Here is a 44,099-nt window from a genome sequence, read left to right as displayed (position 1 = left end):
GTTAATAAGTATTCAACTTCTTAAATGTCCACTAAGAGATTGAATAACCTATTAAAGGTGAAAATAAAGTATTTGAAAAAGAAATCATTTAGAAATTCGCAGTAGAAAAGGAGAAATATAAAAACTATGAAATTTATGCAAAAAAAATCAATAACAGTACTTGCAGTGCTAACCATGGGATCCTCTGTGCTTCCTGTTCAGGCCGCCGGCCAATCTTCTGATATCGAGGAGAGCTTTGCGAAAAATGAAGTTTCACCTTGGATTGATAATGGCTCAATGAAAGGATACCCTGACAGTTTTCGTGCAGAAGCAAATAAGGCTTTAAAAAAAGATAAGCTTTCAAAACCTTCAAAACCACAAGGAACTACTGAAGAAGTAAATATAGATGCTCCTGAAGCTGAGCAGCCTTTACCCGCAGTGGATAATGGCGGAAATGCAAATGATCCTGTCTTAAAGAATATAGCTGCAACCAATCCTTTTATTCATATTTTAGATGGTTTTGATCAAATCTGGTCAATGAATCAGCCGGATTGGAGAGATGGAACAGCGTTAACTAAACCAGGTGCAAATGGTGAGGTTGCAGCATATGGCGACGGACCTACCGTTTATTTTGATGGATATAAAAATGATGAAACAAAAGTAGTAGCGGATAAGAAAACATATGCAAACGAAGAAATCAGACATGCAGAGACTTGGAAAGCCAATATAAAATATGTAGAAGATGTTACGAAAAACAGAACAGATGAAGAGGCGTTAGCAGCCTATTACGATGATCAAAGAGATAAGATATACAGCATGATCGAAGCGTATGGACCTTTAGCTAATACTTACGTAGATATAGTGAACCCGGTAACAAATATTGTAAGGTCACCAGAAGACATGAATAAGGTTTTGGAAGAAGCAACTGCGGAAGACGAAAGCCAGGGAATGGGTCAATGGAAGGAATCTGAACTTTCAGATGCGATGGATTTAGTTCATTTAATTAGATTTAGAAATCCTTCTTCGTCAAATCCTTCTAAGTACTTTTTCTCTTCTCCAAGACCATACAGAATGAATTCAAATGGAGAAGTGAAAGAAGTTGTTGATCAGAACGGTTTACCTGTTTGGGAAACAATCGGCAGTGGTGAAAGTGCCGTAGAAAAATTGCCTTCAGGCGGCAAAAAAGAAACAGGAGAAAAACATTTCGAGCAATATGAAACAAATGTGGAGGTCATTCCTGCATTAGAGTATGTAAAAAGAAAAGCGGAAGACGGAAGAGGAAAAGATGGAGCGTTTCCAAGCGGGCATACAAGTGCATCGTATTTATCAACATTCGGATTTGCCTATGCAACACCGGAAAGATATACTGAATTTTTAACAAGAGCCGCTCAAATGGGAGAAAATAGAATAGTGGCCGGAATGCACTCTCCACTTGATGTGATAGGAGCAAGAATACAATCTACGGCAATGACTGCATTTGCATACAATCTTCCAGAAAACAAAGAGGTACTGGATAAGGCGTATGAAAATGCTGGAAAGGTATTCGGTGAATTAGCCCAATCAAAAGGAATGAGCTTGTACGAATATGCACATACGGTAACAGAGGATTATAAGTTTGAAAGTGCGTATGACGAGGAAAAGTGGGAAGATCATGAAGCAAATAAAGCTTTCTATCGGGAAAAACTTACTTACGGATTACCTCAAACAGGAACAAAAGGTTTAGCCCCTGTAGTGCCTAAAGGAGCCGAAGTTTTATTGGAAACCCGTCAGCCTTATTTAACAGATCAGCAACGCAGAGAAGTATTATATACCACAGAAATTGAATCAGGCTATCCTGTAATAGACGAGTCAAATGGCTGGGGAAGACTTGATTTGGTAACAGCAGCTGATGGATATGGTGCGTTTTTAAACAATGTAACCGTTGATATGGATGCTTCAAAAGGAAGATTTAACGCCCATGATTGGTGGAGAAATGATATTACTGGCAGTGGTATGCTTACCAAGAAAGGGACAGGCATGCTTACATTGACAGGAGATAACAGTTATACAGGAGGCACATTGCTAAAAGAAGGAACGCTGGAAGCCACTTCTACGGCTGCTTTTGGTAAAGGCGATCTTTATTTAGAAAATGGAACAGTTTCAGTGGATGCAGATGGACCTTTAAATCTAAATGGCAATTTTACAATAGAAGCTGGAAACTTGGATATTGCAATGGATGATGATAACAGTCAAGTAAATGTTGATGGACTGTTATACCTTGATGGTGGGGACCTGAATTTAGATCTTTCTGATTATGAAATAGGAAAAGCTAAAGACATTACTTTAGTGACTGCCGACAAGGTGAAAGGTAAATTTGATAATGTAACTGCTAGTGGTTACAAGGTAACTGTCAAATATAAAGATAATAGTGTTATTGCAAGTATCAAAGCAAAAAAATAGCAATGGCTCATTCGAAATATCTAAGCTGCCGACTATTGTCGGCAGTTTTTTTCGTATGCTGAAGCAGGTCTTCAAGACGGCAACCACAGATTGTGGAAAAGAATTCAGCTGTTATGCCATGCTGGAAAAAGACATAGGGACTCCTTTTATTTTGCGGACCCGTATTCTCCCTGGCAGCGTGGAAGCAATGAAAATACCAACGGCCTGTAAGGCAACGGGTGATGAGCTGGGCCAGGCTCTTGGCCGCGCAAGTGCCTGGGTCGGCGTACGCCACACGAAACGTTTATTGCCGAAGTGTTGCGCTTAATTTGACAAATCATCAATTAAAAAACTTCTAAAAAACATAGTTCGAAAATAATTTTCCTCTAAATCTTCCTAACAGAGACACCCTCTTATCACTAATTGTAAGGGCTTAATAGAAATGTAACCATAAAACATAATAACTTTAATAGTTCTAATTTATTGTATACTTTATTTACATATAATTTGCTGAAAGAAAGCAGGAGGCCAATTTATGAAAAAAGGATGGCTACTGGGGCTTACTGTTTTGTTAGGGGCCTGTTCTCAAAATGGACCTGAAATTCTTGAACAGGAAAAGGAGCCCGTTACGCTTGAATTTTTTACTGTTAAGGAAGAAACTAGGCCTATTTTTGATCAACTAATTGCGAACTTTGAAGAAAAATATCCGCATATCAACATCGAACAGGTAATTGCTCCAAATGGCATGTCTGTATTAAAAACCCGCATTGCTCAAGGCTATCCTCCTGACTTGTTTATTAGTTATCCACTTGAACAAGATTATAAGAACCGGGCAGTAAAAGGGTATATGCTAGATTTAACTAAAGAAATGTTTTTAGATCGTGTCCAGCCAACGATTCAGCAGCGATATGAAGTAAACGGCCGCATGTATGGAGTTGCGTTCACTCAGAATGCCGTTGGCGTTCTGTATAACAAGGATGATTTTAGTGATTTAGGCCTGACCATCCCATCTACATGGGATGAGTGGATTGCTGTAATGAATGAATTAAAGAAATCAGGGAAACAGCCGCTTATTATGCCTAATAAAGACGCTAACCAAACGAGTATCGTTACGCTGAGTTTTGTAGCGAATGCATTTTCACCATCCTATTGGCAAATGCCCTCTTCAGTGCGGGATGATCCAAGGTGGAAAGAAATAACCCAGAAAGTAGAAACGCTTATTTCCTATACGCCCCCTGAATCTTTTAATATGGGATACTCAGAAGCTAATGAGGCTTTTGCCGCTAAAGAAGGGACAATGTATATAATGGGAAGCTGGGCTCTTCCTGTTATTGAGAAATTAAACCCCACTTTACAGTATGGTATTTTTCCTGTTCCTGTATCGAATGATCCCAAGCAAAATAACGTATTGGGAGGAGTAGACATTGGAATCAGTATTTCGTCAGAAACAAAATACCCTGCAGAAGCAAAGCTATTTTTGTCTTTTTTAACAGAAGAAAGCAATGCTCAAGGTCTATCGCTGTATGAAGGGTCAATCAGTACGATTATGGGCGTGCAAAAAACAAAAGAAGTACTAGAGCCGCTTGAAGAAAAAGTGACAGACGGGGAAATGGTTAATTGGCCTAATCATTACTGGGCAGGAGGAACAGCGGCAGAAACAGAATATCGGCAGCATACTATGCAATTTTTTCTCGATCAAAATGAGAGAAAATATTTGCACAATCTTGAAGAGATGTTTGAGAAATACAACAAAAACATGACACCAGAAAAGGTAAACCCATAATGACTTTCAACAAAAAAATGATTGCCGCTTTTCTAATTTTTGTCTTGGTGCCAATAACGGTATTAGGTTACATCTCTAATCGAATCTCAACAGACATCCTGCAAAAAACCATTAGCAGTCAGACAGTTGAAACATTAAAAATGCTCGATCGAAATATGATGGCATCTATTACAGAAGTAAACCATTTTTCAGATTATATAATTGCTTCAGGAGATGTTCAATCTTTCTTAACGTCTTCTAAAAAAGAAAGTATCTATGATTTGTACAGCAAAGAGCAAGCAATTGCTGGTGTAATGTATGCTAATGCTGAAGTTCATCAGTTTGCTTTATACAATACATTAGAAGAAAAGGTGTATCAGTCAAACAATCGAGTATCTCAAGAGGAGAATCTTTTTTCACAGCAGCTGCTTCAAGAAATGAAAAAAATAAAAGGCGAACCTGTTTGGCAAAGCCCTTCAGCTGTTGTGTCTCATCCATTTCAGCAAAATACGGCTCTTTTTTTCACACATGGAAGAGTTGTCAATGATATTGATACTCTTGATCCTTTGGGTTATATGGTGCTCCTCATTCGGCTTGATCTATTTGACCAAGTATTTAAACAAGATTCTTCGGCTGTTTCTACAGAACTTTTAATCAATAAAGAGGGAGAAATTCTGTATGCGTTGGATGACCAGTGGATTGGAAAAAAGCTCGCGGTTGAGTCTCTTCAGCAAGTACAATCAGGCGAAACAGGCTATTTGTTAGAGCCTTGGAATGGAGAAACACAATTAATTACTTATATGCCTTCTCAACTGAATTTAGCAGGGGAGGAAGATATTTGGCTTGTTTCTTTAAAACCTTGGGCACTTCTTTCAAACGATATTACCTATATCCGAAACACTACATTAGGTTTGGCTTTATTAGCCTTGCTAGCAGCCATATTTTTTAATTTCTTTTATTTAAGAAAAACAGCTGGTTTTGTTCAAGCCCTTCAAGATAGCATGAAGCAAGTCGAAAAAGGTGACTTATCCGTTCGAATGAAGACCTACAATTTAAAAGAGTTAAACCGTTTATCACTCAGGTTTAATCAAATGGTCCAGCGTCTGGGACAACTCATTGTGCAAATTAAAAAAGAAGAAGAAAAAAGCCGTACAGCCGAATTTAAAATTTTACAGCAACAAATCAATCCACACTTTCTTTATAATACGCTGGAATCCATTAATGCCCTTGCAGCCATGAGCGGGCAAAAAGAAATTAGCAAAATGACCATTAATCTAGGACGGCTTTTGCGGATCAGCATCAATGGGGACTATGAAGTACCTGTGCAGCGGGAAGTCAGCCATGTAATCAGTTATCTAGAAATTCAAAAAATCCGTTTTAATGACTCCTTTTCCTATGAGCTGGATATAGATGAGTCGTTAAGTCAAAAGCGGGTACTCAAGTTAATCTTACAGCCGCTTGTAGAAAATATCTTGATCCATGCTTTTGAGGAACAGGAAGATGGGCTGATATCGATTTCTGGGAAGTGTGTTGGTGGTAAAGGCTATTTTCAGATAAGAGATAATGGAAAAGGTATTTCAAAGGCTAATTTAGTAAAAATTCTTCAAAAAAGAGAAGACTTTGAAGAAAAGGGACATGGCCTTCGAAATGTACATGAGCGGCTGCAACTATATTACGGAAAATCATACGGTATGATAATTTGTTCTTCTGAGCAAGGAACCATCATACAACTATCATTTCCAGTAAGCCGAGGTGAAAAAGCGAATGTTTAAAGTAGTAATTGCAGATGATGAAGCGATTATACTCAGGAATTTAAAACAGATTATTCCATGGAATGACCTAGCCTGTGAGGTTGTAGGAACGGCTAAAAACGGGGAGGAGGCATTGAGTCTTTGCCAAGAACAGCAGGCAGATTTACTATTGACTGATATATCTATGCCTGGAATGACCGGTCTGGAGCTGTTAAAGCAGTTGAATCAATTGCCTAAAGCGCCTTTGGCAATTTTAATTAGTGGTTATGATGAATTTGAATATGCAAGAGAAGGGTTAAAGTGGAGAGCACTTGATTATATATTAAAGCCGGTTGATTACGAAGAATTACAGCAGTGTATCCAGCGAGCTGTTAATCAATTACGGAATGAAGCAGAAAAAACGTATGAGACGGACAAGCATCATTTGCATAATTTACTTATAACAGGTTCGCGTGAAACTGAAACAACTATAACCTCTTTAAGTAAGCCGGTCGTGCCGATTTTGATTGAAAAGCAAGGGCAGGAGTCTGCGGAGCAGCTGGACGAAAAGTTATTTTCCAGCAGCAGAGCGAGGCATTTTTGTTATCCGCTTTCGGCCACAATGACCCTGTGTCTAGGGGAATGGTCAAAAGAGGATATCCACCTATTATATAACGATTTGTATCAGCGCAATTTAACAGGCTACCGAGTATTGATTGGTGAACCTCTCACACATGAAGAACAGGTAAAGCCTAATTTGGAAACTCTTAAGCAATGGATGAACCTTCACCGACTGGATGGGTCCGTCGTTTTCTTTACAGAGCTTATGGAAAAGTACCAGTCCAAAAAGACAGCGTCCGATGCTATTGAAAAAGTAATATCTTTCATTCAGGAACATTATCATGAGGATATTGGTGCCGAGCAAGCGGCGGCTTACGCAGAAATGAGTGTTAGTTATTTTAGTCTGTTATTTAAACAAGAAACCGGTGTGACCTTTCTTGAATATGTGACAAACTACCGTATTGAAAAAGCGTGTTTTTTCTTAACCCATACAAAACTTAAAACGTACGAAATTGCTGAGAAAGTCGGCTATACTGACCAGCGTTATTTCAGCCAGGTATTTAAGAAGCGTTTGCATCAAACACCAAGTGAATATAGAAAGCAGCATGCGGAGTTCTAAAACCTTTTAACCTTTTCAAATTGAAAAGGTTTTTTTTTGTGTAAGAGAAATTTCAACATAAAAAATAGAATCACCTCATTTTGAAAACGCTTACCATCAACTAAGATGAATATATGAAAACGCTTTAAGAAAGACGGGGGGAAATGCAGATGAAGAAATTGTTAGTATTGAGCACAGCAGCGATGTTGTCTATTGGTGCGTTAAGTGGCTGTGGTAAAGAGGATAATAAAAGCGCTGAAGGGAGCAATGGCGAAACAAAACTAACGCTTTGGTACCCTGAAGGCAATACGAGCGCTGCTTATCAAGAAGTTATTGATGCATTCAATAAAGAGCATGACGGTGAGATTGAAGCGGAGATTGAATTTATTCCCCGAGGAAATAAATATGCTTACGAAGATAAAATCTCAGCGGCAGCAACTAGCAATACACTGCCGGACTTGGTAGCAATGGACGGACCAAATGTAGCCAACTACGCGGACGCTGGCATTATTCAGCCAATTGATGGAATGATTGAAGAGCAGGATCAGTTTGTTGACTCTGTTATCAAGCAAGGGACATTTGAAGACAAGCTGTATGCCATTTCACCGATGGAATCGACCGTAGCTTTGTTCTACAATGTGAAAATGCTGGAAGAAGCGGGAATTACGCCGCCCAAAACGTTAGAAGAAGCATGGACATGGGATGAATTTTACGCAGCAGCCAAGAAGCTTACCAATAAAGAAAAGGGAATTTACGGTGTCAATTGGACACTTGATTACGGCGAATGGATCATTTACTTTACTGGACCTACTGTCTGGAGCAATGGCGGCAGCTTTATTGCAGAAGACGGATCAAAAGCAGATGGGCATGTAAACGGACCGAAAACAGTGGAAGCTTTGAAATATTTGCAAAAGTTCACAAAAGAAGGACTTGTTAACTTGCAGCCAACTCCAACAGAATTTGAAGATGGAAAAGCAGCCATGATGCTAATGGGTTCGTGGGAGTGGGCAAAGCTAAAAGATTATCCAGACACAGAGTGGGGCATTACGTATTATCCGAAAAGTCCAAATGGGGAACAAGTATCTCCATCAGGTGACTGGGCATGGGGCGTTTCAACAAGCGCGAAAGATAAAGAAGCCGCCGCTGAACTTTTAAACTTTATCCATACAAAAGAAAATGTTTTGAAATTGGCAGCTGTTGAAGATAAGCCGCCGGCACGGACTGATGCCTTTACAGAATTGGCTGAATGGGATAAAGAACCGTTAAACGTATTAAAAGACCAAGTGTTAGAAACAGCGCATCCGCGTCCATTAACTACGTCTTACCCTGTTCTTTCTACTAAATATGGACAAGCCGTACAAAATATTTTCCTTGGTGGCGATGTGCAAGAAGAGCTAGATAAAGTAGCCAAAGAAGTAGATACAGATATTGATCGAAAAAACTAATAAACGAAAAAGGCAATCATGGATAATGATTGCCTTTTCAATAAAAAGAGGTGAAGACAGTGGAAAAGACCGTTACGCCTATCCAAGTGGAAAGAAAAACACTGACATATGAAACACAAAAGCGCTGGCTGGGTATTGCTTTTTCTCTTCCGGCACTGGTACTGCTGTTTACGTTTTTGATTTTACCGGTTATGCTGGCTTTCGGTTACAGCTTTATGAGCTACAACATGTTGAATCCAGACGGCAAAGAATTTACGGGATTTGATAATTATATTCGTCTTTTTCAAGATGGGATCTTTCTTACTTCATTAAAAAACACATTATACTTTACGGCACTTGTTGTACCTATTCAAAGCGCTGTGGCATTAGGATTGGCTATTTTGGTCAACAAGAAAGTAAAGGTGGCAAGTCTTGGACGTGTTTTCTTTTTTAGCCCTGTGGTGACTTCCATGGTGGTTGTCGCTATTTTATGGACTTTTCTGTACAACGTGGACAGCGGCTTGATTAATCATGCGTTGAATTTTTTTGGTATTGAAAACCAGCCCTTTCTATTAAGTGCAGACCAATCAATGAATTCCATTATTTTTATGTCAGTGTGGCAGGCAGCGGGCTTTCAAATGATGATTTTTTTAGCTGGTTTAAAAGAAGTGCCAGAAGAGTTATATGAAGCAGCCGAAATGGACGGGGCAAGTGTGTGGCAGAAGTTTCGAAATGTCACACTCCCATCCATTAGCCACGTTACAGGATTTGTGCTGATTATTACGACAATCCAAGCATTTCGATTATTTATTCAGCCATACGTCATGACAAACGGTGGTCCAAGTGATTCAACGAAAACCTTGGTCTTTATGTTATATGAAAACGGATTTCAATTCCGGGATGTCGGCTATTCATCCGCGATTGCTGTCGTATTTTTCTTCATTGTTCTTATTTCATCACTTATCTTAAAGAAAATATTAAAGCAGTAAGGAGGGAAAGAATTATGCGCCATCAAACAAAAAAGAAAGCAGGAAAAGTCATCACTACAATGGCAATCCTTTTACTCGGCTTTCTATTTATTGCACCGCTTCTCTGGATGATTATTGCTTCACTAAAGCCAGAGACTATGATTTTTAAAGATATGGGGCTTGCAGCTTTTTTGCCAAAAGAGATTACCTTTAGTAACTATGCACAGATTTTATTTTCAGACCGGATCCATTTCTTTCATTATATGTGGAATAGCTTATTCTCCGTCAGTATGATTGTCATTTTCGGTCTCATTGTCAATTCACTTTGTGCCTATGCTTTAGTAAAACTTAAATTCCCAGGCAGTGATTTAATTTTAGTATTAATTATCGCTTTATATGTAGTGCCATTTGAGAGTATGTTGATTCCTTTGTATATTGTGGTGAATAATTTCGGCTGGATCAATGAATATCCGGCGCTTATTGTGCCGTTTATTGCCTCGGCATTTAACATCTTTTTATTCCGCCAGTTTTTTATGGGAATACCGAAAGAGCTGGAAGAAGCGGCGATGCTGGACGGGGCCACTCCTTGGCAAACCTTTTGGAGAGTGGTTGTCCCGAATTCTAAGCCTGTTTTTGCGACAGCCGCTATTTTAACATTTGTTACTCATTGGAGCGACTTTATGTGGCCGCTCATTGTGGCAACAGATGAATCGATTCGTACTGTTCAAGTTGGTGTTCAGTATTTGTTTACTGATAATAATATCGAATACGGTCAAATTATGGCTGCCCTGTCTTTAACCACGATTCCAGTGATTTTAATCTTCTTATTTTTCCAAAGATATTATGTTCAAGGGATTACATCAAGCGGCGTGAAAGGATGAACAAAATGAACGGTTGGAGCGGAAAAACAGCGGGATTGATGAAGCCGGTGGCTAATGTTCTCATCTTAAATGTATTATGGTTAATCGGCTGCCTGCCTCTTATCACAATTGGCCCCAGTACGGCTGCTGTACTGGCTGTTTTAAGAGAGTGGCAGGCAACTGGAGATGACAGTGTGGTCCGCGGTTTCTTTCGATTTTTCCAGCTTCATTTCAAGCAAGGATTTCTCATCGGGAACAGCTGGCTAGTAGTTGGTGTTATACTCGCTGCTGATTTATTCTTTGTATTTCACTTGCCATCGGGATGGAATATAGTTCTGGTTTCTTTTGTAGGAACGATTTGTTTAATCTGGCTGCTGGTTAGTACGGCTTTATTTCCATGTATGATCCATTATAAAAAAACGGGACTAGATTTACTGAAGACCTCATTTATTATAGCTTTTTTAGATTTTCAGACTGCTTGTGGAATCTTATTATTTTGGGTTGCAGCCGGCCTATTGTTCTGGCTTTCACCAGTATTAATGCTGTTTAGCTTTGTTTTAATTTCTTATGCCACAGTTCGTTTTTCTTTACGCTCTTTTGAACAGCTGGAGAGACGTGAAGCACTGCGGCTTAAGCATGATTAACTTCTTCCCCTAGAGATTGTAAAAGCACTACAGATGTAAAATGCGAATAAAAGAAGGAACAAGCGTCAAAGCTTGTTCCTTGTTTGGAGTGAAAAATGTGAATAATGTATTTTGTATTGGAGAAGCATTAATTGATTTTATTCCTATCCAGAAAAACACTTCTTTAAAAGAAGTAACAGGTTTCGAACGTATGGCTGGCGGCGCACCGATGAACGTCGCTGTCGCTGTTTCCAAATATGGTGGTCATTCAGTGATGTTAACCAAACTAGCGGGTGATCATTTTGGTGACTATTTGTTTGAGGTCCTTGTATCCCATGGGGTTGACACTTCTTATCTTTATCGCTCAACTCAAGGGGAAACAGGCCTGGCATTTGTATCAATTGATCAAGATGGAGAAAGAAGTTTTTCCTTTTATCGACAAAATGCTGCGGATTTATTGCTTTCTTCTGAGGAAATAAAGGAAGAGTGGTTCCGCGAAGGCGATATGTTACATTTTGGATCCGTTAATTTAATGCGAGATTCTATGAAAAAAACCCATCAAAAAGTTATTGAGATTGTGAGAAACAGAAAAGGTATTATTAGTTTTGACCCGAATGTACGCTTAGCTCTTTGGCCAGATGCTGAAAGCTGTCAGAAAACAATCCAGGAGTTTTTGCCTTTAGCAGACCTTGTAAAAGTATCTGATGAAGAACTTTCTTTTATTACAGCAATTGAAGAAGAGAAAGCGGCTATTCAATCTCTTTTCATCGGGTCTGTCAAGGCGGTTCTCTATACGAAAGGAAAGCAAGGAGCCATCTTGTATTTAAAAAGTGGCGAAGAATTTGAAAGTAAAGGATTTACCGTAAATGCAGTAGATACAACAGGCGCTGGAGATGCCTTTATGGGTGGATTTTTAGCAGAGCTGGCATTATTAGAAGTTTCTAATGATAACCTATCCAAAAAATTAAAAGAAAATTATAAGCAGCTACTAACTTTTGCAAATGCCAGCGGCGCTTTAACAGCATCAGTTAAGGGAGCTGTTCAATCAATGCCTTCGAAACAAAAGGTATTAGAGTTTATTGAATCTCAACATAACTCCCCCTCCACTTTATAATTAGTCTATGGACTAGAAAGCTATATTTAAACAAAGAGCAGAAAAATAATTTCTGCTCTTTTTTATATATTTTTACTCCTCACCGAGTCCCCGTGTTGCACAAGGATCCAGCTGAAATGAGAAAGGAATTTTGAAAGCCTTATTATTAAAATTTAAACATAAATAATAGGAATACCTCGTTTTGAAAGCGTTTCAAAACGCTTACAATAAAGATGTAGCAGGATTAATAAATACATTGAGCATTGGCATTCCAACCGGTTGAGATCATTTCTAAGTCTATATTGCTCTGTTGCATTGGAACCTGTAATCTTTCAAAAGTATATTGTAAGCACAATTACAACAAAGCATTTTATATCTTTAGTTAAAGGAGTTATTAAAATGAAAGATTCAAAAAGTTTGTATTGGAAGCTAAGTGCGTACTTTTTCTTTTTCTTTTTTACTTGGTCATCTAGCTATTCTTTGTTTTCCATTTGGTTAGGACAAGAATTAAATTTAAGTGGATCAGCCACTGGCATAATCTTTTCTGTAAACGCTATCTTTGCTCTGTGTATGCAGCCTTTATATGGTTATATCTCTGACAAAATAGGCTTAAGGAAGAATATATTATTTTTTATCAGTATTTTGCTAGTATTTGTCGGCCCTTTTTATATCTATGTTTATGGACCGCTGTTACAATACAACGTGATATTGGGCGCAATAGTCGGAGGCCTCTATTTAGGAACTGCCTTTTTAGCTGGAATTGGTGCAATCGAATCGTATGTTGAAAAAATTGGTCGTAAGTATGGCTTTGAATATGGAAAATCAAGAATGTGGGGCTCGTTAGGATGGGCAGCAGCTACCTTTTTTGCGGGACAATTATTTAATATAAATCCGAATATCAACTTTTGGGTTGCATCTGTTTCGGCAGTTGTATTAGTGGCCATTATTATGTCTGTAAAAGTAGAAATAACAAACCAAGAACTAGAGAAAGCCGATTCGGTTACATTCAAGGATGTTGGTCAGCTTTTTCTCTTAAAAGATTTCTGGTTCTTAATGTTGTATGTTATTGGCGTAGCATGTATCTACGGAGTATACGACCAACAATTCCCGCTTTATTACTCATCGCTATTCCCAACTGAAGCCTTGGGTAATCAAGTATTTGGATATTTGAATTCATTCCAAGTATTTCTAGAAGCTGGTTTCATGTTCTTTGCACCATTTATTGTAAATAAGCTTGGCGCCAAAAACAGTTTGATTTTGGCAGGTTTTTTAATGGCCTTGAGAATTATTGGTTCTGGATTGGCTGTAGAACCGATTGGCATTTCAGCCATGAAATTAATCCACGCGTTAGAATTACCTATCATGCTAATTGCTATTTTTAAATACCTGGCACTAAACTTTGATACACGCCTATCTTCCGTGCTGTATCTGGTAGGCTTCCAATTCGCTAAACAGATTGGTGAATCCATTCTTTCGCCAATTGCAGGGGTAATGTACGATAGTATCGGCTTCCGTTATTCGTACCTCGTAATGGGAGGATTGGTTTTAGTTTTCACAGTCGTTTCAATCTTTACTTTATTAAGTACTAAAAAAAGCAAAGGCTTACATGCGAATATAGTAAAATCACAACAAGCTATATAAGGAGATGAGAGTATGTTAAAAGTAAACAAACTTCAACAAGCAGAAGAGGCACTTAGAAATGCCAAGGAAAAAGTGAAGGGCTGTTATCGATTAGGGTACCACATTATGGCGCCTGCTGGCTGGATCAATGATCCGAACGGTTTAATCCAGTTTAAAGGGGAGTACCATGTATTTTATCAGCATCATCCGTATAGTGAAAATTGGGGGCCGATGCATTGGGGACATGTAAAAAGCAAAGATTTAGTTCATTGGGAACACTTACCGATCGCTCTTGCCCCAACCGAAGCATATGAGAAAGATGGTTGTTTTTCGGGCAGCGCGGTTGATGATAATGGAATACTGACATTAATTTATACAGGAAATATATTTGTTGACCGTGAAAAAGATATACTCGATCAATCACAATGCATTGCGACAAGCACTGATGGAATTCATTTTATAAAAGAAGCCGCAAATCCGGTTATTTCAAAACATCCAGAAGAAGGATCCGGACATTTTCGGGATCCAAAAGTATGGAAACACAAAGATCACTGGTATATGATTGTAGGCACTCGAAAAGAGGATATTGGAAAAGTTATTCTGTATAAATCAAAAGATTTGAGACAGTGGGAGTATCTTGGTGTTTTGGCTGAAAGTGATGGGACAAAAGGCTACATGTGGGAGTGCCCCGATTTCTTTGAAATTGGCGTGAAACATGTATTGTTATTTTCACCGCAGGGAATAGAAGCGGAAGGCGAGAAATATCAAAATCTCTTCCAAACAGGTTATATTGTGGGAGATTTTAATTATGATACACTCGAATTTTCATATGGTGAGTTTCAAGAGTTAGATTATGGACATGATTTTTATGCTGTTCAAACGTTAATTGACGATCACGGACGACGTATTGCTATCGGCTGGATGGATATGTGGGAATCTCCAATGCCGACAAAAGAGCATGGGTGGGCCGGTGCTCTAACACTCCCTCGTGAACTTTCTTTAACGTCTGATGGGAAAATAGCCATGAACCCTGTTTCAGAATTAGAAAAACTTCGCGAAAAATCCATTGAACTGTTTATTGATAAAATTGATAACGAAAGCATTGATACGGGAATAAAAGAAGAGCTGCTTGAAATCAAGGTAGATTTTTTGTTAAAAGATGTGACAGCAGATGAGTTTGGGATAAAACTTAGATGTAATCACGATGGAACAGAGGAAACAGTTGTAGGCTTTGATGTTCCATCCTTCAAATTATTTATTGATCGTGAAAAGGCCGGTAAGGGAGTAAGCGGGGTTCGAAAAAGTAAGGTAGAACTAAAAGAGGGGACGTTGTCACTGCACATTTATCTGGATCGTTCATCTGTCGAAGTATTTGCTAATGATGGACTTAATGTACTAACTAGCCGAATTTACCCGCATACATCAAGTTTAGGCCTCCAGTTTTATGCTAAAAATGGAACCGTTCATATTGGGGATTTAAATGTCTGGAAATTAAAAGACATCTGGAAAGAGAGTAAGTAAGGCAGCATACTTACGCTTACTTTCATAGAGCAAAGTACGGATACTGCATTTGGCCAAGTGCTTTAAAAAAGCCTTGGCTTTTTAAGTTTAGCCCGTAATCAAGTGTAAACTGGGTAGGTAAACATGGAAGATAATTTATCACATACTAGGGGCATCAATTTTCGTCTGTAAGCTCTTGGAATGAAAAGGTAAATAAAAGTGAATTATGCTACCAATTTGTCTAGAGTCTGCGCCTTCAAAATGAAGGCATTGTCTACAAGCTGTTCTTTTTATTTTAGAATTGTAATCCATTAGGGAGGACTGGACTTTTGGAAAATTTATAATGAAAAAACAGGGTGTTGTAATAGGAACTCCTCTTATATAGATAAATACTACCTGAATAAAATTCAGGCGGTGTCTTTGTAATGAATTGCTGTTCCCACAGAAGTGTGATCTTCTTCTTTTATGAACATAGTTGTTGTATTTTTATTGTTAACTCCCCTTGTATGATTAAATTCTAGCGAGATAAGGAGATAAGAAGATCGATTTTATAAAAAGGATTGATGGCAAAGTGGAGGATTCACAAAATAAAAAACAGCCCCGGTAAATAAGCCGCGGCTGTTTAAGTAAAACAGAGAACAAGTTATTTCTTTACTAACGCTTTATTTTCAAAAGAACGGGTTGGAGGAGGAAAGCCGAAAGCAGAACCATCTTTGTGGACGACTTCTTCTTCCCATGGCAAAGCATACTGGCCTTTAACAAGATCCTTCATATAGGTATATGGGCAATCAGAAGCTCCACCTTTTACTGCCACGTAACCTCGATGGCCAAGCTGATAAATATTATTTTCTACAGCCCATATTTTGCGCGCTTCTCGTACAAGTGCTGGCCTTACTTCTCCTGTAATGATTTCATCCGGCCGGCCTCCACCTTTTACGAGTGGCACACCATCAAAATTAATAATAGATCCTTCGCCCATCGAGTCAAACGTTCCATCGCTGCCGCTTAAACAAACGGAGGAAGTGTACATTAAATTATAAAAAGCATTTGCTTGATTGTTGACACTCCCACGGCTGAAGCCTCATCAATAGCTGTTCTATTCATTGAGTGAACTGCTGATCCATCAGTGGATAGCAGCAGTGCGATAAACAGGATAGCTTTTACCCGCATAGCAGATTGTACCGGTCTGTACCATTCCAAAACGTTGGGCCACACGAACGCCATTGTCAGAAATAAAGATGCCGCCAATTTCCACTATGTTCATTCCCCTTTCTTGTAAACTCTTTAAATAGAGGGGGATGTCGTTCAATAGGCATTTGGAGAATTGCCGACGATTTGTGTCTTCAATATCGACCATTACAGTTGTCCAATACAAGTATATGTCTTTTGGTTCTTTGTAATCTACTATATAATCAGCAAGTTCTTTTTCATCCAATGTACCGTGCAGAACTTTTTCATAGACGTCCTTCTCTAAAGGTAAAAATGCGTAATGTCCTTTTAAAACACCGTTCGTTTCAAGGACTCGAATCACTTCCTCATTACGGGCCAAAACCTTCCTTATAATTTCTTCAGGGACATGCCACTGCTTTGGATAGAGACGATACTCCAGTTGGAGCACCTCCCGAATGTCTGAATTCAATCCTTTTCTAACTTTCATATACCCTCCAAATTTGTAGTAATATTACATGTTATCGCTAACATGGATTTTAAAGACTTGTATTTTCAGTGTTTACCTAATTCCATATTAAGGGTACTTCCCCTAATTATAAATATATATTTGTTTATACCGGATTGTTATGAAGAGAGCAACACGAAGTAGTAGTCATTCGTGTTGCTTTTGTCCTAAGAGGCAGACGGAACCGTTGGAAGAAAGTATTTCCACGGTTGCGGCCAAATAGTATTGACGCTTCGGCCCTAGAGCTGAAACTTGTACAAGCGCTGGGCTTGGTTGTGAGAGATCCTTTTAGGGGCATGCTTCATTAGTCGATTTCTGACACTAGTGAATAGGAAGCTTTCTGATTGTGCGATTTTTCCGATCTTCCAGGATTGATTTGATATTTGTTTGATTCTCTCTCTGCGCTTGGCATCGTAATCTGCGAATGCTCCTTGATAATTGCTCTGTATGCGAAGGCATTCGGCCAAAATACGCGCATCCTCCATCGCTTGGCAGGCTCCCTGTCCCATATTAGGGGTAATAGCATGAGCAGCATCGCCGATAAAAACAACTCGATCCAAGTAGAAGCGTTCCATCGGTACTATATCCACGATATCACGATGGATCATGTCATGGGATGTCGTTTTCAACAACAGACTTGGTATGGGATCATGATAGTTCTGGAACAGGCGATGCAGGTCCTTCGTGGAATAATTTGCAACACGGGGGTCACTTTGTCGGGCATTGATAAGCGCATACCAATACACTTTATTTTTTGGCAGCGGAACGATGCCGAAACGGCCCTTTGTTCCCCACGTCTCGATAAAACGATGAGATAAGCATGGAAGACCGTCAACAGAAACAACACCGCGCCAGCAGGTATAGCCGGCATAGCGATATGTGTCTTTTTGAAAAATTTGTTTGCGGATGTTGGAGTGTATGCCATCCGCAGCGACGACCCAGTCGCCCACCGCTTGACTGCCATCACTGAACGCAACCCGCACGTGGTTATCCTTTTGCTCAAGCTGCAAAAATTGTTTCCCCCATTCTACAGTGTCGGGAGGGAGCGCAGATAAAAGAATATGATGCAGGTCCTTACGATGGATGGAATGTAAGCTTCCAAAGCCGGAAGGGACTGAAAGTTGAGTGAGAGTTCGGCCTTGATCCGATAATATATGGAAGCCATCACTTGGATTACCTTGACGGATGATCTCGTCGGAAATGCGGTATGGCTCCAGCGCCTGCAAAGCATTCGGGGCGATAATGATACCCGCGCCAGCAACAGCTGGCTCGGTATTTCTTTCGTATACTTTTACCTTCATCCCCATTTGCTGCAATGTGATCGCTGAGCATAGACCTGCAATTCCGCCACCTATGATCAGGATTGTCTGTGACATAACTTATCTCCACCTCCTAGTTACGATTAATACCTGCCCACACGACAGCAAATTGTTTTCTAAATGATTCGCTTAGGGCTGTATATTGGACTTCCAGCAGTGTCCATGACAGAACCATATGGAAATAGACACCGCCAATCGTTGTGGCGAAGACATCCGTTCCCCAACGGCTATGCAGTTTACCGTTTTGTTTTGCACTGTCGATCATGGATGCCAGCTGCAGATGCAATTGATGAGCGCTTTTTGATTCTTTTCCGGCAAGAGAAACCGACTTAATAATTTCCATTGAAGCCAGTTTCATGAGTTCGCTATTTGATGAAAAGTGAAGAAGCAGATCGTCTAACACGCGCGTAATTTATTCGTTAGGATGGTCGATATTCCGATGCTTCCCTAGGCTCTATTGCAATAAATTGATCTAGGATTCCGCAAGATACCCCTTAATCAAATAATTATACCATAATGTAAAAAAATGTATTATTGGGAATTTTATAATACGTAATATTTCGAAGGAAAGTGGAAGTTTGAACATACCGTATAGAAAAGAAACTAAATTGAAGTAAAAAAGAATGAACATAGAATTAGTAGTAGATGCAGTGTACCGTGATACGTTGATTATAAAACGTTGTTTAGAAAATGTTTTTGGCTTGAGTGGAAAGCTTTGTTCCCTCGACTGTTTTGTAGAGTTCATTCTCTTCTTTTATGTATTAGTGCCCAGCCGCTAGGAAGTGAATGGAGGGAAAAGGAAGGAAGCTGAAAGTCAGCAAGGTCAAAAAGCAGACGGAATCCACTTGTTGCCAAAGAGCAGGTTTGCAAGAAATTATTTCAGAAAGTGATAAAATTAAAAGCGGGAAAACCTGAATTATCAATGTTTTTCCCGCTTTTTATCATTTTATATTTGGGTTACATATAATCATAAATAGAATCAACAAAATAGAGCCAGTGATAATATTCAATCTGTGGATCTGTCATCTTGGAAATTTCATTCTCATTGAATTTTTGTTGCTCAATTAATTTCTGCACTTTGGAATTTCTTTCTGCTTGGCTCATTTTAAATCCTCCTTATAGTTATGAAAAGTAACGAAGTATTTAAATATTGAAAACGTTTTCTTTTTGCTCGTTTTTATTATATATCTTAATGTGAGATTAAACAAATATCAAATATAGATGATTTTTCGGGAAATAATATAGAAATGTTATTTATCGCATTACCGGCCAGAAGACTCCTTCAAATTGCTTTGTAATAGTGGGAGATGAATGGTCGCTTTTTTTGTATTTGTTGCTCAACAGTTGAAATGTAAGTTCCCTTTTTTGGTATGCTGTATTTGTTAAATACTGGGGGTGAATCGAAATGATGCTGAATTACCGCTTCGAAATTTTTCCGAATGAGGAACAAAAAAGTACCCTTCACTCATGGGTTAACCTCTACCACCAGCAGTATAATTCCGCTCTTCTTGATAAACAAAGAGCCTATCAAAAGAACAAGAAAAACCTGACGAAATCTGATCTCAGTGTCCTGTTAACTCGATCTAAGAAACATCATCCATATCTTAAAAAAGTACCTTCCCAGCCCCTTCAGGAAACCCAGCATGATAAATTAAAAGGCAGATCACCATGTAGTCTGATGGTGATTCTTTTCTTTTATGAACATATTGGTTATATTTTAATGTTAAATACGCTTGTATAATTAAATTCTAGCGAGACAAAGGGACAGAAGATCGAGTTTATAAAAAGGATTGATGGAAAAGTGAAGGATATCGCAAAATAAAAAACAGCCCCGGTAAATAAGCCGCGGCTGTTTAAGTAAAACAGAGAACAAGTTATTTCTTTACTAACGCTTTATTTTCAAAAGAACGGGTTGGAGGAGGAAAGCCGAAAGCAGAACCATCTTTGTGGACGACTTCTTCTTCCCATGGCAAAGCATACTGGCCTTTAACAAGATCCTTCATATAGGTATATGGGCAATCAGAAGCTCCACCTTTTACTGCCACGTAACCTCGATGGCCAAGCTGATAAATATTATTTTCTACAGCCCATATTTTGCGCGCTTCTCGTACAAGTGCTGGCCTTACTTCTCCTGTAATAATTTCGTCCGGCCGGCCTCCACCTTTTACGAGTGGCATACCATCAAAATTAATAATCGATCCTTCGCCCATCGAGTCAAAGGTTCCATCGCTTCCGCTTAAGCAAACGGAGGCAGTGTACATTAAATTACAAAAAGCATTTGCTTGATTGGTGATATCCCATGAATGCCGGATCGGTGCTGTATAGCCGGCGGTTCGGATCATAATATCCGCGCCTTTATAAGCGCATTCCCGCGCCATCTCTGGAAACATTCCATCGTGGCAGATAACAAGGGCCAGTTTGCTGCCGTTCGGGCCATCGCAAACTGGAATTCCTAAATTTCCTGGTTCCCAAGGTTCAACAGGCACCCAAGGGTGTAATTTTCGATAATTTAGTTTGATTTCACCTTTGTCATCAATAATTAATCCTGTGTTATAGGGGTTTCCATCAGGGTTATATTCCATAATGGAAAAACAGCCCCATATTTTATTTTCTATGCATGCTTTTTGAAAAGCCCGCACTTCAGGTCCGTCTACTTTGCACATAATTTCCGGATTCATGTCCATAGAAAGTCCATGCAGTGAATACTCTGGAAATACAACTAGATCTATCGTCTGCTGATTTCTTCTTGCTTTGCCCACAAGCTCGCACACACGATCTGTCTGTTTTCGAAGATCTTCTTTTGTTTTTACCGTTGGAAGCTGAAGCTGAACTAAGCCGATGACAACTCCATCGGGAGACTTATTTAATCCTCCAAGACCACTCATTGAAATCCACTTCCTTTTCTTATGCTAATTTGTATGTTCCAAAACTCAACCTGCATTTCGAATTTCACCTGCGCTGGCAGTTTTTCTTGAGAGCAAGGCATAAGCCGCGCCGCCCACAATCATTGCTGCAAAAGCCGTGGATAAAAACGGAGCATAAAATTCTGTAACCAAGCCTGCCAATGAGCCAATAAACCAAGCAACAAACGGCTGTGAGCGAAATGATTCGGAAATGTCGGCATTTTTCCTAATAAACATTTGATCGATGATAATAATGGCTCCAATTGGGGGAACAATAATCCCCAACAAATTCAACCATGTAATAAAGTGATTCCAAGCACCTGAGAGGGCAATAATAATACCAATCACACCCAAGACAAAAGCGGTTGTTCTCATTTTCTTCCCGAGAAGACTTGACCATCCAACAGCTCCGTTGTAAAGACAATGAGAGCAAACACTGCCTAAATTCAAAAATAATAGCAATACAGCAATCAGTGAAATAGCTCCGCCTTTTGCAGCGATGTATTGGAAAAGGTCGGCATTCTGGCTGGCAGCTGCAGCAATCAGCCCGCCAAATACCATAGCTGTCATATTGGCAAAAGGGAAAGCAGTACCTGTCGCAATAATGGATTCTTTTGTGTTTTTAGACCATCTATTAAAGTCACCTGTTAGTGTTCCTGAGTCAATAAATAAAGAAACAACCATTGTAACTGCAATACCCAGACTTAGTGTATTGTTTCCAGCAAAGCTTGTAATAGAGGACCAGCCGCCCGCCGATACGGCGTCTCCAACTGCCCAAAGGCCAAAAATGAAGAAGAAGGGAGCCGAGATGGCCCCAATATAGGTCAAAGCTTTTACCCCTACCAATGTAACCCCAATGTATAAAACACCTGCGATTAATGTAATCAAAAAGAAGTTAGATCCAAAAGCCTGATTCATACTGCTGCCTGTTAAGCCTGTCTGCACAGCGAACCAGCCAATAACAAGAGTAGATAACAAGCCAGATACAATCATTGATCCTTTGCGCCCGAAGGTAATAGCCGATTGCAGAGAGAAGTTATAACCTTTTTTTGTCGCTAAAATTCCCAATAGCCCTACATATCCGAATAAGATAAGATTTCCAAGCAGGATGGCAAGCATTCCTTGCCAAAAACCTAAGGAGGTAACAATGGCAGCACCCGTTACAGAAGCTGTGATGATCATCGGAAAGCCGATCCATACCAATGAAACGGACAATAAACTTTTCCGGGCTTGGATTGGGACAGCGGAACGTTCATATTCTTCTTCTAAAATCGCTTTTTCGTTTATACTCATTTCTCTGCCTCCTTTAATTGGTTAAATTCTATTTTGAATCAAGCGTTAACAAGCAGCTCGCTAAGTACTTTAATAACATGGTTTGAACTTGAGACACTGCCAAAAACGCCGCCCTGCATCGTCACCATTTTAAGTGCAGCCAGGTGGTTATCATAGTCTGTTGCACCGGTGCAGTCTTCTAAAATCAGACACTCGTAACCTCTGTCATTTGCTTCCCTCATGGTTGTATGAACACATACATCCGTTGTAATCCCGGTTAAAATCAAGTTTTTAATGCCTTTTGTTTTCAAAATTAAATCAAGGTCTGTGGCGTAAAAACTGCCCTTCCCAGGTTTGTCGATAATCACTTCTCCAGGCGCCGGTGTCAGCTCCTCGATAATTTCCCATCCTGGCTCATTCCGAACAAGGATCCGTCCATTTGCTGTCTGTGAGCCGATTTCTGCGCCGGCTTGCTGGCTTCTCCAGCGTTTGTTCTCAGGAAGGTCTGATAAATCGGGCCGGTGTCCTTCTCTTGTATGAATGACAGTAAAATTATCTATTTTTCTTACGAGCTCAAGAAGTTCTTTGATAGGCTTTATAGCTTTTCTTGTTAGTGAAATATCATAGCCCATCTGATCAACATAGCCCCCATAGCCACAAAAATCAGTTTGCATATCAATAATGACGAGTGCCGTGTTCCCGGCGGTCAACTCTCCGTTAAAGGGGTACAGATAGGGGTTGGCTTCAATGTACATATCGATTCCTTCTTTCTTTTGATAGGTTAAAGCTGTCATTGACTTCTGTTTGCTTATAAAGAAATAAGGCGCTCTTCTTTTTGCAAAGCCACGTGTATACATTTTGCAATTAATGCTGCATTAGGCGTATCGCTGTGAACACAAATCGTATCTATTTTTGTATGTGCACTTTCAGCAGTCAGCTGTTTCTCCAGCAAACAGACAATGGTTTTGGAAATCTCTTGAGGGCTTCCGATTTCACTTAGATTCCAGTTAAACATTTTGACTTGACCGTTTGTATAGGGGCGGTCCGCAAAATATTCATTCATCACCTTTAATCCGGCTGCTTCAGAGCAAGCAGCAAGCTCTGAAGAGGGAAGTGCGTATATATTCAAACGTGGATTGTAATCGGCCACTGCTTGTACAGCTGCCTGACTTAATACTTTGCTTGAACAAGCCATCATATAAAGGGCCCCATGCAGCTTCATATGTGACATAACCGTTTTATTTGCTTTTAAGAATCCATCCAGCGCACCCAGCTGGTACAGCACATAATCATAGACCTCTTGGGGGGTAGCATTGATTTCTCTTCTTCCAAATCCAAGTTTGTCCGGAAAACCCACGTGTGCCCCGATACGTACACCATGAGAGGCGGCTAACTGAACCGTTTCTCTCATAACATGCGGATCACCGCCATGAAATCCACAGGCAATGTTAGCGGAAGTAATATAAGGCATTAATTCTAAATCCGCCCCATACTTGTAAACACCAAAGCTTTCTCCCATGTCGGCGTTAATATCTATTTGTTTTTTCATTAAACAACCTCCAGCCAATGATAAAAGGCAATTAATGATTCACTATTTTTTTTGGCAATACAGGCGGCTTTCTTGGTTTTGCTAATTTTTCGTATGCATAAGCCAGTTGGAGTAAAGAAGCTTCTGAAAAAGGCGTTCCTAACAATTCAAATCCAACGGGTATGCCGTCTGGTGTAAATCCGCCTGGAACCGACATAGAAGGCAGGCCGGTTTGAGAAGAAATCGTTGTATTCGTCGGAAAGGTCAGGCAAGACCATTTTTCCGCATGCAGCTCTTCGTAGGTTGGCGGCAAAACTTTTACGTCCGGAAACAATAAAGCTTCAACTTTATGAGAAGCCAACACATTCATAACGGTTCTTCTAAATTCTTCTTGAGCAAAACGATGGCGATAATAATCCGCCTGCTCAGCAGGTTCTTCAGGTCCATCCGCAATATCATGGAATAGATCATTTAAAGGATGAAACGCTTTAGCATTATAAACCTCCATAAAAGACTTTAACGGTGTGTTCTCTCTGCTGCTTAAAAAGCGCGTGATATCCTTTTTTGATTGAAGGGTATACATGGACGTTTCTTCCAAGAAGCGGTCCAGGTCTGGAATTTCAACAGAATCCACAATAATGGCACCTGCTGCTTTTAAACATTCTATCACGGACTCGATGACTTGGTTAACGGGTCTCGAATCGTCATTATCAGGCCCAAAAGCACCTCTTAATACGCCAATTCTTCGTCCTTCTAAAGTAGATTGCTTAAGCAGTTCTTCGTATTTGCCTGCATCTCTTGCTTGAATAGCTGCTGCAGTAAAAGGATCCTTTTCGTCATAACCGACTATTACATCAAGCAGCTTCGCCATGTCTTTTACTGTTCTTGTAATGGGTCCCGGAGAGTCTTGGAAATGAACGAGCGGCGAAAAACCAAATCGGCTGATTAGTCCTGTGGTGACCCGCAAACCAAACAAATTGTTGAACGAAGAAGGGAGACGAATAGAGCCGCCTGTATCTTCTCCAATTCCAACTGCCCCAAAGTTTGAAGTAATTCCGCAGCTGGTACCTGCACTTGAGCCTCCTGCTTCCCGGTTTAGCGCATAAGGGTTCTTGGTTTGGCCGGTAACAGATGAAAAGGAGAACCATCCTGCAGCAAAATCGCACATGCTCGTTTTCGCCAAAATGATAGCACCCGCTTCCCGCAGTCTTTCAACCAGGGTTGCATCTGATTTGGGTATGTATTCTTTAAAAGCGCTGCTGCCGAACGTGGTTGGAATCCCTTTTGTTTCGGCTTGGTCCTTTACAAGAATAGGAACTCCGTGGAGAGACCCTTTTAACTCGCCATTCTCTTTAAAATAACGGTCAAGCTCTACTGCTTCCTGACGGGCTTTTTCATTTACATTGACTATTGCATTTAATTCCGGGCCAGATTGATTAAAAGACTGTATGCGTTCTATATACCATTCAACCAGTTCAAAGCTGGTCAGATTTCCTTTTTGTATAGCCTGCTGAATCTCTTCGATGGTTGTTTCTAAAAATGAAAATGAAGATGCACCCATTTTAGTCACTCCTTATTTACAAAAAATAATTTGGAATATTCAGATAAAATATGTTACTTGTTGCTTTCTTCGAGCCCTTTTTGAATGGCTTTATATGTATCTTCTAAATGTTCCACTAGTAAGTCGGTCAGTGCTTCTTCATCTTTTTTTATCAAGTAATCTAACATTAAATAGTGCTGCTTTTGACCTTCCTCAAAGGAATTAATAGTAGACGAATAAATAAACATATAGGGCGTAACCTTATCCCATACATTTTCAATTAACTGCTGCAAGGACGGGGAATCCGCTAATTTATACATAGTCAGATGAAAAGTGCGATTTAATCGCTGCCAGTCGTTGTAGCTAATTTCTTTGTTGTCCATTTCTTCTAAAATTTCCTCAAGCTCTTTTATCTCTTCCACATGATTATCATCTAGATTTTGAAGGGACCATTCAATAGCAAGCGATTCTAGACGCTGCCTAATCACAAACAGCTGATTCACTTCATCCAATGAAAGTTTATTCACGGTTACACTTCTGGTCTCTACCGATAAAAATCCCTCTGCCTGCAAACGACGTATGGCTTCCCTTACTGGCATTGTACTTACGCCAAAGCGTGCTGCAATTTCCCGGATGGTAATTTTCGACCCTGGCCTAATTTTTCCGGTCCTGATTTGCTGGCGGAGCTGTTTATAAACTTCCTTGTTTACGGTTGAGACTGTAATAAGCTCAGACATTTAATTCACCTCTTTTCTGTGATCAGTGATTTGTGATCACAATACAAGAAACATTACTTCTGTGTTGGCTGTTACGTTGATCTTAATGCACTAAAAGGCATTTTTCTCAATTCCTGTAAGGTTTTCTGACAGATTAAATATTTCTGTATTAATAAAAAAGGAATGTATAACCGCCGGGTAAATCTTTCAGACCTGTTCAAAATTACAGCTGATAAATGCAGGCCTTTTTTTGTCTACCAGCAAAACAATTTTTGAAAAAGCATCATTATCTAGCATTCACTCATCATATAGAGGTTTCTTAAAAATTGAAAAAAGATGTTAGGGCATCTTACAAACAAGTTGTTTAGAAATGTACTTGCTAATAGGATAGGCGTAAGAGAATTACAAGGAAATTGGTTTGAAAATTCATATTTGTTCCACGGGAGGAAGGAAAGAAAATGAGCAATCAAAACTTTTTTAACTTACCTGAAGTAAACACAATGCCTCGGTTTAGCGGTATTCGAACTTTTATGAGACTGCCGTACGAACCGGAAGTTCAAAAACGAGATTTTGTTATACTGGGGGCTCCATTTGATACATCTGCCAGCTATAGAGCAGGCACCCGGTTTGGTCCTGAAGGCATTCGGCGTATTTCTAGTTTACTAAGACCCGCCAATGTATTTCACAAAATTAAGCCTTCGGACGTTCTCAATGGGGTAGACGGGGGCGATGTGATGATTATTCCAGGGAACACAGAAGCGAGTCATCAAAACATTACAGATCATGTAAAAGCATGGACGGAAAAAGGGGCTGTGCCAATCGTGCTAGGGGGGGACCACTCTATTACTCTGCCGGAACTTCGGGCGATCAGTGCTGTGCATGGCCCTTTGTCATTGCTTCATTTTGACGCTCATGGTGATACCTGGGATAACTACTGGGGTGAAAAATACACGCACGGGACTCCTTTTCGACGAGCTGTAGAAGAAGGAATTATTAACCCTTGTCGTTCAGTGCAAATAGGGATGCGAGGTACGGTCTATCACCCTGATGATATTGAAGAAGCACGAAAGCTCGGCTTTCTCGTTATTACAGCTGATGAAATGCGCGAAATTGGATTACAGGAGACAATGCGCCGGGCTTTGGAACAGCTAGGAGATTCAAAAGTGTTTCTCACGTTTGACATTGATTTTTTAGATCCAGCTTTTGCACCGGGTACCGGAACACCAGAAATTGCGGGTTTTTCAAGTACGGAAGCTCAAAGTATGTTAAGGCAGCTGACAGCTATTAACTTAGTTGGCTGTGATTTAGTTGAAGTACTGCCGGCTTTAGACCCAGCCGAGATCACTACCTTAACGGGGGCAACCATTGTTTTTGAATTCCTCAGTTTGTTAGCTGTCAAAAAACAAATGTCCAAGGATTATTCTTCTTTACCAACAATTTAACTAATAAATCCTTTGTATTGGATTCTGAACATTCTAATAATTAGGGTATATTTTCTTACATGTTTATGGAAGAAGGAAAAAAAGAGATGATACACTGTCTTCAAGATAAAGGAATACAAAACAATTAATTTGAATGGAAGGTGATTGCTAGTATATGCAAATAAAAGAAAATATCACAAAAGTAAACAAGCAAAAACTCGTTGATCAAGTATTAACGCAATTACAGGGCATTATCCAATCGGAGAAATATAAAGTAGGCGATAAACTTCCTGCCGAATCAGAATTAATGAAATTATTTAATGTAGGACGCTCGACGATTCGGGAATCTATTAGAATCCTGGTTTATTCGGGGCTTTTAGAAGTACGGCAAGGAGATGGAACGTACATTCGTTCAACGGAGCATTTGCTTTCTGAGGACCCTCTTCAAAAAAAATTACAGCATGTAGAGGGGCAAGAATTAAATGAACTGATTCAAATATTAGATATCGAACTCTCCGGGTTAGCAGCGCAGCGCAGAACTGAAAATGATTTACATAAAATTAAACAACAATTAGATCTGCGAAATCAATATTTAAAGGAGAAAAAATATGATGAGTATTTAAAAGCGGATATCCATTTTCATGTTGAAATATGCAAAGCAGCTCATAATTCAGCTTTAACAGAAATGTATGATTTTGTTTGTAAGCTGCTGCATCAAATGTTTGACACTGTACTTCTCGACACGAAAGATTACTATAAGGAAAATACGCAAGTTCATCAAAATTTATATATGGCAATTGCAAACCAGAGTGTGGAGGATGCAAAAAGGTGGGCGAAGGCAAACGTCAAACTGCGAAACAACCTTTCTTTTTGATGTAAACATCAGATGATATGATGTTTAAAAGGATTTATCTAATCAATGAGGAAACCGTCCAATTTAATAAACCAAAACGACCAAAGTTTACTAAATATTTATAATATTCTAAATAAAAGGAGCGATAAATATGAAAAAACCGTTTTTACGTTTACCCCTCGTTTGTATCATTTTTTCATTAATGTTAAGCGCATGCAGCTCTTCAAACGCTGGCTCTTCTCAAGAATCTGAAGCGACCGGCTCCACTTACGATGAGATAAAAAGCCGCGGGAAAGTAATTGTAGGAACTGAATCCGCCTTTGAACCTTTTGAATTTATTAAGGATGGAAAAATTGTAGGTTATGGATCCGATATTTTATCCGTTATGGTAGATGACCTTGATGTAGAGCTTGAACAACTTGACCTTCCTTTCCAAGGGATATTGCCAGGCCTTGACGCCAAAAAGTTTGATTTTGTAGCTACATCCGTAACTATCACGCCGGAGCGCGCTGAGAAATATGATTTTACTGTACCGATTGCAGAAGGAACAATGGCTGTTTTAAAAAGAAAAGGGGATACGTCTATCCAAAAGCCTGAAGATATCAGTGGAAAAGTAGTCGGCACTCAGCTTGGATCTGGAATGTTACAAGCACTTCAAACTTTTGATAAAGATTTAAAAGCTGAAGGAAACGGTGTGAAGGAAATAAAGGAATATGTTGCGTTTCCAGAAGCCTATCAAGAACTTGCAACAGGCCGAATCGATGCAGTCGTTAATACAAAAGCAAATTTAGCGGGAATTTTGAAAAAGAATCCGGATACTTATGAGATTGTTGATACTTTTGGGGAGCCGATGTGGATTGCCTGGGCAGTAAGAAAAGGGGATAAAGAACTTCTTGACTACCTAAACAAACAAATTTTGGAATTGCGCGACAGTGGAAAACTGGAGGAAATGCAAATGAAATGGTTTGGGTTTACGATGGAAATTCCAGATTCCGGCTACCTGCCAGAATAAAGAGGTGAGGGAAGCATGGACATTAACGTTGATTTGATTATAGACAGTCTGCCGATTTTGTTAAAGGGTGCTTTAGTCACTCTTCAAATGTCTCTGCTGGCTATTGTCATCGGAACTATAAGCGGGCTTGTACTTGCTGTTTTCTTACTGAGCGGCAAAAAAACATTGATTGTACCGACCCGTATCTTTATCAACTTGCTGCGGGGAATTCCTTTTATCATTCAAATTTTCATCGTTTATTTTAGTTTTTCAAACTTTGGACTGGAAATACCTGCTTTTACGAGTGGTGTAATTGCCATGGCATTAAATACCGCAGCATTTCAAGCTGATATTATCAGAGCAGGTATTGAGTCTATTCCAAAAGGACAGCATGAAGCCGCTTTTGCGTTAGGAATTTCTAAACGCCAAACGATGATTCGGATTCTCATTCCGCAAGTGTTTGTGAAAATACTTCCGTCTATTACAAATGAGCTTATAACTTTACTGAAGAATTCTTCGCTTGTGTCTGTGATTGCTGTAGTTGATCTTACACGAGTAGGCCAACAGATAGTTAGTACAAGCTATCGTCCAGCAGAAATTTACATTGCTGTAGCGCTGCTTTATTTCTTAATGAACCTGGCCATTTCACAAGGATCAAGATATTTAGAGCGCAAAGCGGCCGCTTACCGTTAGGGAGGTAGTGATATGATATTTGATTTTAGCATTGTACCTCGTTACGGACCAGCGCTTTTGGAAGGTTTTTTAATCACCTTATTTATTTGCTTCATTGGTCTTCTCCTGGGACTTTTCATTGGCGGGCTGATCTGTTGGCTAAAAATAAGGTTTCCTGGCTGGGGAGCTACATTAGCGAATACTTATATTGAATTTTTTCGGAACACACCATTTTTAATTCAAGTGTTTCTATTGTATTATGTCGGCCCGGTATTCGGTATCTCCATTAGTGCTATGACAGCAGGCATTTTAGGGCTCGGTCTTTATGGTGGAGCCTACTTCGCTGAAATTTATCGATCCGGAATCCTTTCCGTTCATAAAGGTCAGGCTGAAGCAGCCCGTGCACTAGGTATGGGGGAAAAATCTATTTTATACAGAATCGTCATTCCTCAAATGTGGGGGCTAATCATGGCCCCTTTAACCAGTCAAATTATAACATTGGTTAAAGAATCCGCTATCTTGTCTGTCATTACGGTGCAAGAGTTGACGTTTGTAGGGCAACGGGCTATTAGTGAAACTTACAATTATGTAGAAATCTACACGCTCGTCGCTTTCTTGTATTGGGCCCTTGTTACGGCACTTGCAAATCTATTGAAAGGGTTGGAAAACTATTCAACTCGTTATCTAAACGTTCGTGAACGCTCGCCGAATAAATTGATTTTTATGAAAAAACAAGATGTGAAATTAAGGTCATAAGGAAAGAAGGGATAAGATGGTTGAAACAGCCATTAAAACACAGGCGATTCAAATAAAAGAGTTGCGCAAATCGTACGGGGCGCAAGAAATCTTAACAGGCATTGACTTAAATATCAACTACGGCGAGGTTGTTTGTGTTATCGGGCCGAGTGGCTCCGGTAAAAGTACGTTGTTGCGCTGCCTTAACTTGCTGGAAGTTCCATCTGGCGGAACGATCTCGGTTGACGGTGAAGCAGTTTTTTCACAACAAAACAAATCTGATAATAAAAAAATAAATATTCAGGAAATTAGATCGAGGGTTGGAATGGTTTTTCAACAGTTTAATTTATGGCCGCATAAAACGGTTTTAAATAATGTGATTGAAGCGCCTTTGTTAGTGAGAAAGCAAGAGAAAGCACAAGCGGTAGAAAAAGCAGAGGTGTTGCTTAGAAAAGTTGGATTATCGGATAAACGGTCGAGCTACCCCTCCAGTTTATCGGGAGGGCAGCAACAGCGGGTAGCCATCGCAAGAGCTCTAGCCATGGATCCAAAAATCATGCTGTTTGATGAGCCGACTTCAGCATTGGATCCCGAGTTAGTTGGAGATGTTTTAAAGGTCATGAAAGATTTAGCGTCTGAAGGAATGACAATGGTTGTTGTCACTCATGAAATGGGGTTTGCAAGGGACGTTGCCGATCGAATCATTTTTATGGATCAGGGAGTAATTGTAGAAGAGGGAGCTCCTTCAGAACTGTTCTCAAATCCTAAAAGTGCAAGATTGCGCCAATTTTTAGCGAGTGTACTTGACTAGTAAAAGAAAAAACACAGGAAAACCAAAGGAGGAAGTTATATGTATGAATCAAAAAGACCTTACGAAAAACAAACACTAAATTTACCCTTTACAGGAATTTGTTCTTTTGCAAAATATCCTGTATGCACCAACCTGGATGAACTGGATGCAGACATTGCCATTATCGGCGTTCCTTACGATATGGGGACGCAGTGGCGTTCAGGTACACGCTTTGGTCCTCGCAGCATTCGGGAAGGCTCCACACTCTACAGTTTTGGATTAAATGGATCCTACGATCCGGAGCGTGATGAGGTATTTCTTGCTCCGCCTTTAAAAATAGTAGATTGTGGAGATGTCGATATTGTCCACGGGGATCTTCAACAAAGTTTCGAAAACATTGAAGAAGCTGTAAGGAAAATAGTGTCTAAAGGTGTCTTGCCTGTTATTTTAGGGGGCGATCATTCGATCACGATTCCCGTAGCCCAAGCGTTAAATTCACTTGGAACGTTATGCGCTATCCAAATTGATGCACATTTGGACTGGGCTGACGAGCGTTCCGGACAGCGTTTTGGCCATGGAAGCCCAATGAGGCGTATGGCCGAAATGGATCATGTGAATGAAATGGTCCAGCTTGGGATTCGCGGGATTGGCAGCAGTATAAAAGGCGATTTTGATGATGCTAAAGCTTATGGAAGTGTTATTTTGAGTCCAAAGCAAATACGGCAAATAGGAATTGAAGGGGTCTTAAGCCGAATCCCAAAAGGAGAGCGTTACTTCCTCACCATTGACGTAGATAGTCTGGATCCTTCGATTTGTCCGGGAACAGGAACTCCATCACCAGGAGGTTTTTCTTATGATGAACTCAATGAATTGTTTGAGGCTATTGCCAATCATGGAGACGTCGTAGCATTTGATTTTGTAGAAGTGGCACCTGCCTATGACCCTACAGGGATGACAGGCCAAACGGCAGCGCGGCTGATCCTCGATCTTCTTGGATTTATTACGAAAAAAAGAGAAAAGGAAACCAGCCATTTAACTGAAAGCAAAAAGATAGAAGCATAAAGGAACAGAAAAGGAGACTAGGTGGAGGTGAAGAAAAAGATGAGCCTGAAAGAACAAATTATTCCAGGAGGTACAGGAGCTGCCTTTGAAATCAAAAAAGGAGAATATTTAAAAGTGACAGATGTTGAAGGAAAACAAGTGGCTGATTTTATCGCGATCTGCTTGACTAATAAAAAGGAATTTCTTTCAACTGCTCACACAAGAACAATGAATGGGCGGCTAACCGTCACAAAGGGGGATAAGCTGTTCAGTAATTATCGCCATGAGTTGTTTGAAGTGGTGGAGGATACCGTCGGGGTGCATGATACCCTTTATCCGTGCTGTGATTCCCAGCGTTACAGGTTGGATTTTAATGTGGAGAATCATAGAAATTGCCGGGATAATTTTGCGCAGGCTCTTAGAGAGTATGGTATTGACTATGGATATATTCCAGACCCGCTTAATTTGTTTCAAAATAGTCCTGTTAATTCGGATGGAACATTTGCTGCACCAACCGAGCCTAAATCAAAACCAGGAGACTTTGTTGTTTTTCAAGCATTAACAGATCTAATAATCGGCATCTCCTCTTGCCCCCAGGACATGACCCCTTTATGCGGGTATAACATTACCGATATAAAATCAGAGATTGTTCAAACTTGGTAGCTCGGTATGGGAGTATCTCTAGAAGGAAAACCTCTTCTTTTATTTGGAAGAGGTTTATTGTTCACATGGTATGCAGGTTTTGTTGCTCTACAATCTTTCTTTTTATTTGCTTCTAACTTTTTCTACTCTAATGCTATTTTTAAAGCAGGTTTCTGCCTGGATTTTCTACATATATATAAACCTTAATTTCATAACACATAACTGTGCTGCAATATTAAAAGATTCCACTCATTTCTTAAATGATAAACAATTCACCTTAAACCCCTGCGAATAAACAGGTGTTTTTGTCAGGTTTTAAAAGAAAGACATTTAAATCTAATAGGGCGGCATCCCGAACAGAAAATACTAGAAATTTCGACAATATTGCTACAAAGAAACAGAATGTGAGAAATATTGGGTATATTACCTATGATAGGTTTATATTAATTCGAGGGAGGATTATTGATGGAAAATCAAGAATGGGATAAAGAGTTAGAAAAAATTCTGAAAGAAATGGGTGCAGATGGAAGTCCGGTTGATGCAATTCACAAAAAATTAGAAAAGGAATTTCATAAAACTTTAAATATCGGATTTCTAGGATCTCCCGGAGTAGGTAAATCCACTTTAATGAATAAAATCGCGGGAAAAAAATTGCAGACTCTGGTGTAAAGCCCAGGGTTAAACTATCGAAGTTTGCATGGGGTGAAAATGATTCTATCGTATTTTGGGACTTACCAGGTTATAATGGTTTGCCCAAAGAACATAATGTAGAAGATTATTGGGATTATTATAACGTTGAGAAAATGGATATCTTGATCTGCATGTTTTCTAATAAGTTAAATGAAGACGATGCTCATTTCTTTAAGTTAGCAATAAATCATGCTCAGGATGTTATTTTTATTAGAAGCAAATCTGATGATATTTACGATGACGAAGTAAGTCTAGAAGAATTGAAAGCCGAAATCGAAAATACTTATGTTAAGAAGCTATTTGGTTCAAATCATTCTTTACTATTCGTTAGCTCAAGAACTGGGGAAGGTCTTGCAAAACTTCAAGAAGCTATTGCTAGTAAGCTTAGTTCCGGACTGCAAGAGAAATTTTTTCGAAACGCAAAAGCCTATTCGGAGTCTTTTTTAAAAGCTAAGCAAAAAGCTTCGTTAAAAACAGTTCTCTGGTATTCGACGTTAAGCGCAGGAGCGGGACTAGTACCTGTCGGTGCAGGGGTTTTTATTGATGTACCGGCAAATATAAAAATGATTAAAGAAATTGGCAGTCATTTTTCATTATCGGAAAAGCGTCTTGCTCTTTTGGAAGAACAGGAAACAGAGAAAATGCAGGAATATAACGTATTCTTAAATGTTTTAAAAACTGGAGCAGGGGCCAAAGAGTTATATTTACCCCTCGTGAAAAGATTTGCTCCAAGATTTGCAGCTGGAAACTTCGGGAAATTCGTTCCGGTCATTGGAGCCGGAGCTGGCTTTTCTTTAACGTTTTATATGGGTAAACGCGCTATAGATACTTGTGAAATGATTGCAAAAGACGTAATGGAAAAAGAGATTTCCACTTTTACGTTTTAATTGGATAAGAAAAAGCTGGCCCAGCTTTTTTATAATGTAATAGAACCATTAAATAGGAATCAAACTGTATATTAGTCAAAGGCATACATGCAGTTTCACGGGTATCCGAATGACTTATCAAAGCAAATCGGTTGTCTGTCACTCACTTTTCTCCCTTTATCAGTAAAATGGTGACCTCGTGCAAAGCTCATATTGGGTTAAAAGCTCCATAACATGTATGACAAAGGAATTGATAAACGTCAATATAAAGAAAGAATCTTGCAAAGAATCCTTCCGCCTATTAGGTGGAAGGGGTCTTTTCTATTATAGATCTTTTAAACTGCATTCCATCACACAGCCGATTAAAATTTTTCAGAAAGTTCGACATGTTTATTCTTCACGGCTTCTTGATCTGTTGTAAAAAAGTACGTAACACCAGTTTGAAAATATGGCTTATTAAATCAAATTCGATTATTTATCGCAGACCAGTTGAAGCGCTTGGCTCCTGTTTCTTCTTCAGAAAATTTTGCAGCTGCTTGAATATTAAGACACTCCGCAATTAATTCTTTGTATCGACGACATTATACTAATTCCATAAAAGATTAGAGTATTTATTGCAAAACATCTGTTTAACATTGACGGATGTTTTGCAATATACCTATATGGTATTTTCTATCTATGTATATTTTGAAGTCAAAAAGTTAGATATTTTTCCGATATAGTAGATTAGAGTATTAGAAATTGCGGGAAGTGAATGAGATGGTTAAAATTCGTGTTAAAGAATATGTTATCAATTCTGTGATTAAGGCAATTAAACGACACTTTAATAGAATTATAAAACTACGTTATGATTATGAACAGTATCAAACTTGCAAAAACAATATTGATCTAATGTATGAAAAAATAGCAGAATCAGTTATTGATAATTTTAATTGGTCTGATGGTTTTGGGATTTGTGTAAAGTCAAATATACTATTGATTGGAGGAATAAATCATGTTCAATAAATTCAAAGACAAGCTTACTGATATTTCCACAAATGGGTTACCGATTCCGATTACAGCAATGATGCTGGAGAGTTTAATTAAAATGAAATCAGATGAGCAGGATATTAAAGTTGAAATAACACCAGAACACCTAGTACTTCAAGGAACAACAGAAGTAAAGAAAATGATGTTAAAGAAGAACGTTTCATTTACAATCACATTAAAACCGGTTCAGTTAGAAAAAAGAATGATTGTATTTGAATTAGTAGAGATAAAGCCGGTTGATATGAATTTTATCAACAGTAAGATTTTTAATAGACCACCGTTTTTAGAATATACGAATCGAACAATTAAAATTGATTTTAATACATGGGATATAATAAAAAAAATACCCATGGGTAATATTAAATCGTATGAGTTTGTCGATGGTGCAATAAATATAAAATTATCTCTATGACTAATAGTCAAGATCTCTGAAGCATTTTTTATGACTGCAGAGGTCTTGTTTTTTATACTAATATTTGAGAAATAATGGATCATAATCTTTCTATTTAGATAGTTTAATTCTATAGAATCCTTATTATTTTTTTCAAAGCAAAAGCTATTTTAGTTTGCTAGATTTTTATCCGATTAAATATCAGGATTGTCTCCTACGAAGTGATATAAATTTCATTGAATAATTGGCATTTCCCGTGGCATGCCAATTAAAATAACAAGCGATAACCTCTGATTATTAAAAACACAAAAAACTTCAGAAACGTTGATCTATCAGGATTTATAGATACGGTCGGTAACTTTAAATAACTGGAAGGAATACAAGTCTCGTCCTTGACAGGGTAGAGGTCGCGGATTTGAACCTAGTAGAAATCATCAATGTTCAAAGCTGTAAATCCTGGATACTCAAGGGTTTGCAGTTTTTTTATTTTATTTAGCATTAATAAATTTAGATCCAGTAGGCAATGTGGCGACCGTTTGGTGGGAGTAACTATAATTATTTGCATTCAGGGTCATTCAAATAAAGTTTTGTTCAGTTTTTCCGCTGCTTCCTTTTGTATGTTAGTCGGCACGTGAGAATAGGTATCTAATGTTGTACTAACTTTACTGTGGCCTAAACATTCCGCTACAACCCTTGGGTTTATTCCTTCTAATAAAAGTGAGGCAGGGTGAGTATGACTTAGATTGTGAAACCGTATTTCCGTTACTTTCGCTTTTTGAATTAAAGCCTTGAAAATAACGCAGTAGGTTTCTGGGACTTAAAACATTTCCGTAACACGTACATATCACTAAATTATGGTCTATGTAGTCAGTCCCCGCTTTTAATTTTTCTTCCATTATTTTCGCTTTATGTTTTTTTAGAGAAGAGGCTGTTTCAGTTAATAGGGTGATCGAACGTATACTCGAAGCGGTTTTGCACCCTCAATGAAGTCTTTCTCGTCATGACTTAACGTTTGTCTGGTGTGAATCGTTCCTCTATCTAAGTCTACATCTACCTATTTTTTTATAAAAATGATATAAAAAATAGAAGTAAAAAACTTCTTCATGGAAAGGAAGCGATTAAGTGGAAACAAAATCAATTCAAAATGGAAGATTCAAAGCAACAAAATTGACCGAAAAAAGGGCAGTTATTGATGGATTGGTTATTTTTCGGCACAGAGACGGAATTGCATTTGAATTAAATGGCCAACTGACAAACGTCAACGATAAGGAGAAATCAAGAAGAGGAAATCCTGATTTGTATCATAAACTGAACAACATTCTTTTTGATCTGGGAATCGAATTGGGGGACTATAAGCCGGTTGAGAAACCTAATGGTAATTTGGAAGATGATTTAGAATAACACACAGCTTTGAGAATCTAGTTATGGAAGAACTAGTTATAATTTTTGAAATGCATTGAATAATAAATCAAAAAAATACACCTCCAATTGTTAGGTGGCGTCTAATAATTGGAGTGCACTTCAGCTGAGGTTCTTTCTTATTTTAATTAATCTCGGCAAATTTATAGGAATCTTGATTTGTTTGATTACGAGCATTTTTATTTGTCTAGAGCAGAACGAAAGAAGGCAGAAGTTTTAAAGGATGCTTATTTCCTATGTTTGGTAAATACGCAAACGGGTGAGGTTGAGATGATCCAAAATCCTCTTTTTGATCTTAATGAGCGCTTTGACCAAGAAATAATGGCCATCCATTATACATTGAAAGAATAAGTTTATATGGTGTATTAAATGCCTTGAAAGGTTTGGTTATTTTTTGTATTGGCTTTTCTCTGCACGTTAAAAAACGTTGATTTAAAACTATTCTTTAATTTAATTTTTGTTGTTTTATAGGCGGGATAAGGGGCGGTATGATGTAATTAGTGCCCTAAACACTTTATATACGAAGAAGTTATCGGACATTTCGATGAACTGTTCAACCAGCTGGCGAGGAAAGCGGAAAGCAAGAAACAGCCATTGTTGCTTCTATATGTTGATATTGATTTCTTTAAAAAAGTAAGTGAAACGGACGCCATAAAGAAAGGGGTACCTTTTTAAATTAGCTAGGTACGCTTCTACAAACAGCTGTAAAAAGTACAAGTTACAAGTTTAGTACGCCGGAATGAGGGCGAAGAATTTATGGTATTATGGTTTGAATATCCGTTGAAAGTAGTATCTAAGATAGTAAAGAAGATGAGAAATAAGGAAAAGGAAACTATATTCGGACTTGGTAGCGAAGTAAAAATTAAGGTAACAGCCAAAAGAAGCTTTCAGATTTTCTGGACGCTTCTTTTGGCTGTCCTTCTTCGAAATGCTACGGCTGATTATTCTACAAACAATATTATTATTTTCTAAAACTCGTCCTTTTCTGAGCACGATCATTGTAGTTCAAAAAGGAAGGTTTTTTATTTTCTTTTATGTATTAAGATCCTATTTTTCTTCTGTATGCAATAGCTTACCATTTTTTCTCATATTAGAATTTATCCAAAAAAGAACATATAACACCGAGGAGGATAGCACAAATCGGTTTAAAGTATTCTTTTACAAATTCTTTTTGTTTGAATCAGTTTGTACTAGCGTGTCTCGAAAAAGGACAACCACTGATAATGCCTCCATCGTATCCTTTAATTCCTCGCTAAAGTCAGAAGCGTTCTATCTCGACAATTTGGAGAGCGCTGCGACGACCCTCCCTTGTAGAGCAACTGTGGAAAACGATACTCACTATTATAACCATGTCTGTATCCAAGCGAAACTATATAACCAGCCGCCGGTCAAGTACCGGCAGCTGGCTGCTTAAAGGTATTTTGATCACAGGGGACAATTCTATTTGGCATGTTGAAACAGGAAAAATAGAAGCGTTGCCACTGCTCCTTTTCCGGGCTCATTTGATCATCTTTGTGATCGTATCTATATCGAGCTTTTTGCCGTCTTTTAAGATCGTGCGGACGATTTCATCTTCGACCGGCTTTGGCACTTTCTTTCCGGCAAGCGCGGCTGTTTGCGCGACAACCGCACGGATTGTCCGTTCATCTTTGAAATCAGCATACTGAAGAGAGTCGACGAGTGCAAATACATCACCCATACGCACGCCGGTCTTTTTTTCAATATTGCCGAAAAATTTATCGTTCATTGCCCGCTCCTCCTTCTTACGCATTAATAAAAGCTCGCACCGACGATGATGAGTAAAATGAACAGAACAACAATCAATACAAATGTGCTTGTGCCTCCATAACCACTGCTATATCCATACATTTTTATTTCCTCCTTTCGCTGTTCTCTCCCTATGATATGAGGGAGGGACCAAAAGGGGTTATTAAGTGGGTTAATTGACTATTCCTGGCGAACTGCTTGCATAGGGTTCTCTTTGTTTAGACAAGGGCTGGGATGGATATACGGCCCGGCTAAAAGGAAGGTGTAAAATTAGCTGCTGCATAACACTGTCCGGATAAGCTACGGAAAGAAACAATACAGATAACCGTAAGGGTGTATAAGCCGTTCATTAAAAAGAAGATAGCGAAGGCAGAAGCAGGAACGGTACGATCCATAACCGATTCTGGCGTAAACAATTATGCGTGAAAAATTAAAGACACACTAAACAAAGTGATTTGGAAGAGGGCAGCCAAGTAGCAGGCTTGACTGTTTCAAAATTTTAAAGTGGAATGATGAAGTCTAAAGTGTTAGTTAATGAATTAGGTTGGGAATATAAAGGCGTGTTTAAATAAATAAAAGGGGGCGGCAAACCGACAGAAAAAAGAATAAGTTGGGTCTAATCCATTGGGCAACTCAAAAAAGCCAGGCGAACCTGGCTCGAAACAAGACATCTAGTTGTCTGAAGTAATTGAGACATTACTTCAGGATTATTTTCCCCATTTCCCTTAAAAGGTATACACCCAAATATTAAAAGTTAAACATAAGGAATGAGGATGATTCCAGGGAACTGGCAGCAGGAAAATGGAACGTCTTCACTTCTGGAAATTTCGTTGCTGTGATGAAAATATATGTTAAATTAAAGAAGCCGTTCTTCCTAATCCCTATATAAGAGATAACTTTAATATGAAGGTAGCTTATAAAGAACATTTCATATCAAAATAAATGTTGGGGCAAGCATTGCCATATTTCTTAAGCAGCCTAAACTTCTTCGAATCATTACATTGGCACGCTGATCTGGGCATAATTGCTATCAGGCAGAAGTTCAACTTATCAGGAAAAACGGTATAAAATTGTTCAAAATAAATACTTAAGTACGTTTGCCAAAGATAAATATTGACCATAGGTACAGATAAGCAATATAATAACCATATCAAATAGTTAAAGAAATACATTAACTATTATGGGGGTTACAAATTGTATACTATCAGTAAAGAAAAAGTTAGGCTACATATGAAAAGAAATGGGATTAGAACTCAAAAAGAGTTAGCGGACAAGATGGGCATCACTAAAAATCAAGTCTCTATGCTTCTTTCAAACTCTTATAATCCTATTAAGTCTAATGCTTTAAAACTGTCAGAAATACTTGGAGTCAATTTTGAAGAAATAGTAGATTTTGAACAGTTTGAATTAGATCTAGGGCATACAAATAAGGTGACGGAAGGATCTCAAGATGACATTTTAAATGTTATGGATTTTCATGGCCATGATTATGTCGAAGTAAGAGGGATAAAAGCCCGTCGAGATTACTCGGTTGTGGAACTTTTTGCTGGAGCAGGAGGTTTGGCTTTAGGTCTTGAAGAAGCTGGATTTAAATCTAAAGGTTTAGTGGAAAATGATAAATATGCATGCCAAACACTTAGAAAGAATAGGCCTGGTTGGAACGTTGTCGAAAGAGATATCGTTGAAGTGGCAGAACAGGGGATTAGAAACTTTGTTGACATGCCTATTGGAGAATTGGACTTATTATCAGGCGGTTACCCTTGCCAAGCATTTAGCTATGCAGGAAAGAAAATGGGACTGGACGATGTTAGGGGAACAATGTTTTACTATTATGCTAAAATCTTAGAGCAATTATTGCCTAAAATGTTTTTAGCTGAAAATGTTAGAGGTTTGGTTAGTCATGACGGTGGCCGAACAATGGCGACAATGCTCAAAGTTTTCTCGGACATTGGTTATACAGTTAAGTGGAAAGTGTTAAGGGCTTTAGATTATGATGTTGCCCAGAAGAGGGAAAGGGTTGTTCTTGTAGGGATCAGAAATGATTTGGTTGACCAGTATCAGCTTGAATACCGTTTGCCCCAACCATTTGGTTATGAGCTTACCTTAAAAGATATACTAAAGGACGTGCCTGCTTCTGAAGGGGCAAAATATCCTGAATCTAAAAAGAGTGTGTTAGATCTTGTTCCTCCAGGAGGATACTGGAGAGACCTCCCTGACGACATTGCCAAAAAGTATATGGGGGCTAGTTATTACTCAGGGGGAGGCAGGACAGGAATGGCTAGAAGGTTATCCTGGGACGAACCATCCCTGACATTAACTTGTTCACCTGCCCAGAAACAAACAGAGAGATGCCATCCTGATGAAACTAGGCCATTTACAGTAAGGGAATATGCAAGAATACAAAGCTTCCCGGATAATTGGGAATTTGATTGTTCACAGTCTAATGCTTATAAGCAAATCGGGAATGCAGTTCCTGTGAATATGGCTAAGGCTGTAGGCCTCTCTATTGTAAATGTATTAGACCAAATAAGATAATGTTAATAATAAGCTTAAATAAAAAGAAAAAGAGGCGCAAAGAAAGCCTCTTTTTCTTTTTTATCCCGTTTATTTATCTGACGCAGGAGGTTCAAATCCAGGTTTTTTTGCAATTTCCTTGGCTAACTCGGTTATAACTTGATTAATCAATTCGGAACTATCATATTCTGATGCAACTTCACCGATGGCGTTTGTTAGTTTCTCATAAAATTCTAGGTCACCTGTTAATCGATGCCAAAATTCTTCTCCAACAATGACTGGGTACTCTTTATTGATGGTTTTATAATGGTTACTTAAATCTTGAGGGGTTCCATAAAATACCCCAACGATTAAATCATCAAAACCAATACTCAATTTATTAGTTCGGGCAAGGTTTTTAACTGCTTGGAAGTGCCCTTTGATAGTATCTATGTCGTCTTTATTGATGGTGTTAGGGCCAGCTTTTATTTGGCAATATTTTTTTCTTCCATCAATCTTATCAATAAATTCAATATCGATTCCTGGAGTTGTTGATCCAAAACCTTCTAGAACTTCACTGCAAAATTTTTGGAGCTTGTCTCCAAAAATAGTATTAATAGAAGTACCTAAAACCCTAGGATAGACTAGCGCCTGAGCTACACTTATTGGGTCTACGTTACCGGTTAAAAAACTTGCTTTATATTTATCCAAAAAGGGGTTGAGGTTGAATTGTTTTAATTTTACAAGTTTTTTTGTGTTGGCTATATGACTAGGGGCAATTTCATCCCGGAAGAAATCTTTTGCGTTTTCTATTATTTCATTTAAATCTTGGTAATCTAATTCGTTTTTTTCTTTTTCATCAGCCACTCTTTTGCTTCCTCCTCTTTTTAAAAGGGATTCTTTAATGTGGAATTGTTTCTATAAAACATTTTAACACTTGTGGCAATAACGCTAGGTAACTCTTTTTAGAAAAAAGAGATTAATTCTTTGTTTTTTATCTTATCAGGTATTTTGGTAAAAGATTATCTAATAAGTTAAGTATGAAGTGCGACTTTTTGATTCCAAAGATTTAAAAGTATAAAGAATTTTTGTTTTCTTTTAATTAGATTTATAACCATTATAAAAACCGAAGTTTTCATAATAAATTTGCTCCATTAGACTTCTATTATACTTACTAGATCTTTCGCGCATTTGTTCTAGGAAAGTAGTATTTTCACGCCTTCCACTTGTATGGCTTTGGGTATTTTCTAAAAATTGATCTATGGCCTTAGGTAAAGCATCACATAACTCTTTGAAAGCGTTCTCTCTTCCGGTTGCAAGCGCATAAAATTTATCAGCAGAAATGATTCTTATCCTTTCATGCCTATAAGGAACCCCATTTTTTGTGAATTCCCAAATTTTGTATTGAGACCTTTTGTCGTTAATTCTTACATAATAACAGATTGCTTCTGGGTGTCTTTCAGCTACTGTTTTTAATTTATTAAAAAGGCTGGATCTGTCATCACCTTTTACTGTATTATGCTTGTTCTTAATATCCGTAAATATCGTCAGATCTTCATTTTCGATATCATGACCCCCGACAGGTAATCTTTTAAATCCTTTGATGCCATCTAATAAATTTTCATGAAATTCTCCAATAGCATTACTTATGGATTGATCATTTTAGCGTGCTATTTCAATAAGTAAATAATCTTCAATCGAAACATCGTTAAATTTCATATCAAATGTAAACTTTATAGGATCTACCCGGTTGTGGTAAAACTTTTTGATTGTCATCTCCTCTTGGCATTTGGTATAAGAATCGTATAAATTTTTGATGCAAGAAAATAGGTGTTCATCAGTCATGAAATTCAAATAAGGCAAAATACCCACTCATCTTAATAGGAAAATAATGCTTGTTTAAATCCTATTATATACAAAATTTAATAGTTAAGGAGTGGGATTTTGAAAATATTGTTTTGTTTTTAAGTTTACCGGATCTTTTTGGTTAGCATAATAGTCATTTTGTGGGGCTTGATCTAGTTTATTTATTAAATAAAGAGGTTAACTATATTAATTAAGAAAATAAGTTGTTCTTATGAAAGTTGATAAAACCTATGATTTTATCTATTGTCCCCTCGAAATTTTCTTTTATTTCATGTTCCCAAATCCTAAGTAGATGCCATCCTTCCTCTTCGTAATAGCGATTAACGTCAATATCCCTTTTCATG

43 protein-coding genes and 3 pseudogenes (1 of these 46 only partly in view) are annotated in these 44,099 nt (G+C 38.6%); 29 read left to right on the top strand and 17 right to left on the bottom strand.

Annotated features, from left to right (window positions below; translation table 11 throughout):
- The first annotated feature begins 126 nt into the window (after nucleotides 1-126).
- From L2D08_RS15755 to L2D08_RS15700, 12 genes and pseudogenes are all read left to right on the top strand, one after another.
- Nucleotides 127-2,418 carry a phosphatase PAP2 family protein gene (locus tag L2D08_RS15755; RefSeq protein ID WP_242235050.1) on the top strand — a complete coding sequence of 764 codons (2,292 nt, stop codon included), beginning with the start codon at nucleotides 127-129 and terminating at the stop codon, nucleotides 2,416-2,418.
- A gap of 70 nt (nucleotides 2,419-2,488) precedes the next feature.
- Nucleotides 2,489-2,730 (top strand): annotated as a pseudogene (locus L2D08_RS24690) (transposase); the annotation flags it as partial.
- A 202-nt stretch (nucleotides 2,731-2,932) separates the two neighbouring features.
- Complete coding sequence (locus L2D08_RS15745) at nucleotides 2,933-4,180, top strand: ABC transporter substrate-binding protein (RefSeq protein ID WP_242235042.1); 1,248 nt, start codon at nucleotides 2,933-2,935, stop codon at nucleotides 4,178-4,180.
- On the top strand, nucleotides 4,180-5,931 hold the full coding sequence (locus L2D08_RS15740; RefSeq protein WP_242235041.1) for a cache domain-containing sensor histidine kinase: 1,752 nt from the start codon (nucleotides 4,180-4,182) through the stop codon (nucleotides 5,929-5,931). Before L2D08_RS15745 ends, L2D08_RS15740 begins: the two co-directional genes overlap by 1 nt.
- Nucleotides 5,924-7,069: a response regulator gene (locus L2D08_RS15735; RefSeq protein WP_242235040.1), complete on the top strand. Its 1,146-nt coding sequence runs from the start codon at nucleotides 5,924-5,926 to the stop codon at nucleotides 7,067-7,069. Before L2D08_RS15740 ends, L2D08_RS15735 begins: the two co-directional genes overlap by 8 nt.
- A 149-nt stretch (nucleotides 7,070-7,218) precedes the next feature.
- Complete coding sequence (locus tag L2D08_RS15730) at nucleotides 7,219-8,493, top strand: ABC transporter substrate-binding protein (RefSeq protein ID WP_242235038.1); 1,275 nt, start codon at nucleotides 7,219-7,221, stop codon at nucleotides 8,491-8,493.
- A 59-nt stretch (nucleotides 8,494-8,552) separates the two neighbouring features.
- Nucleotides 8,553-9,461, top strand: coding sequence for a carbohydrate ABC transporter permease (locus L2D08_RS15725; RefSeq protein WP_242235036.1), 909 nt, complete (start codon nucleotides 8,553-8,555; stop codon nucleotides 9,459-9,461).
- Nucleotides 9,462-9,475: 14 nt separating this feature from the next.
- On the top strand, nucleotides 9,476-10,321 hold the full coding sequence (locus L2D08_RS15720) for a carbohydrate ABC transporter permease (RefSeq protein WP_242235034.1): 846 nt from the start codon (nucleotides 9,476-9,478) through the stop codon (nucleotides 10,319-10,321).
- 5 nt (nucleotides 10,322-10,326) lie between these two features.
- Complete coding sequence (locus tag L2D08_RS15715) at nucleotides 10,327-10,944, top strand: YesL family protein (RefSeq protein WP_242235032.1); 618 nt, start codon at nucleotides 10,327-10,329, stop codon at nucleotides 10,942-10,944.
- A 97-nt stretch (nucleotides 10,945-11,041) separates the two neighbouring features.
- A complete protein-coding gene (locus L2D08_RS15710) occupies nucleotides 11,042-12,037 on the top strand; it encodes a carbohydrate kinase family protein (RefSeq protein ID WP_242235030.1) in 996 nt (331 codons plus the stop codon).
- Between the two features lie 378 nt (nucleotides 12,038-12,415).
- Entirely contained in the window at nucleotides 12,416-13,657 is a 1,242-nt protein-coding gene (locus L2D08_RS15705; protein ID WP_242235028.1) for an MFS transporter, read from the top strand.
- A gap of 12 nt (nucleotides 13,658-13,669) precedes the next feature.
- Nucleotides 13,670-15,157 (top strand): glycoside hydrolase family 32 protein, encoded by a 1,488-nt coding sequence (locus L2D08_RS15700; RefSeq protein WP_242235026.1) that lies wholly within the window; start codon nucleotides 13,670-13,672, stop codon nucleotides 15,155-15,157.
- A 622-nt stretch (nucleotides 15,158-15,779) separates the two neighbouring features.
- On the opposite strand, the gene L2D08_RS15695 is transcribed toward L2D08_RS15700, so the two are convergent.
- The 5 genes from L2D08_RS15695 to L2D08_RS15675 form a co-directional block, all read right to left on the bottom strand.
- Entirely contained in the window at nucleotides 15,780-16,115 is a 336-nt protein-coding gene (locus L2D08_RS15695; protein WP_242235024.1) for a hypothetical protein, read from the bottom strand.
- Nucleotides 16,116-16,259: 144 nt separating this feature from the next.
- Nucleotides 16,260-16,793 (bottom strand): hypothetical protein, encoded by a 534-nt coding sequence (locus L2D08_RS15690; RefSeq protein ID WP_242235022.1) that lies wholly within the window; start codon nucleotides 16,791-16,793, stop codon nucleotides 16,260-16,262.
- A 257-nt stretch (nucleotides 16,794-17,050) separates the two neighbouring features.
- On the bottom strand, nucleotides 17,051-18,187 hold the full coding sequence (locus tag L2D08_RS15685) for an FAD-dependent monooxygenase (RefSeq protein ID WP_242235020.1): 1,137 nt from the start codon (nucleotides 18,185-18,187) through the stop codon (nucleotides 17,051-17,053).
- Nucleotides 18,188-18,203: 16 nt separating this feature from the next.
- The gene (locus L2D08_RS15680; protein WP_242235017.1) at nucleotides 18,204-18,473 is read right to left on the bottom strand and encodes a hypothetical protein; all 270 of its coding nucleotides are present in this window, start codon (nucleotides 18,471-18,473) and stop codon (nucleotides 18,204-18,206) included.
- 614 nt (nucleotides 18,474-19,087) lie between these two features.
- A complete protein-coding gene (locus L2D08_RS15675) occupies nucleotides 19,088-19,234 on the bottom strand; it encodes a BH0509 family protein (RefSeq protein WP_242235016.1) in 147 nt (48 codons plus the stop codon).
- A gap of 301 nt (nucleotides 19,235-19,535) precedes the next feature.
- Between L2D08_RS15675 and L2D08_RS15670 the strand changes: the two genes are divergently transcribed.
- The gene (locus L2D08_RS15670) at nucleotides 19,536-19,871 is read left to right on the top strand and encodes a helix-turn-helix domain-containing protein (protein WP_242235015.1); all 336 of its coding nucleotides are present in this window, start codon (nucleotides 19,536-19,538) and stop codon (nucleotides 19,869-19,871) included.
- Between the two features lie 133 nt (nucleotides 19,872-20,004).
- Here L2D08_RS15670 and L2D08_RS15665 read toward each other — a convergent pair whose 3' ends face one another.
- The 6 genes from L2D08_RS15665 to L2D08_RS15640 are packed head-to-tail and all read right to left on the bottom strand — an operon-like array spanning nucleotide 20,005 to nucleotide 26,110.
- A complete protein-coding gene (locus tag L2D08_RS15665) occupies nucleotides 20,005-21,015 on the bottom strand; it encodes a formamidase (RefSeq protein ID WP_242235013.1) in 1,011 nt (336 codons plus the stop codon).
- A 45-nt stretch (nucleotides 21,016-21,060) separates the two neighbouring features.
- On the bottom strand, nucleotides 21,061-22,326 hold the full coding sequence (locus L2D08_RS15660; RefSeq protein ID WP_242235011.1) for a purine-cytosine permease family protein: 1,266 nt from the start codon (nucleotides 22,324-22,326) through the stop codon (nucleotides 21,061-21,063).
- 38 nt (nucleotides 22,327-22,364) lie between these two features.
- Nucleotides 22,365-23,099, bottom strand: a complete 735-nt coding sequence (gene biuH, locus L2D08_RS15655; RefSeq protein WP_242235009.1) for a biuret amidohydrolase — start codon at nucleotides 23,097-23,099, stop codon at nucleotides 22,365-22,367.
- Between the two features lie 14 nt (nucleotides 23,100-23,113).
- The gene (locus tag L2D08_RS15650) at nucleotides 23,114-23,854 is read right to left on the bottom strand and encodes a 5-oxoprolinase subunit PxpA (protein WP_242235008.1); all 741 of its coding nucleotides are present in this window, start codon (nucleotides 23,852-23,854) and stop codon (nucleotides 23,114-23,116) included.
- 31 nt (nucleotides 23,855-23,885) lie between these two features.
- Nucleotides 23,886-25,394 carry an amidase gene (locus tag L2D08_RS15645; protein ID WP_242235006.1) on the bottom strand — a complete coding sequence of 503 codons (1,509 nt, stop codon included), beginning with the start codon at nucleotides 25,392-25,394 and terminating at the stop codon, nucleotides 23,886-23,888.
- A gap of 53 nt (nucleotides 25,395-25,447) precedes the next feature.
- Nucleotides 25,448-26,110: a GntR family transcriptional regulator gene (locus tag L2D08_RS15640; protein WP_242235004.1), complete on the bottom strand. Its 663-nt coding sequence runs from the start codon at nucleotides 26,108-26,110 to the stop codon at nucleotides 25,448-25,450.
- Between the two features lie 437 nt (nucleotides 26,111-26,547).
- Between L2D08_RS15640 and speB (L2D08_RS15635) the strand changes: the two genes are divergently transcribed.
- The 12 genes from speB (L2D08_RS15635) (at nucleotide 26,548) to L2D08_RS15580 (ending at nucleotide 36,231) form a co-directional block, all read left to right on the top strand.
- On the top strand, nucleotides 26,548-27,531 hold the full coding sequence (speB, locus tag L2D08_RS15635) for an agmatinase (protein ID WP_242235002.1): 984 nt from the start codon (nucleotides 26,548-26,550) through the stop codon (nucleotides 27,529-27,531).
- A gap of 154 nt (nucleotides 27,532-27,685) precedes the next feature.
- Entirely contained in the window at nucleotides 27,686-28,384 is a 699-nt protein-coding gene (locus L2D08_RS15630; RefSeq protein WP_242235000.1) for a FadR/GntR family transcriptional regulator, read from the top strand.
- Between the two features lie 130 nt (nucleotides 28,385-28,514).
- Nucleotides 28,515-29,375, top strand: coding sequence for a transporter substrate-binding domain-containing protein (locus tag L2D08_RS15625; RefSeq protein ID WP_242234997.1), 861 nt, complete (start codon nucleotides 28,515-28,517; stop codon nucleotides 29,373-29,375).
- Nucleotides 29,376-29,390: 15 nt separating this feature from the next.
- Nucleotides 29,391-30,047, top strand: a complete 657-nt coding sequence (locus L2D08_RS15620; protein ID WP_242234995.1) for an amino acid ABC transporter permease — start codon at nucleotides 29,391-29,393, stop codon at nucleotides 30,045-30,047.
- A gap of 12 nt (nucleotides 30,048-30,059) precedes the next feature.
- Complete coding sequence (locus L2D08_RS15615) at nucleotides 30,060-30,782, top strand: amino acid ABC transporter permease (protein ID WP_242234993.1); 723 nt, start codon at nucleotides 30,060-30,062, stop codon at nucleotides 30,780-30,782.
- A gap of 16 nt (nucleotides 30,783-30,798) precedes the next feature.
- On the top strand, nucleotides 30,799-31,572 hold the full coding sequence (locus L2D08_RS15610) for an amino acid ABC transporter ATP-binding protein (RefSeq protein ID WP_242234991.1): 774 nt from the start codon (nucleotides 30,799-30,801) through the stop codon (nucleotides 31,570-31,572).
- Nucleotides 31,573-31,611: 39 nt separating this feature from the next.
- Complete coding sequence (gene speB, locus L2D08_RS15605; protein WP_242234990.1) at nucleotides 31,612-32,613, top strand: agmatinase; 1,002 nt, start codon at nucleotides 31,612-31,614, stop codon at nucleotides 32,611-32,613.
- A 27-nt stretch (nucleotides 32,614-32,640) separates the two neighbouring features.
- Nucleotides 32,641-33,255, top strand: coding sequence for a DUF1989 domain-containing protein (locus tag L2D08_RS15600; protein ID WP_242234988.1), 615 nt, complete (start codon nucleotides 32,641-32,643; stop codon nucleotides 33,253-33,255).
- Between the two features lie 444 nt (nucleotides 33,256-33,699).
- The gene (locus L2D08_RS15595; RefSeq protein WP_242234987.1) at nucleotides 33,700-33,903 is read left to right on the top strand and encodes a GTPase; all 204 of its coding nucleotides are present in this window, start codon (nucleotides 33,700-33,702) and stop codon (nucleotides 33,901-33,903) included.
- Nucleotides 33,885-34,811 (top strand): GTPase domain-containing protein, encoded by a 927-nt coding sequence (locus L2D08_RS15590; protein ID WP_309241380.1) that lies wholly within the window; start codon nucleotides 33,885-33,887, stop codon nucleotides 34,809-34,811. Before L2D08_RS15595 ends, L2D08_RS15590 begins: the two co-directional genes overlap by 19 nt.
- Before the next feature lie 738 nt (nucleotides 34,812-35,549).
- Nucleotides 35,550-35,795 carry a hypothetical protein gene (locus L2D08_RS15585; RefSeq protein ID WP_242234983.1) on the top strand — a complete coding sequence of 82 codons (246 nt, stop codon included), beginning with the start codon at nucleotides 35,550-35,552 and terminating at the stop codon, nucleotides 35,793-35,795.
- Nucleotides 35,785-36,231, top strand: coding sequence for a hypothetical protein (locus L2D08_RS15580; RefSeq protein WP_242234980.1), 447 nt, complete (start codon nucleotides 35,785-35,787; stop codon nucleotides 36,229-36,231). Before L2D08_RS15585 ends, L2D08_RS15580 begins: the two co-directional genes overlap by 11 nt.
- 550 nt (nucleotides 36,232-36,781) lie before the next feature.
- On the opposite strand, the gene L2D08_RS24500 is transcribed toward L2D08_RS15580, so the two are convergent.
- Nucleotides 36,782-37,006 carry a tyrosine-type recombinase/integrase gene (locus tag L2D08_RS24500; RefSeq protein ID WP_375337597.1) on the bottom strand — a complete coding sequence of 75 codons (225 nt, stop codon included), beginning with the start codon at nucleotides 37,004-37,006 and terminating at the stop codon, nucleotides 36,782-36,784.
- A 326-nt stretch (nucleotides 37,007-37,332) separates the two neighbouring features.
- Here L2D08_RS24500 and L2D08_RS15575 point away from each other — a divergent pair, with 326 nt between their 5' ends.
- The 3 genes from L2D08_RS15575 (at nucleotide 37,333) to L2D08_RS15565 (ending at nucleotide 38,601) form a co-directional block, all read left to right on the top strand.
- Nucleotides 37,333-37,611, top strand: coding sequence for a hypothetical protein (locus L2D08_RS15575; protein WP_242234978.1), 279 nt, complete (start codon nucleotides 37,333-37,335; stop codon nucleotides 37,609-37,611).
- Nucleotides 37,612-37,788: 177 nt separating this feature from the next.
- Nucleotides 37,789-37,980 (top strand): hypothetical protein, encoded by a 192-nt coding sequence (locus tag L2D08_RS15570; RefSeq protein ID WP_242234976.1) that lies wholly within the window; start codon nucleotides 37,789-37,791, stop codon nucleotides 37,978-37,980.
- A 405-nt stretch (nucleotides 37,981-38,385) separates the two neighbouring features.
- A complete protein-coding gene (locus L2D08_RS15565) occupies nucleotides 38,386-38,601 on the top strand; it encodes a hypothetical protein (RefSeq protein ID WP_242234974.1) in 216 nt (71 codons plus the stop codon).
- Nucleotides 38,602-39,127: 526 nt separating this feature from the next.
- On the opposite strand, the gene L2D08_RS15560 is transcribed toward L2D08_RS15565, so the two are convergent.
- A complete protein-coding gene (locus L2D08_RS15560) occupies nucleotides 39,128-39,376 on the bottom strand; it encodes a stage VI sporulation protein F (protein WP_242234972.1) in 249 nt (82 codons plus the stop codon).
- Nucleotides 39,377-39,399: 23 nt separating this feature from the next.
- Nucleotides 39,400-39,516, bottom strand: a pseudogene (locus L2D08_RS15555) (YjcZ family sporulation protein); the annotation flags it as partial.
- A 1,074-nt stretch (nucleotides 39,517-40,590) separates the two neighbouring features.
- Here L2D08_RS15555 and L2D08_RS15550 point away from each other — a divergent pair.
- A complete protein-coding gene (locus tag L2D08_RS15550; RefSeq protein WP_242234967.1) occupies nucleotides 40,591-41,931 on the top strand; it encodes a DNA cytosine methyltransferase in 1,341 nt (446 codons plus the stop codon).
- 69 nt (nucleotides 41,932-42,000) lie between these two features.
- On the opposite strand, the gene L2D08_RS15545 is transcribed toward L2D08_RS15550, so the two are convergent.
- The 3 genes and pseudogenes from L2D08_RS15545 to L2D08_RS15540 form a co-directional block, all read right to left on the bottom strand.
- The gene (locus tag L2D08_RS15545; protein WP_242234966.1) at nucleotides 42,001-42,756 is read right to left on the bottom strand and encodes a PmeII family type II restriction endonuclease; all 756 of its coding nucleotides are present in this window, start codon (nucleotides 42,754-42,756) and stop codon (nucleotides 42,001-42,003) included.
- A gap of 231 nt (nucleotides 42,757-42,987) precedes the next feature.
- Nucleotides 42,988-43,734: pseudogene (locus L2D08_RS24495) on the bottom strand (Eco47II family restriction endonuclease).
- Between the two features lie 211 nt (nucleotides 43,735-43,945).
- Nucleotides 43,946-44,099, bottom strand: partial view of a very short patch repair endonuclease gene (locus tag L2D08_RS15540; RefSeq protein ID WP_242234963.1) — the 3' end only. The gene runs 263 nt beyond the window's last position; only the last 154 of its 417 coding nucleotides appear in the window; the start codon falls outside the window, past its right edge — the gene reads right to left on this strand; it ends in the stop codon at nucleotides 43,946-43,948.

This window comes from Domibacillus sp. PGB-M46, from assembly GCF_022668875.1.
GTDB lineage: Bacteria > Bacillota > Bacilli > Bacillales > Domibacillaceae > Domibacillus.
The sequence above is the reverse complement of the archived record's forward strand: the minus strand, read 5'-3'. Positions and strand labels throughout refer to the sequence as shown.

Excerpts from the sequence above, each read along its gene's own strand:
- L2D08_RS15755 (WP_242235050.1), top strand. The coding sequence starts at position 127 with ATGAAATTTATGCAAAAAAAATCAATAACAGTACTTGCAGTGCTAACC.
- L2D08_RS15745 (WP_242235042.1), top strand. The coding sequence starts at position 2,933 with ATGAAAAAAGGATGGCTACTGGGGCTTACTGTTTTGTTAGGGGCCTGT.
- L2D08_RS15740 (WP_242235041.1), top strand. The coding sequence starts at position 4,180 with ATGACTTTCAACAAAAAAATGATTGCCGCTTTTCTAATTTTTGTCTTG.
- L2D08_RS15735 (WP_242235040.1), top strand. The coding sequence starts at position 5,924 with ATGTTTAAAGTAGTAATTGCAGATGATGAAGCGATTATACTCAGGAAT.
- L2D08_RS15730 (WP_242235038.1), top strand. The coding sequence starts at position 7,219 with ATGAAGAAATTGTTAGTATTGAGCACAGCAGCGATGTTGTCTATTGGT.
- L2D08_RS15720 (WP_242235034.1), top strand. The coding sequence starts at position 9,476 with ATGCGCCATCAAACAAAAAAGAAAGCAGGAAAAGTCATCACTACAATG.
- L2D08_RS15715 (WP_242235032.1), top strand. The coding sequence starts at position 10,327 with ATGAACGGTTGGAGCGGAAAAACAGCGGGATTGATGAAGCCGGTGGCT.
- L2D08_RS15705 (WP_242235028.1), top strand. The coding sequence starts at position 12,416 with ATGAAAGATTCAAAAAGTTTGTATTGGAAGCTAAGTGCGTACTTTTTC.
- L2D08_RS15700 (WP_242235026.1), top strand. The coding sequence starts at position 13,670 with ATGTTAAAAGTAAACAAACTTCAACAAGCAGAAGAGGCACTTAGAAAT.
- L2D08_RS15695 (WP_242235024.1), bottom strand. The coding sequence starts at position 16,115 with ATGGGCGAAGGATCTATTATTAATTTTGATGGTGTGCCACTCGTAAAA.
- L2D08_RS15690 (WP_242235022.1), bottom strand. The coding sequence starts at position 16,793 with ATGAAAGTTAGAAAAGGATTGAATTCAGACATTCGGGAGGTGCTCCAA.
- L2D08_RS15685 (WP_242235020.1), bottom strand. The coding sequence starts at position 18,187 with ATGTCACAGACAATCCTGATCATAGGTGGCGGAATTGCAGGTCTATGC.
- L2D08_RS15680 (WP_242235017.1), bottom strand. The coding sequence starts at position 18,473 with ATGGAAATTATTAAGTCGGTTTCTCTTGCCGGAAAAGAATCAAAAAGC.
- L2D08_RS15675 (WP_242235016.1), bottom strand. The coding sequence starts at position 19,234 with ATGAGCCAAGCAGAAAGAAATTCCAAAGTGCAGAAATTAATTGAGCAA.
- L2D08_RS15670 (WP_242235015.1), top strand. The coding sequence starts at position 19,536 with ATGATGCTGAATTACCGCTTCGAAATTTTTCCGAATGAGGAACAAAAA.
- L2D08_RS15665 (WP_242235013.1), bottom strand. The coding sequence starts at position 21,015 with ATGAGTGGTCTTGGAGGATTAAATAAGTCTCCCGATGGAGTTGTCATC.
- L2D08_RS15660 (WP_242235011.1), bottom strand. The coding sequence starts at position 22,326 with ATGAGTATAAACGAAAAAGCGATTTTAGAAGAAGAATATGAACGTTCC.
- biuH (WP_242235009.1), bottom strand. The coding sequence starts at position 23,099 with ATGACAGCTTTAACCTATCAAAAGAAAGAAGGAATCGATATGTACATT.
- L2D08_RS15650 (WP_242235008.1), bottom strand. The coding sequence starts at position 23,854 with ATGAAAAAACAAATAGATATTAACGCCGACATGGGAGAAAGCTTTGGT.
- L2D08_RS15645 (WP_242235006.1), bottom strand. The coding sequence starts at position 25,394 with ATGGGTGCATCTTCATTTTCATTTTTAGAAACAACCATCGAAGAGATT.
- L2D08_RS15640 (WP_242235004.1), bottom strand. The coding sequence starts at position 26,110 with ATGTCTGAGCTTATTACAGTCTCAACCGTAAACAAGGAAGTTTATAAA.
- speB (WP_242235002.1), top strand. The coding sequence starts at position 26,548 with ATGAGCAATCAAAACTTTTTTAACTTACCTGAAGTAAACACAATGCCT.
- L2D08_RS15630 (WP_242235000.1), top strand. The coding sequence starts at position 27,686 with ATGCAAATAAAAGAAAATATCACAAAAGTAAACAAGCAAAAACTCGTT.
- L2D08_RS15625 (WP_242234997.1), top strand. The coding sequence starts at position 28,515 with ATGAAAAAACCGTTTTTACGTTTACCCCTCGTTTGTATCATTTTTTCA.
- L2D08_RS15620 (WP_242234995.1), top strand. The coding sequence starts at position 29,391 with ATGGACATTAACGTTGATTTGATTATAGACAGTCTGCCGATTTTGTTA.
- L2D08_RS15615 (WP_242234993.1), top strand. The coding sequence starts at position 30,060 with ATGATATTTGATTTTAGCATTGTACCTCGTTACGGACCAGCGCTTTTG.
- L2D08_RS15610 (WP_242234991.1), top strand. The coding sequence starts at position 30,799 with ATGGTTGAAACAGCCATTAAAACACAGGCGATTCAAATAAAAGAGTTG.
- speB (WP_242234990.1), top strand. The coding sequence starts at position 31,612 with ATGTATGAATCAAAAAGACCTTACGAAAAACAAACACTAAATTTACCC.
- L2D08_RS15595 (WP_242234987.1), top strand. The coding sequence starts at position 33,700 with ATGGAAAATCAAGAATGGGATAAAGAGTTAGAAAAAATTCTGAAAGAA.
- L2D08_RS15585 (WP_242234983.1), top strand. The coding sequence starts at position 35,550 with ATGGTTAAAATTCGTGTTAAAGAATATGTTATCAATTCTGTGATTAAG.
- L2D08_RS15580 (WP_242234980.1), top strand. The coding sequence starts at position 35,785 with ATGTTCAATAAATTCAAAGACAAGCTTACTGATATTTCCACAAATGGG.
- L2D08_RS15565 (WP_242234974.1), top strand. The coding sequence starts at position 38,386 with ATGGTATTATGGTTTGAATATCCGTTGAAAGTAGTATCTAAGATAGTA.
- L2D08_RS15560 (WP_242234972.1), bottom strand. The coding sequence starts at position 39,376 with ATGAACGATAAATTTTTCGGCAATATTGAAAAAAAGACCGGCGTGCGT.